The 57,671-nt window shown below is 39.8% G+C and carries 39 protein-coding genes and 2 tRNA genes (1 of these 41 running past the window's edge); 22 read left to right on the top strand and 19 right to left on the bottom strand.

Annotated features, from left to right (window positions below; all coding sequences use genetic code 11):
* On the top strand, window positions 1-36 hold the final stretch of the coding sequence (locus Q0X72_RS00195; protein ID WP_297760253.1) for a Gfo/Idh/MocA family oxidoreductase. The gene continues 1,038 nt to the left of window position 1, outside the view; the window shows 36 of its 1,074 coding nt (coding positions 1,039-1,074); the start codon falls outside the window, past its left edge; it ends in the stop codon at window positions 34-36.
* Between the two features lie 88 nt (window positions 37-124).
* On the top strand, window positions 125-499 hold the full coding sequence (locus tag Q0X72_RS00190) for a hypothetical protein (RefSeq protein ID WP_297760250.1): 375 nt from the start codon (window positions 125-127) through the stop codon (window positions 497-499).
* A 39-nt stretch (window positions 500-538) separates the two neighbouring features.
* Here Q0X72_RS00190 and Q0X72_RS00185 read toward each other — a convergent pair whose 3' ends face one another.
* Genes Q0X72_RS00185 through rpiB form a run of 3 tightly spaced genes read right to left on the bottom strand, consistent with a single transcriptional unit; the run spans window position 539 to window position 2,371 of the window.
* Window positions 539-988, bottom strand: coding sequence for a GNAT family N-acetyltransferase (locus tag Q0X72_RS00185; RefSeq protein WP_297760247.1), 450 nt, complete (start codon window positions 986-988; stop codon window positions 539-541).
* Window positions 989-992: 4 nt separating this feature from the next.
* Complete coding sequence (locus Q0X72_RS00180; protein ID WP_297760243.1) at window positions 993-1,898, bottom strand: cation diffusion facilitator family transporter; 906 nt, start codon at window positions 1,896-1,898, stop codon at window positions 993-995.
* A gap of 41 nt (window positions 1,899-1,939) precedes the next feature.
* Complete coding sequence (gene rpiB, locus Q0X72_RS00175; RefSeq protein ID WP_297760240.1) at window positions 1,940-2,371, bottom strand: ribose 5-phosphate isomerase B; 432 nt, start codon at window positions 2,369-2,371, stop codon at window positions 1,940-1,942.
* 602 nt (window positions 2,372-2,973) lie between these two features.
* Here rpiB and rnr point away from each other — a divergent pair.
* From rnr to Q0X72_RS00160, 3 genes are read left to right on the top strand one after another with little or no spacing between them, the layout of a single operon-like run.
* Window positions 2,974-5,160: a ribonuclease R gene (gene rnr / locus Q0X72_RS00170; RefSeq protein WP_297760238.1), complete on the top strand. Its 2,187-nt coding sequence runs from the start codon at window positions 2,974-2,976 to the stop codon at window positions 5,158-5,160.
* A gap of 49 nt (window positions 5,161-5,209) precedes the next feature.
* Window positions 5,210-5,890, top strand: a complete 681-nt coding sequence (locus Q0X72_RS00165) for a head GIN domain-containing protein (RefSeq protein WP_297760235.1) — start codon at window positions 5,210-5,212, stop codon at window positions 5,888-5,890.
* 11 nt (window positions 5,891-5,901) lie between these two features.
* A complete protein-coding gene (locus tag Q0X72_RS00160) occupies window positions 5,902-6,588 on the top strand; it encodes a LysE family transporter (RefSeq protein ID WP_297760233.1) in 687 nt (228 codons plus the stop codon).
* A 40-nt stretch (window positions 6,589-6,628) separates the two neighbouring features.
* Here Q0X72_RS00160 and Q0X72_RS00155 read toward each other — a convergent pair.
* From Q0X72_RS00155 to Q0X72_RS00125, 7 genes are all read right to left on the bottom strand, one after another.
* Window positions 6,629-6,699 (bottom strand) — tRNA-Cys (locus tag Q0X72_RS00155).
* Between the two features lie 98 nt (window positions 6,700-6,797).
* Window positions 6,798-6,869 (bottom strand) — tRNA-Cys (locus Q0X72_RS00150).
* A gap of 55 nt (window positions 6,870-6,924) precedes the next feature.
* Entirely contained in the window at window positions 6,925-7,281 is a 357-nt protein-coding gene (gene folB, locus Q0X72_RS00145; protein WP_297760230.1) for a dihydroneopterin aldolase, read from the bottom strand.
* Window positions 7,282-7,319: 38 nt separating this feature from the next.
* Window positions 7,320-8,264: a type IX secretion system membrane protein PorP/SprF gene (locus Q0X72_RS00140; RefSeq protein WP_297760227.1), complete on the bottom strand. Its 945-nt coding sequence runs from the start codon at window positions 8,262-8,264 to the stop codon at window positions 7,320-7,322.
* Window positions 8,265-8,287: 23 nt separating this feature from the next.
* Entirely contained in the window at window positions 8,288-21,700 is a 13,413-nt protein-coding gene (locus Q0X72_RS00135) for a T9SS type B sorting domain-containing protein (RefSeq protein WP_297760224.1), read from the bottom strand.
* Window positions 21,701-23,767: a type IX secretion system membrane protein PorP/SprF gene (locus tag Q0X72_RS00130; RefSeq protein WP_297760221.1), complete on the bottom strand. Its 2,067-nt coding sequence runs from the start codon at window positions 23,765-23,767 to the stop codon at window positions 21,701-21,703. It lies immediately after the preceding gene.
* Window positions 23,768-23,775: 8 nt separating this feature from the next.
* Window positions 23,776-26,031 (bottom strand): gliding motility-associated C-terminal domain-containing protein, encoded by a 2,256-nt coding sequence (locus Q0X72_RS00125; RefSeq protein ID WP_297760218.1) that lies wholly within the window; start codon window positions 26,029-26,031, stop codon window positions 23,776-23,778.
* 233 nt (window positions 26,032-26,264) lie between these two features.
* Between Q0X72_RS00125 and Q0X72_RS00120 the strand changes: the two genes are divergently transcribed.
* Window positions 26,265-27,950 carry a glutamine--tRNA ligase/YqeY domain fusion protein gene (locus tag Q0X72_RS00120; RefSeq protein ID WP_297760215.1) on the top strand — a complete coding sequence of 562 codons (1,686 nt, stop codon included), beginning with the start codon at window positions 26,265-26,267 and terminating at the stop codon, window positions 27,948-27,950.
* Between the two features lie 232 nt (window positions 27,951-28,182).
* On the opposite strand, the gene Q0X72_RS00115 is transcribed toward Q0X72_RS00120, so the two are convergent.
* The 3 genes from Q0X72_RS00115 to Q0X72_RS00105 form a co-directional block, all read right to left on the bottom strand.
* Window positions 28,183-29,115: an SPFH domain-containing protein gene (locus Q0X72_RS00115; protein ID WP_297760212.1), complete on the bottom strand. Its 933-nt coding sequence runs from the start codon at window positions 29,113-29,115 to the stop codon at window positions 28,183-28,185.
* A gap of 114 nt (window positions 29,116-29,229) precedes the next feature.
* Window positions 29,230-30,741 carry a glutamate--tRNA ligase gene (gltX, locus tag Q0X72_RS00110; protein ID WP_297760210.1) on the bottom strand — a complete coding sequence of 504 codons (1,512 nt, stop codon included), beginning with the start codon at window positions 30,739-30,741 and terminating at the stop codon, window positions 29,230-29,232.
* A 103-nt stretch (window positions 30,742-30,844) separates the two neighbouring features.
* Window positions 30,845-31,888: an alkane 1-monooxygenase gene (locus Q0X72_RS00105; RefSeq protein ID WP_297760207.1), complete on the bottom strand. Its 1,044-nt coding sequence runs from the start codon at window positions 31,886-31,888 to the stop codon at window positions 30,845-30,847.
* A gap of 73 nt (window positions 31,889-31,961) precedes the next feature.
* Here Q0X72_RS00105 and Q0X72_RS00100 point away from each other — a divergent pair, with 73 nt between their 5' ends.
* The 5 genes from Q0X72_RS00100 (at window position 31,962) to Q0X72_RS00080 (ending at window position 39,316) form a co-directional block, all read left to right on the top strand.
* Window positions 31,962-35,360 (top strand): hypothetical protein, encoded by a 3,399-nt coding sequence (locus tag Q0X72_RS00100; protein ID WP_297760205.1) that lies wholly within the window; start codon window positions 31,962-31,964, stop codon window positions 35,358-35,360.
* Window positions 35,353-35,772: an rRNA maturation RNase YbeY gene (gene ybeY, locus Q0X72_RS00095; protein WP_297760202.1), complete on the top strand. Its 420-nt coding sequence runs from the start codon at window positions 35,353-35,355 to the stop codon at window positions 35,770-35,772. The genes Q0X72_RS00100 and ybeY overlap by 8 nt, the downstream gene beginning before the upstream one ends.
* A gap of 9 nt (window positions 35,773-35,781) precedes the next feature.
* The gene (gene mnmG, locus Q0X72_RS00090; protein ID WP_297760199.1) at window positions 35,782-37,650 is read left to right on the top strand and encodes a tRNA uridine-5-carboxymethylaminomethyl(34) synthesis enzyme MnmG; all 1,869 of its coding nucleotides are present in this window, start codon (window positions 35,782-35,784) and stop codon (window positions 37,648-37,650) included.
* Window positions 37,651-37,718: 68 nt separating this feature from the next.
* Window positions 37,719-38,546 (top strand): class I SAM-dependent methyltransferase, encoded by an 828-nt coding sequence (locus Q0X72_RS00085; protein ID WP_297760195.1) that lies wholly within the window; start codon window positions 37,719-37,721, stop codon window positions 38,544-38,546.
* Window positions 38,547-38,809: 263 nt separating this feature from the next.
* Window positions 38,810-39,316: an OmpH family outer membrane protein gene (locus Q0X72_RS00080; protein WP_297760192.1), complete on the top strand. Its 507-nt coding sequence runs from the start codon at window positions 38,810-38,812 to the stop codon at window positions 39,314-39,316.
* Between the two features lie 38 nt (window positions 39,317-39,354).
* Here Q0X72_RS00080 and Q0X72_RS00075 read toward each other — a convergent pair whose 3' ends face one another.
* The gene (locus tag Q0X72_RS00075) at window positions 39,355-39,753 is read right to left on the bottom strand and encodes a DoxX family protein (protein ID WP_297760189.1); all 399 of its coding nucleotides are present in this window, start codon (window positions 39,751-39,753) and stop codon (window positions 39,355-39,357) included.
* Window positions 39,754-39,784: 31 nt separating this feature from the next.
* Window positions 39,785-40,936, bottom strand: a complete 1,152-nt coding sequence (locus tag Q0X72_RS00070) for a DNA polymerase III subunit (RefSeq protein WP_297760186.1) — start codon at window positions 40,934-40,936, stop codon at window positions 39,785-39,787.
* Window positions 40,937-41,046: 110 nt separating this feature from the next.
* Here Q0X72_RS00070 and pgk point away from each other — a divergent pair, with 110 nt between their 5' ends.
* The 3 genes from pgk (at window position 41,047) to Q0X72_RS00055 (ending at window position 44,982) form a co-directional block, all read left to right on the top strand.
* Window positions 41,047-42,240, top strand: coding sequence for a phosphoglycerate kinase (gene pgk / locus Q0X72_RS00065; protein ID WP_297760183.1), 1,194 nt, complete (start codon window positions 41,047-41,049; stop codon window positions 42,238-42,240).
* A gap of 114 nt (window positions 42,241-42,354) precedes the next feature.
* The gene (locus Q0X72_RS00060) at window positions 42,355-43,941 is read left to right on the top strand and encodes a LysM peptidoglycan-binding domain-containing protein (RefSeq protein WP_297760180.1); all 1,587 of its coding nucleotides are present in this window, start codon (window positions 42,355-42,357) and stop codon (window positions 43,939-43,941) included.
* Window positions 43,942-44,001: 60 nt separating this feature from the next.
* The gene (locus tag Q0X72_RS00055; protein ID WP_297760177.1) at window positions 44,002-44,982 is read left to right on the top strand and encodes a DUF4837 family protein; all 981 of its coding nucleotides are present in this window, start codon (window positions 44,002-44,004) and stop codon (window positions 44,980-44,982) included.
* A gap of 57 nt (window positions 44,983-45,039) precedes the next feature.
* Here Q0X72_RS00055 and Q0X72_RS13895 read toward each other — a convergent pair whose 3' ends face one another.
* The 4 genes from Q0X72_RS13895 to tatA form a co-directional block, all read right to left on the bottom strand.
* Window positions 45,040-45,210 carry a DUF6747 family protein gene (locus tag Q0X72_RS13895; RefSeq protein WP_367180397.1) on the bottom strand — a complete coding sequence of 57 codons (171 nt, stop codon included), beginning with the start codon at window positions 45,208-45,210 and terminating at the stop codon, window positions 45,040-45,042.
* A gap of 223 nt (window positions 45,211-45,433) precedes the next feature.
* Window positions 45,434-45,604, bottom strand: coding sequence for a DUF6747 family protein (locus Q0X72_RS13890; protein WP_367180396.1), 171 nt, complete (start codon window positions 45,602-45,604; stop codon window positions 45,434-45,436).
* Window positions 45,605-45,846: 242 nt separating this feature from the next.
* A complete protein-coding gene (locus Q0X72_RS00050; RefSeq protein WP_297760175.1) occupies window positions 45,847-48,648 on the bottom strand; it encodes an OmpA family protein in 2,802 nt (933 codons plus the stop codon).
* Window positions 48,649-49,101: 453 nt separating this feature from the next.
* Window positions 49,102-49,284: a twin-arginine translocase TatA/TatE family subunit gene (gene tatA, locus Q0X72_RS00045; RefSeq protein WP_297760172.1), complete on the bottom strand. Its 183-nt coding sequence runs from the start codon at window positions 49,282-49,284 to the stop codon at window positions 49,102-49,104.
* A 201-nt stretch (window positions 49,285-49,485) separates the two neighbouring features.
* Between tatA and Q0X72_RS00040 the strand changes: the two genes are divergently transcribed.
* The 8 genes from Q0X72_RS00040 to Q0X72_RS00005 form a co-directional block, all read left to right on the top strand.
* The gene (locus tag Q0X72_RS00040) at window positions 49,486-50,355 is read left to right on the top strand and encodes a M23 family metallopeptidase (protein ID WP_297760169.1); all 870 of its coding nucleotides are present in this window, start codon (window positions 49,486-49,488) and stop codon (window positions 50,353-50,355) included.
* A gap of 5 nt (window positions 50,356-50,360) precedes the next feature.
* Window positions 50,361-51,869: a GH3 auxin-responsive promoter family protein gene (locus tag Q0X72_RS00035; protein ID WP_297760166.1), complete on the top strand. Its 1,509-nt coding sequence runs from the start codon at window positions 50,361-50,363 to the stop codon at window positions 51,867-51,869.
* A 55-nt stretch (window positions 51,870-51,924) separates the two neighbouring features.
* Entirely contained in the window at window positions 51,925-53,610 is a 1,686-nt protein-coding gene (locus Q0X72_RS00030) for a hypothetical protein (RefSeq protein WP_297760163.1), read from the top strand.
* A gap of 2 nt (window positions 53,611-53,612) precedes the next feature.
* The gene (locus tag Q0X72_RS00025; RefSeq protein ID WP_297760160.1) at window positions 53,613-54,614 is read left to right on the top strand and encodes a hypothetical protein; all 1,002 of its coding nucleotides are present in this window, start codon (window positions 53,613-53,615) and stop codon (window positions 54,612-54,614) included.
* Window positions 54,611-55,618: a dTDP-glucose 4,6-dehydratase gene (rfbB, locus tag Q0X72_RS00020; RefSeq protein WP_297760158.1), complete on the top strand. Its 1,008-nt coding sequence runs from the start codon at window positions 54,611-54,613 to the stop codon at window positions 55,616-55,618. The genes Q0X72_RS00025 and rfbB overlap by 4 nt, the downstream gene beginning before the upstream one ends.
* Window positions 55,619-55,625: 7 nt before the next feature.
* Window positions 55,626-56,483 (top strand): glucose-1-phosphate thymidylyltransferase RfbA, encoded by an 858-nt coding sequence (gene rfbA, locus Q0X72_RS00015; protein ID WP_297760156.1) that lies wholly within the window; start codon window positions 55,626-55,628, stop codon window positions 56,481-56,483.
* Entirely contained in the window at window positions 56,480-57,031 is a 552-nt protein-coding gene (gene rfbC / locus Q0X72_RS00010; RefSeq protein WP_297760155.1) for a dTDP-4-dehydrorhamnose 3,5-epimerase, read from the top strand. Before rfbA ends, rfbC begins: the two co-directional genes overlap by 4 nt.
* On the top strand, window positions 57,028-57,671 hold a 644-nt coding region (locus Q0X72_RS00005), incomplete at its 3' end, for an NAD(P)-dependent oxidoreductase (RefSeq protein ID WP_297760152.1). The genes rfbC and Q0X72_RS00005, both read left to right, overlap by 4 nt.

Below are 57,671 nucleotides of genomic sequence, written 5' to 3'. Positions count from 1 at the left end.
TCTGTTAGGACAGGTAAAACGGTGTTACTGAACTAGATAGAATTTAATATTATGATACTCTTAACGCCCTGTTAATCAGCCCTCTAAAATTGGCAAGGATAGAAATTTTTTGTATCTTGCTAGAATGGTAAAATCAGAAAAGAAAGAGCACGCAGCGTTTATTATAAAATCAGTTCATCACCTGGAAGCGAGAGGCTTCGACAAGATCAGAGTAGATCTGGATGGGTATGATAAACCAAAATCTTTCCTTAGAAAGCGTGATGGTACTAACGTTACTCCGGATATTGTAGCCAACAAAGATGGGAAGCGTTACTTTTTTGAGATCAGCTTAAAAACAGATGAGCCACAATTATTAAAAACAAAATGGGTGTTTCTGGATGCGCTAAGCAGAATGAAGTCGGACTCTTTTCGAATTATTACTACCAAAGGGCATTATAAGTTTACAGATAGTGTGCTGGAGGAAATCAATCTCAGTAATAAAACTCCTATAAAGATCTAGATTCTCCTTTTAGAGATACTTAAAATAGCCGCTGTTCCTTCACTGATCGGTCTTTCTGATCATTTTAATATGGGGTATGTCGTCCTCCAAATACTCCTCCCCTTGTTCAAAAAAACCTAATTCACGATAGAATTTTGTCAGATATACCTGTGCAGATAGTTCTATCTGTTCTTCCTTCCATTTTGTATCTATAAACGCTATTGTGGCAAGCATGATCTGCTTTCCATAGCCGTGTTTTCTTTTATCTTTTGATACAACCACCCTGCCAATACTTGGGTATTCAAAATAATCGCCCGCTTTAAATACTCTGGTGTAAGCACAAAGCTTTCCATTTACAGTGCCTAAAATGTGCACTGCTTTAAAGTCTAAACCATCGATATCCTGATATACACAATCTTGTTCCACAACAAAAACCTGACTGCGCAATTGCAATAGATCATATAAGTCCTCTTTGGTAAGTTCGCTGTATGTTTTGATCTCGATCTTCATATATCTAATCCTGTACAATGATCTGATCCGAATCGCATTTGCCGTATTCGGGTTGAATGTTCACATGATTGATCCCGAAATAGTGATATGCCTTGTCTTCGATCTGGTCTAACACCTTGTCAAACTCTTGCAGGCTAATATTCTTATTAAAGTCCACATGGGCCTCTAAATGTATTTCCTGTTCATTAAGTTGCCATATATGAACGTGGTGTATATTCTTTATAGGGGGTATGGCGCCCAGAACACTTACTATTTCTTCCACTTTAATGGCTTCGGGTGTAAACAACATTAACACCTTGGTGGAGGCCTTTAAGAGATCGTACCCCATATAAATAAGGTAAAGTCCGATAACGATAGTCAGCAATGGGTCTATCCAATATATTTCATAGAATTTCATAAGAAGTCCGCCCGCAAGCACCGCTACGGAGGCCAACATATCTGTTAATAAGTGCAGATATGCAGATTTCATATTCATATTGTGATCCGCATCTTTTTTCAGAAGTAAAACGCTAATTCCGTTAGCTAAGATCCCTAAAGCAGCGAGCCAAATAACTATAGTAGATTCTATGGTCACTGGATCAAAAAAACGTTCAATGGCTTCTTTTATCAAAATAACGGCTATAACCATTAAGGTGGCAGAATTGACAAACGCCGCCATAATTTCTGCTCTTTTATAACCAAAGGTTCTCTTTACAGAAGCTTGTTTTCTGGTAAATCGGGTTGCGGCATAGCTTATAATCAGTGATAGTACATCACTAAAATTATGCAAAGCATCGGATAGGAGGGCTAAACTTCCGGAAACAATACCTCCAATTACCTGAGCAATGGTGATAGCGATGTTTAATATAATTGATATGAGGAGATTCTTTCCTTTAAGATCGTGATGATGATGAGAGTGAGAATGCGCCATTCAATAGAACAGAGGTTAAAGGCCTCTATATTTTGTTAATGTTATGAACAGGCAATTTTTTCTATTCGCCTTTCGTGACGCCCTCCTTCAAAAGAAGTGTTTAAAAAGGTCTTTACCATATCTAGTGCCTGGTGCAATGATATAAACCTTGCGGGGAGGCTAAGTATGTTAGCATCATTATGTGCTCTCGCTAATTCCGTAATTTCCTTGTTCCAACATAGTGCGGCGCGTATTTTTTGATGTTTATTAGCAGTCATAGAAGCCCCATTTCCGCTCCCGCATATAATAATTCCGAAATCTGCTGATCCATTTTCAACATCATTCGCTACCGGGTGCACAAAATCTGGATAATCAACACTATCTGAACTGTCTGTGCCGTGGTTAATTATCTCTATATTCATGGATTTTAACAAGCCAATCACAGCAAGTTTATACTCTGTACCTGCATGATCGTTCCCTATAGTAATTTTCATATCTCAATACTTTATTATTATACTAAGGTACAAATCCTGTTATTATTTAAGCCTTTAATACTTGTTAACAATATTAAATTATGGTTATGTTTAAAACATTGATAATCAATACATTTAAATTAAGTTGGATTGTTTATAGTCTATAGATAAGAGTTCATTTCTATTTTGTTTAGATCTAACTAAATACTCTATTGGCGATTTTATATTTATAACACAAAAAATATCTTTAAAAGTTGATATCATCTTATCCACTTAAAATAAGGAGGAGTTAACATAAATAAGAGTAAAACTTTTAAACTATTTATTGTTCATTCTACTTATGAACAACTTTTAACAACTGGCTTAAGTAGCTGATATATATAAGAATCAATTTTATATAACTTCTAATAAACTTTAAAACCTGTTCACTGCAATAAAATACACTAAATCTTATCCTACAAGTTAACACCCTATCATAACCACCATTTTATTTTAAATATTTAATAAAAAGAAATAGTATAATGTTATATATGTTAACAAATAGATAAAGGCTGTTTAAAGTGGTTATAGTAGAGGAAGCAGTGGATTATAATTCGTAATTTTCCACCCAAATTAAAAAATGAATGTCGAAGAAAAAGAAAAGGACTAATAATCACAGGAAAAATGAGATTACGAGAGGGATTTTTCAGGTATTAGAAAATGAGTCTAACAAGAGTTTTAATTACAAGCAAATAGCATCTAAACTAAATATAAGTGATACTGAAGGAAGAAATATATTAATAAAAAGATTAGGGCAATTACACGCTAAAGACAGGATCAAAGAAGTAGAAAAAGGTAAATATACCTCACTTCAGGAAAAAGCTATTCACGAAGGCAAAATTGAAATAACCGCCAGGGGAAATGCGTATGTTGTTGTAGAGGGCTTGGATGATGATATTTTTGTTTCATCCAATAAGGTAAACAGAGCTTTTAATGGGGATAGAGTTGAGGTTATGTTAAGACCTTCCAGAAGTTCAAATAAATTGGAAGGGGAAGTTGTAGCAGTCCTTGAAAGAAAGAAAAATAATTTTGTAGGTATTCTTGAATTAAATAAATCTTTTGCTTTTGTAAAACCCACGGATCATAAGATGTATACAGACATCTTTGTTCCTATAGATTTAATTGGGAAAGCAAAAAATGGAGAGAAAGTAATTGTGGAAGTACTATCCTGGGAGAAAGATGCTGATTCTCCTACAGGGAAGGTAGTAGAAGTACTTGGTTTACCCGGACTACACAATACAGAGATACACGCTATCCTTGCAGAATACGGACTACCTTATACTTTTCCAAAAGAAGTAGAACAAGTTGCTAATACCTTAGATACTTCTATTAAAGAAGCTGAGATATTAAAAAGAAGGGATATGCGAGATGTGCTTACCTTCACTATTGACCCAAAAGACGCTAAGGATTTTGATGATGCTTTATCTTTTAAAAAGCTTCAAAATGGGAATTATGAGATTGGGATACATATTGCAGATGTTTCATTTTATGTAACTCCAGATACTTTGTTAGATGAAGAGGCATATGAAAGAGCTACCTCTGTATATTTAGTAGATAGGGTAGTTCCTATGTTGCCAGAGATCTTATCTAATAATGCTTGTTCTTTACGACCTAAGGAGGATAAATACACCTTTTCTGCAGTTTTTGAAATAAACGAACAAACACAAGTAATAAATGAATGGTTTGGACGTACTGCTATCCATTCTAATGAACGTTTCGCTTATGAGGAGGCTCAATATATAATAGAGAACAACACCAATTCTATTGATACATCTGTTTCTATCAGAGGAAAAGCATACAGTGTATCAGATGAAATAAAAGAGGCGGTCCTCACATTAAATAGGTTATCTAAAATTATGCGTGAAAAACGCATGAACGCCGGGGCTATCTCTTTTGATAAATTAGAAGTTAAGTTTAATTTAAATAAGGAGAATGTTCCGGTAAGTGTCTATTTTAAAGAAGCTAAAGATGCTAATAAGCTTATTGAGGAATTTATGTTATTGGCTAACAGAAAAGTAGCTGCATTTATTGGAAAACAACGCCCTGAAAAGACATTTGTGTATCGTGTTCACGATGAACCAAGTGAAGATAAGTTAATGGCTTTAAATGGCATCATTTCCAAATTTGGACACAAATTAAATTTTCATAACAAGAAGACCATCAGTGAATCTTTAAATAAATTACTGGAGGATGTAAAAGGGAATAAAGAACAAAACCTGGTAGACACTCTTGCTATTAGAAGTATGAGTAAAGCCATTTATACTACGGATAATATTGGTCATTATGGCCTGGCGTTTGATTACTACACCCACTTTACTTCTCCTATTAGAAGATATCCGGATGTTATGGTACACAGACTGCTTCAACATTATTTAGACGGTGGTAAATCCCCTAAAGCAGCGTCTGTTGAAGAAAAGTGTAAACACTCTTCTGATATGGAGTATTTAGCCTCGAGCGCTGAGCGCGATTCCATAAAATACATGCAGATCAAATTTATGCAAGATCACCAGGACAAGGAGTTCGTGGGTGTTATTTCCGGTGTCACTGAATGGGGTATCTATGTGGAGATCATTGAGAATAAATGCGAAGGAATGGTAAGGATCCGTGATATAAAAGATGATTATTATACCTTTGATGAACGGCAGTATGCTCTTGTTGGGGAACGAAGAAAGAAAATATATCAATTAGGAGACGAAGTAAGGGTTATGGTAAAGAACACAGATCTGGTTAAAAGACACCTGGATTTTAGTCTTCTTGGAAAAGCGACGTAACTTTTAACACATTTTATCGTTCTATACAAGACATCTTAAAGAACAATTCATGAAAAGGTATATTTTATTACTTTTTGTTTGTGCAGGGACCTGGTCTTTGCAATCCCAGGAAGGAAAAGTATCTCAAAACCTGAGTAGTTTTAAAGAGCTTAAGGTTTTTGACGGACTATCCGTGAATTTGATTCGCTCAGACAAAAACCAGGCAGTGATCACGGGTGCTAATACTTCTAAAGTAGCCATCGTCAATACTGACGGAGTGCTGAAGATACGAATGGAAATTGGGAAGCTTTTTAGCGGATACAGAACTTTTATAGACCTGCATTACACCCAAGACCTCGTTATTATAGATGTCAATGAAGACGCGAGAATCACAACCAAAGAGACCTTAAAACAAGATATCGTAGAACTCAAAGCACAGGAAGGTGGGGAGATCAACATACAAGCACAGGTAGAACAACTATTAATTAAATCGGTCACGGGAGGAGTTATAAATGCTACCGGTACCTCAGACAATCAGGATGTGCAAATAAATACCGGAGGAGTTTATAAAGGCAAGGACCTCAGAACAAAATTTACCACGGTAAATGTAAATGCCGGGTCTAGTGCAGAGATCTACGCTACTTCCTATGTAAAAGTAAGTGTGAAAGCTGGAGGCACTGTCTATGTTTATGGAGATCCGGATAAAATGGAAGAAAAAACGGTCTTTGGTGGTAAAATAGAGCGAATGTAAATATAGTACAGATGATCGAAGATATACAAGCGGCTATTCCTCTTGGATTTTTCTTAAGCTTTATGATTGGCCCGGTATTTTTTGTGCTGTTAGAGACCAGCGCCATCAAAGGATTTAGAGCCGGACTTGTATTTGACGCCGGAGTGATCATAGCCGATATTATTTTCCTTATCATAGCCTATTTCAGTAGTTTTCAGTTACTTGAGAATTTAAGCAACCAACCAGGACTTTTTGTATTTGGAGGAGCTATTTTATTGGTATATGCCATCACCATCCTTTTTAGTAAGGCGCCCATAAATGACAAAACCAACGTTCAAACCAGTAAAACAGGATATTTAGGTCTCTTTATAAAAGGATTCTTACTCAATTTCATCAATATTGGTGTATTGGTTTTTTGGCTGGGTGTGATTATTGTGGTAGGCCCCAGCCTAAACAATGACCCCGATAGAATATTGGTCTTCTTCTCCGCAATGCTCTCTGCATATCTGATCACAGACATCTTTAAAATTTTATTGGCTAAACAATTAAGGCGCAAGCTCACTTTACGAAGAATTTTTTTAGTAAAAAAAGCGCTGGGGATTATATTAGCAATTTGCGGATTAGTGTTGATCGTAAAAGGATTTCTTCCAAAAGACAAGCTCAACATAGAAAAAGGGATAGAACTTATCCGGGAAGCAGAAGGCAAACAGCAATACTAAAAATAAAAAACCCTAACCTGTTAAGGTCAGGGAAATCCAGAGGCATCGAGCGGATTCGAACCGCTGTACAAGCTTTTGCAGAGCTGCGCCTAGCCACTCGGCCACGATGCCATTACAAAGCAGCAAATTTACAAAATTAAGATGGAAACATCACGCAAAAAAAAGCCCCTAATAACTTAGAGGCGTATTATTTATGTGTGGAAAAGTAGAGGCACCGGGTGGACTCGAACCACCATAAAAGCTGTTGCGCAGCCTTGTCTATCCAATTCAACCACAGTGCCGTGTAGTTTAAAATCACTGATTCAAAGAACAAATATAAAAGCTCATTAGCCCCGTTTATCTACTAAATGAATAACCTACCGATACCGAGGATACATCCCCTCTAATAGGCGGGTTTATTTTTGACACACTTATTTTTCCTTTGGTCACTAAGCCTATCTCCTTTAAGATACGATCCGCAATACGGCGAGCCACATGTTCCAGTAGTTTTGAAGGTATTTTCATCTCTTCTTTTACAATGTGGTTGATCAGCACATAGTCTGCCGTGTCCTTTAAAGAGTCTGTTGAAGCAGCTTTGCGGAGATCTGCCTTTACAACGACATCTACGCGGTATTCACTGCCAATACGCGCTTCCTCCTCCAGGCATCCATGATAAGCATATAGTTTTATGTTATTTAAAGTAATAGTATCCAAAGCATTTTATTGAGATGTAAATGTAAACCATTTAAAAGCTAGTATGTACAACGGCAATTACTAAGTCCCTGGAAAAGATCTACTCCGAGGGTTACCACATGGGTTCCTGTGCTAAATCCAAGGATCTCATTCAGGATGATCTGGTAAGAATATCCGAAGTAAAAGTTGCTCTTTTTTAAACCCATTATCGGGGCTATATATAGCGGGTTACCGATCTGGTCATTTAAAAACCTATAAGTAACACCTGCATAATAGTAATCTTCAAAATCGTACCAACGGAATTTAACATTTAGATCGGTTACAGAACGCCCATCACTTTCGAACCACTGAAAGAAGACAGATGGTTCGATCTCCAATCGACTATTCTTGTTCTTGGTATATCTGTATCCTGTGTAGATATAATAATTACGGAGACGGTTTGGCTCAAATACCGGGTTAAATTTGGTAAGGTCCTTATCCAGGAGGTTGGAGGCATTGAGACTGAAATAGAACTTATCTTTTCGGTATAGGACACCTACATCAAAATTGTGATTGGTGGTGGCCCTGTCGTCAGTAACGTTTGGATCTGGCCCATCGAAATTCTCAATATCTATCCTAAATTGATTGAAATTATAGGAGATCCCGAAGGATACAAACTCATCATCATACCTGTCTAGCGTTAAATGGTGCGCAAAGGATAGCCTTGCGCCTCGTTGTTTTGTCTCTCCGTTGCTATCATTATACAACAGCATACCAAGCCCAGACCTGTTCCCTATCCTGGCATCTGCCGCCAAGGATTGAGTATCTGGAGCGTCTTTAATACCCACCCACTGGGTTAGGCCATTGACACGGATCTTAATATGGTCGCCAATACCCGCATAGGTAGGAGACATTACAAAGGGATTGTCTGCCAGATACTGGGAGAGCTGCGGCAAGGTAAGCTCCTGCCCCCTGGCGAACACCGCGCTCAGTAATAAGATTCCATATATGATCGACTTACGCATAGTTGTGTTTCGGTTAAATTCTCTTATCTGTAGAGTGTAAAATGCCCTACAAATTCTCTTTCATCTCTCTCGCCGTTAAGCTGTATTACATACCAATAGTCTCCCGTTGGAAGCATGCTACCCTGGTACATTCCATCCCATCCGGTATGATTGACAGACATGACAGTAATCTCTCTACCATAACGGTCAAATATTTTTATTAGTATTTCAGGGAATCCCTCCATATTTCTAGGGACCCAGGTGTCATTCATTCCGTCTCCATCAGGTGTAAAGAAATTCGGAATTTCTATATCAATAAATTCCATAAAGATCTGGGCCTCAACTACACACCCGTTCGCATCAATTACCTGAACCGTAAACGTGTCCGTTCTGTTGATATAATAAGTATTATCGGTTCCATTGTTATCACCATCAAAAATAAAGGTGTAATCCTCAAGGCCACCGGCAGCAATTGCCGTAATCTCATTGATATTGTTCTGTTCGAGCACAAGTGTTAATGGCTCAAAATTCTCAATCTCAAAATCGATCGTTTGAATACATCCATTGGCATGGGAGATAGCTATATAATGAGACCCCGGGGCTGTATTGATAAAGTCTGGATTTAGTTGCATATCCGCAGGATCTGTTGAATCCAGGGCATACATGATAGATCCGAGTACCGTTGGGTCATCCATAGTGATGTTCAGGTAATTATCCGGAACAGCAGCGGTACATTCGTATACAGGCTCAACGACACCGTTTAAATTTACACCTGGTTCAATTACAACAATGACATTAGCCTCGCAATCTTGTGCGTCTCGGATAAAGACCACATAGGTACCTGCAGCCAGATCAGAATAGAAGAACTGGTCTTGTACAAAAGCTGTGTCTACGGTAGTGTTTAAAGCCGTTCTGTAAGGCGCAGTACCTCCGGCAATACTTACTGTAATGGTACCATCTTCACTTCCGGCACAGATCTCCGGTTCTGCTACATAAGTAGCTGTCACAGGAGCGGGCTCCGTAATTGTGAACTGGAATGAAATAAAACATCCATTTTCATCTTGCGCGATGACATCATAGATACCAGGAGCCAACCCATCAAAAGTGTTAACTGAATCGAACTGGTTAAGGTTTGGCGTAATGGCGTACAGGATGTTTCCTGTTCCACCAGAAACCTCTACCGTAATAGTACCATCTGCATCACCAGCACAAGTAACATTGGTAAATTCTTGTCTGTCTATTTGAAGCGGGAGAGGCTCAGTTATCACAATTTCATTGGTCACTTCAACACAATCTCCACTCACTACTCTTATATAATAACTTCCGGCAATTAGTCCGCTAAATTCTCCGTCTGGTTGTGGTCCGGCCAAAAGATTTGTCAGGGCAGCGTCTGAGAATAATTCATACGAATAATTTCCTAGTCCACCTGTAGCTTCAGCTATAATAGTGGCCGTTGCCTCTCCGGTACAGTTTATTACGGCAGCGCTAAGATCCAGGCCAATAGTAAGTGGCGGTATAGGATCTATCGAAACCTGATTTGAAATATTAGCCTCACAACCAAAAGAATCGCGCACATAATATTGATATACCCCGGCAATTACGGTAAACGTATGAGTGTTTCCACCAGACATTGGCGAGAAGAGCACGTTATCTGTACTGTATTCATATGGTCCGTTACCCCCTGTGGCAGAAAGCGTTATCTGCGCATCATTGGTACATGTAAGTTGGCTGGCTTGCAATAGGGAACTTTCAACATCTGAAGGCTCAGTTATAGTAACCTGTACGGTTTCCACATCACAATTCCATCCGTCGGAAACAGTAATACTATAGATTCCGGCACCCAGATTATTAAAGTCGGGTGTTGTTTGCCCACCACTGGTAAAAGTGATTGTGGCACCAGAAGCATCATAATAATTAAGCTGATACTGGTATACGCCCTGGCCGCCCACTACATTGATGGCAGACACGGAGGCATTGGTGTCTCCGTAACAAGTCAGCACAAGTGGAGCGCCTGTAATATCTGCCGTAATTGGGACAGGTTGTACCAGGATTTGTGTATCGTTAATGACACATCCACCGGCATCTGTAATATCTATTGTGAAATTACCCGCAGATAGCCCTGTAAAGCTTTGGCTATTTACTCCACTAACGGAATATACCTGAGCCGTGGTTGTATTGGTCAATACGATGTCATATGGGGCATAGCCACCAGAAGGATCTACCAAGATCTCACCCTGATCATTAGTACAGGTAACATTGGCAATTTCATTGACTATAGCAATAAGCGGTGAGCTAGGAGACACTATGGTAACAATATTGCTGTCTTCAGCACATAATGGGAATGCCGTTTCCGTAATACGAACAAAATAGTTCCCTGCGGGGAGACCGTTGATGGTCAATGGATTGACCGCAGTGTCTCCAGCACCTATGATGCCGGTTGAAACCGCAGCACTCGTAAATACTTCGTAAGAATAAGTTCCGGTGTATCCGGTCACATCTATTTCCAAAGCACCATTTGAGTCGCCAAAGCAAACAACAGGAGCCGTAGCTGTAGCCACAACATCAATTAGATCATAAGGAAGTATCTCATAGGGCGCCGTATCTGTATAACAACCGGTTGCAGTGTCCGTAATTCTGAATACATAGGTACCTACGGCAGAAAGATCATATTCTGCTGTAGTATTGGTTGGTGTTGCCGTAAGTATACCATCAGGATTACCAAGAGGCAACAAGTCGAAGGTATACACATTGGCAGGATTACCATCATCTGCCACAGTAACAAGTACTTGTTCCGGGTTAACGCATGAAATAGCCGTTATTTGCGATACGGATGCGGTAAATACATTGATAGGATCTATAGTTACTAGAGCTGTATCTGTACACCCATTATCATCTCTAACGGTTACTGTAATATTCTGAACAACTCCGGTATCGTTAATGCTAAACGTATTGGAGGAGAAGAAATTCACACCATTTATGCTGTATAAGTATGGCGCTGTACCATTTGTGGCTACTGCCGTGATAACGGCCTGTGCAACTGTATTATTCGGGTTACAGGCAAAACTGGTCGCAGAAGCTGTTACATCTAGTATAATTGGCTCATCGATAACTACAGTTTGAGTATCAACACAAGCACGGTCTGAAGTAACTGTTATATCGTAAGATCCCGCAGGCAATCCGCTAAATATAGGACTGCTCTGAACCACGGGAGGATTCGTACCATCATCCAGGGTGTATGTATAAGGAGGGTTATCATTCGATGGAGCTAGAACAACATTAATGGAACCATCACTTCCGCCAAAACAGGAAACATCTTCTTTTGAATAGGTGAAGACAACAGGAGTTGGTATTTCCAGCGTAATGGAAGCCTGGGCACTACAACCGCTTCCTCCTGTATCATAAACAATAGCTGTATACGTATCCGGGGCCAAACCTGTAAAGGTATTGGAAGCCTGGGGAACACCACCGATAACACTAACGCCACCACCATCTAACAGGTCGTATTCATAGCCACCTGATCCACCGGTAGCGGCAATGGTAATCTCTCCGTCATTAAGCGCGCACGAAGGCTGCAAATCCACATCTGGAGTAAGGCTTAAAGGAGGTAAAATTGTGATCGTATCTGTTGCAGTACAACCATTGGCATCCCTTACGGTAACCGTATAGGTGCCCGGTGCAGATACTGTTAAGGTTGAGCTAGTTTGATACCCTGCACCAACACTATACTGAAGAGGTGCTATCCCAGTACCCACAACTGTAAAGCTGTAAGACGTACCATTAGAAGTACACTGATCTACAGCATAGGCAGGAGCAGTTATCGTAGGTAGCGGATCTTCATTTACCGTAAGGGTGATAAAGGTTGAACAGAGATTCGCATCCTGAATATAGATGTCATAATCTGCAGGATAGGTTGCAGGCGCAAGAACGGCACTCGCACTAGCTGAATAATCTGCGGGAACAGGAATATTTCCGGTAGGCATAAAGGCATACATATAGCCTGGTGTTCCACCAGATCCCTGTACTGTTACCTGCGCACCAATATTACAATTTGCATTGATATTACTTGTTACGACAAGGGCGACAGGTGCAGCTGGTGAACCAATGGTGATCGTATTGGTGAGATCATCACAGAAAGGGGTATCTGTAGCGATCACTTCCACGTATAGATTCCCTGCTGGCAGACCAGTGATTGTTATTGGGTTAACAGAAGTATCCGTACCAATAACACCAGTGATTGGAGTAGCGGTATCATCAAACACCTGATAGGTATAATTCCCCAGGTAGTTGTTTACCTGTAGAGAAAGTTCACCATCCGCATCCCCAAAACAGGTTACAGGCGTTAAGGCTGTGGCGATTGCTTCAATAAGATCATACGGCGCAATGGGATAAGGTGCAGAAGTAAAGTAACAACCCGTTACATTATCTGTAACCCTAAACGTATAGTCACCAGGAGCAGCTATGTCAAAATCTGCTGTAAATATGCCAGCACCGGGAGAAACTGTAGGAGCTGTACCCAAAGGAAGAAGATCAAAATCAAAATCTCCTGAACCTCCGGTTACTGTAACTCGTACGGTTTCATCATTGACACAGGTAATGGCTGTGATTTGAGATGCCGAAACATCTGTTATCGTAGGCAATGGATTAATTGTAACCATATCCGTATCGGTACAGCCAAAGTTATCTTTAATGGTTACGGTTATATTTTGTACAACCCCTGTATCATTTATAATAAAGGTGTTTGTGCTAAAGAAGTTTACCCCATCAATACTATAGGTATATGGCGCGGTACCGTCTGTTCCAATGGCAGTAATAACAGCCTGGGTAGGCGCATTACTCGCATCACAGGCAAAGTCAGTTGCCGTTGCCGTTACATCAACAGGAAGTGGTTCTGTGATGGTAATAGGTACACGGGCCTCACAAAGACGCGCAGATCTTGTCAATACTTCATAGTCTCCTGCAGCCAGGCCAGTGAAGGTGTTATTTGATTGTGGACCCGCCTGTAAAATAAGGCCGGTACTGTCATATAATTCATATACATATGGCGGATTGTTCATTCCGGGATCCAGAATAGCCGTCACAGTACCATCATTGCCTCCTGAACAGGAAACATTGGTTTGAGTGGTTGTGAACGACACTAATGCGGGCACTTCTAGTTCTATATTTACCGAAGCCCCACATCCCGCAACAAGGCCGTCGTAAACATATGCTGTATATAATCCCGGCGCAAGATTTATAAATAGAGGCGCGGCCTGTGGCCCTCCCTGACTAACAGCCCCAAGGAATAATTCATAAGTATATACTCCAGATCCGCCATATGGGGTAAGTAATATTTGACCATCATTGGCAAAACAATTAGGCTGCACCTGTGCTTCTGCAGTAAGAGATGCTGGTGGATAAATATCTACTGAAACAGAATTACCACAATTGTTAGAATCCTTTACCTCAAAAGTATAGGTCCCTGAATTTAGTCCGGAAAAATCTATAAAATCTGTGGCATTGGTTAAGGTTGTAGACTGGTAAGCGCCGCCATTTACACTTATGTTATGTGGATTAATACCTGCCACATCCAGGGTAACCCGGATAATAAATCCACCTTCTGGCGCAGAACATTGATTAAGCACTGCTGCTGAAATAACTGGTTCTGGATCGGCGACAATAGCTACATCAAGTAGTGGAGAAACACATCCATTTGCATCCTGGGCGTACACATCCCAGTCTGTATTTACTGCAGGATCTAATTCGGCATAATTACTGGCCACAAAATCTCCGGCAAGGGGGGCTGCTCCATCCTGAACAAAAGCGTAGGTATATGGTCCTGTTCCGCCACTGGCCAGTACAGTTACCTGAGCATCCTCATTACAATTGGCGTTGTTATTATCTATAAGAGATAGACTTATTGGTGTAGGCTCAAGAATTCTAAAAGCATAGGCATTAGAACAGAAAGGCGCCGTGTTCTCCTCAAAGAACAACACATAATCTCCCGGAGGTATATTATTGATAGCTATCACTGGCGTTGGACCAGGTCCGGCTGCTGCAACAACTGATCCTGTGTAAGGCGCCCCAAGCGGATTGTTGGTTAAGGACTCCAACACGCTATAATTTATAATTGTAACACTAGGGTCGTACCCTTCAACCTGAAAGGTTATGGAGCCATTGGTATCCCCAAAACAACTAACGTCAACCACCGTGGGCGTCGGAACCACATCGATAGCGGAAAGTGTTGGGATGGTCTCCTCCACATAACTGGAACACCCACTTACGTTATCAACGGCCAAGAAAATATAGGTTTGACCTGCATTTAGCCCTGTAAAAGTGGCTATTTCTTCTAATGGACCCCCCGGCACTTCAGTTGTTGGGCCTATTGCTGTTCCATAAATTGTAAATGTATAATCACCAGAACCACCATCGGCAGATAGTTCAACGGTACCTCCTGTAGGGCAATCTACAATGGCAGTAGCCGCATTTAGACTTAAAAATGGATTGGCCCTTACCCTTACAGGATTTTCATAGTATTCACAACCATTGGCATCAATGATACGAACGTAATAGTCTCCAAAATCTAAGCCATCAAAAGTGACCGAAGTTGCTGCCGTATTTACAATAGGGTTGGGCCCTGTAGTGGGTACAATATTGTTTAAATTGTCATATAGGGTATATGTAAAATTAGATACCCCACCACTAGTGATATTGATGTCTATTTTACCAAGAACATCACCTATTCCTGGTCCGCCACAGGAAACATCGGTAGGTACTACATTTGCATCGAACAAAGCGGGGTCCGTAAGTATTACAGAATCTGCATATGTACAACCCTTGGCATCCTGTACTATATAATTATAAGTGCCTGCGACTAAGCTTGTGTAAACGGTTTGGGCGGTTAATGGCGATCCATCAAAACTGATCATATAGGGTGCAAAACCAAAATTAGGATCTACATTTATTTCTACTATCCCATTAGCATCCCCGTTACATGTTGGGTCTGTTGCAGTGGCTGTTGCCACAGGATTTACCGCCGGGGTTACGGTAACTATATTCGATTCTGATACACAACCCTGGTTATCTGTAACACGGAATTGATAAGTTCCGGCTGTGGAAGTGGTATAGGGAAAACCGCCTCCATAGGCAACATATCCCGCACTATTTATATCTATTTCATATGTAAATGGGGCATAGCCGGGACCAACTATAAGGTCAATTTCTGCGTCAGGTGACCCACTACAATCCAGATCCTTGTCTAGAACAGCGTTCGATGTTAATTCTGGCGCAATAGTGAATGTTACATCATCGCTACACCCGTAAGAATCTAAAACAGTGAAGGTATAATTACCCGGGATCAGATCAGAAAAAGTATTCGATGTTTGTGTTGGCCCGCCATTGATGCTATAAAAATAAGGTGCTTGTCCTCCAGCCGCTCCTACCACAATAGTGGCAAGGCTTGTAGAGGAATAACACAAATCTGAGGTAGCATCAATACTGGCAACCGGATTGGCCGGTGTAACAATATCGAAGGTATCGGTAACGGTACATCCGCCCGAATCTGTAACGCTTATGATATATGTTCCCAGCTGATTTAGGCCAAAGAATGTACTTAAGGCTTGTGGCCCAAGAATATTGGTATCTGGCTCTTCAATCTGATAAGTGTAGCCGCCCCAACCATCGGTAGCAGTGATCGTAACACTGGCATCCGTAGTACATGTCAATGGAGACACAACAAAAGTAAAGGCCAACGCTACTGCGGGCTCACTTACCGTAATAGTATCGGTATCTGTGCAATTAGTGGTTTCATCAGTGACTACAATTGTATAGTTTCCGGCGACCAAGCCTGTTAGGTTTATCGTTGCAGCAGACTGTCCTACTACCGAGGCGCCACCATTTACGGAATATGCATAGGTGGCTGAAAAATCACTAACAGCAAAATCTATGGCCCCGTCTGCAGCTCCAACACAGGAGGCGTTGTTTACCAAAACTCCCGCAACCTGAACTTTAACAACAGGATTTAGCGTAAAATTTTCATCATAGGTACATCCGTAACTATCGGTTACCCTGAAAGTGTAGGTATCTGGTGCAAGCCCTGTAAATACATTGCTGGCTCCGTTATTCACGGCGGCCGGAGCAATGATCTCATAGGTAATAGCCCCTATTCCATCAGTTACCGTAAGGGTAACATCTGAAGTTTCTGCAGGACAATTTGCAGGCGTGGCTACAAAGGAGATATCGGTTGGCGGGTCTAATGGTGGAACTACCGCATTCGCAGTTACAAAGGTACAGCCATTGCTGTCCATTACTGTAATTGTATAGGATCCGTCTGTTAAACCGGTAAATGTATTGGAAGCGCCAAAAGTAATGCCGTTAATACTATAGGTATACCCCGGAGTTCCGCCAGTTACATTTTGAGCCTCAATAGTTGCCGTTTGTAAACAGGTATAAACCTGTGTTACCACAGCATCGGCGTTAATGGGGTTTGGGTTCGTAAGGGTTACGCTACCAGAATATGTACATTCTTTACTGTCTTGAACAATATAATTATAAGTGCCGGCAGCAAGGTTGGTATACACAGTTTGATTCGATAATCCCGCACTGTCAAAATCGACCTGATAAGGCGCAGTTCCAAAGCTAGGATCTATCAGGATCTCAACAGAACCATCCGAATTGCCATCACATGTTGGATCTGTAAAATTGTGGGTAGCAACAGGGTTCGTTATTGGGTCCACAACAATAGCGGTTTGGGCCGTACATCCTTCATCATCTGTGATCAGGAACGTAAACGAACCATCAACGGCAGTTGTGTATGTAAAAGTATTGCCAACTACAGCATTGCTGCCACCCCCATTTACCTGGTATGAAAAAGGTGCATACCCCCCATTGATCGTAATGTCTATTACGGCATCCGGAGAAACAGTACAATCTAATTCTTTAGTTAAAATACCTGTAGCTGTAAGCTGAGGTTCTATAGTGACAGTATTCGATGTGGCAGTACACCCATAAGAATCCGTAACCACTACTGTATAAGCACCGGGAGTAAGGTTGCCGAATACGTTGGAACTTTGGTTGGCACCTCCGTTAAGGCTATACGAATAAGGAGCTACACCACCAACGACATTGGCGTTCAAAGTAACACCGGTTGCAGGATCATAACAAAGGTCGGTGGCAGGATCCAAGTTTAATGTTGGATTTCCCGGAGAAGTAATGGTAAACGTATCCGTTACCGAACAGCCTCCAGAATCTGTTGTGGTTATTGTATAGTTTCCTGTTTGAGTAAGACCAGAGAAAACATTGCTTCCCTGAGGGCCTACAACAGAAAGGTCTGGTTGTTCTAGCTCATACGAATAACTTCCCCATCCACCAGCTGCGGTAATCGTTACAGAAGCGTCTGACGAACAAGTTAGTGGTGTTGTAACAAAGGTAAATGCCAAGGGCGTTAAAGGCTCACTTACTGTTACAGTGTCTGTGTCTGTACAATTAGTGACCTCATCTGTAACCACGATGGTATAATCTCCTGCCGCTAAGCCTGTTAGGTTTATGGTTGCAGCCGACTGGCCCGTTACGGGAGCTCCACCATTTATAGTATATTCATAAGTGGTGTTAAATCCGTTCACGCTGAAATCTACAGCTCCATCGTTACCACCAATACAGGAAACATTACTTACTAAATTACCGGCAACCTGAATAGGGACAACTGGCGAGATAGTAAGGTTTTCCTGATAAGTACAATTATTAGCGTCTGTAACTCTAAATGTGTAGGTGTCTGGTGTTAATCCGGTAAAAACATTATTGTTGCCATTATTAACTACAACAGGTGCTATTATTTCATAAACAATAGGCGTTGTGCCTCCAACTACTGAAACAGTCACATCCGAGGTTAATGCAGGGCAGTTTGGATCTGTAACCGCAAATGTAAGATCAGTTGGAGCATTGAGAGGATCAATTGTTACGGTATTGGTTACCAGGGTACATCCATTGGCATCCCGAACGGTAATAGTATAGGTTCCATCGGTTAGGCCGCTAAAAGTCTCTGCTCCTGCACCCGAAACAAAATTCACCCCATCAATACTGTATTCATAAGGCGGCATGCTTCCGGTTGTTCCCTGGGCTTCAATTATCCCAAATTGTGTACAAGTATAGGGCTGGATAAGAACCGCAGAAGAAGTAATCCCATTTGTGGGTCCAGATATGGTATAATCTTCAAAGAAATCACATGAAGCACCACCCTTACGTTGATTTAGCCGTACGGTATAGTCTCCCTGTGCAAGGCCGGTAAATACTCCTGAAGCATTATTGGTAATTTCGACCCCATTTTCATCAAGTAAATAGAAGGTTAGTTGATAACCGTTGGTATTGGTTAAATTCCAGGAGATGGAACCATCTGCAGCCCCAAAACATGTTTCATCGATTACAGTTGTTGGATCATATTGTATGGAAGGCACCAATACAATAGTTACTGTATTCGAAATGGCAGCACAGTTGTTTTTATCTACAACTACAAAAGTATAATCACCCGGATCTAGTATATCAAAAATAACACTTGTCTGATATTCTGAAGGTGGAATATCACCCACTGTTGGATATGAGATTATGGTATTTCCACCTTCATCCACATAAGACCAGATTGCATAGATGTGAGGCGTTCTTCCTCCTGAAGAATTCATCTGTATGTTTCCCTCTTTACAAGATATATGCTGAGATATTACAGCTTCTAATTCTAGATCCGATAAATCATTGATCACTACCTGTTCCGTATAGGAACAACTATCATCTGTGGTGACGAGGACATCATAAGTGCCGTCATTTAAGTTTTCAAAAGTGTAATTATTGTCAGCACTGGGACCGAAGGTGTCAATAGTGGTACCACCTTGTTGAATTTCATAATAGTATTGTGGCTCTACGTCCAGGACAGAGATCGAGATCTCCCCCAAGCCGGTACAATCAGTATCCTTGGTGGCAATATCTACCTGGAAATCACGAGTTAGAATACCAATATTTTCAAGTCGGAAAATACACCCACCTACAACACCTTGTTGTTGCATTTCTACGGTATAGGCTCCATTGCTTCCTATCGTAAAACTTGGTCCGTTATTAGCACTAAAAGGCACCAGGATATTCCCATTTGTAGCATCTAAAAGCTGATACTCATAATCAGCAGGCATATTAGTAACTGTAATATTTCCCGGGGTTGCACAGATTAGGTCCCTGCTGTTAAATTGAGGATCCAGCGGATTTTTGAAAATATTAAAATAGAACCTTGTAAAACATCCATTCTGATACCCAATAACTACCCTGAATTCACCAGGATCGGAAGCCACATATGTGCTTCCTGTACCTACGGTATTCCAGGTACATCCAGAATTCTTATTCGCACAATCCGCACCTGCAGATGCGCAACTGGCCGTATCTAATTGTTCCCAGGTAATGGTATCTGCATCGGGAATATTGATAGTAATAGGCTCGGTATCGTTTAATCCACATAAAAAAACTTTCGGTAACTCTTCTCCGTCATTTGGACAAACAACAACTTCGCCCTCAACCGTATTGTTAGGGTCGTTGATTAACGCGGTAATAGGGTTGGTTTGAGTGGCGCCAAAATATTCAACAGTTATAATTTCCTGGAATCCTTTACAAGGATCAGCAACTATTTTATCTACGATATAGACACCAACTTCGGTAACTAACTGCGTGCTGGGATCGTTGTCCGGATCTCCATCATCAATGAGGGTATCTCCCGCATCAATTAAGCCGTCTTCATTTTCATCCTTATACCAAACATAGGAATCAAAATTATCCCCGGCATCTAGCAATACGTCATCCCCACATATTTGAACCGTTCTGCTGTAATCGCAACTTTCTAGGTCATCCAATAAAAAGTTGGTTGCCCCGGGCGTTACAAAACCACAATTGTCAAAATCGGAGACACTAGGGTCATCCGTAATCAAGTTGTTATTGATGACACCCTGATAAGTAGAAAAGGCCTGGTTAGCAATAAGATCGGTACAGGCATCCACAAAATCGAAACAATTTTCAGCCACTTGTACCCGAAGTCTTATAGAATATTGAGGGTCTCCTTCTTCTATTAAATTGTCGGGAATTGAAAATGATATTTCATTGGCAACGGGATCGTAAACGTAAGTAACCCCAGGGGGCAAGACAAGATTAGACTCATCAACGGTAACGTTTATCGGCAATACATCGCGCAATACATAATTAGTTCCATCATCATTCCCAATATTTTGGAAAGACAGCACATAATCTAATAATTGTCCAAGATTTACCCCCATCCCGGTAATGTCATTCCCGGCAATATCTTCGACCTTTTTTTCAACGACTATGTTGGGTTCAATGATCTCAATATTAAAGGAGTTAAAAAACGGGTAGTATTGATCTCCATTAGAAGTGAAGCGGATTGTAGCTGCCGTTTCTGAATTTGGGATTACAGAATTGGCTGGATTACTTAACAAGAACATATCCGTATCGTAACCCAACGTATTAATGCTATTGGGGTTACGATTAGTGGTGACCACACCGTTTAATGTAATATTACTATTGAAAAAATTATTGGACGGATTTACGGGATCGCTAATGGTAGTAAACCCAGGGTTACTTGCAGCACGGATCCTCATTTGATCTCCGGTGATCCTATTATCACCTTCTAAAGCTGCTGCACCGATATTCGCAGTTACAGGACCTACAGGAATCGTGTTGAAACCGGTATAGTTAATATCAACAGTAGGATTGGCACTTCGCACCCGGGCAAAACCATCAAAGGTGGTAATTAATTTACCGGTAAGTGTAGGGTTTTCATAAACTATTACTAATGTCCAGCCTGCTGCGGCTCCTCCACCGGGGGATAAAGATCCCACCACAGAGCGCACATTGGCTATGGTATAATCCCCGGAAGGGTCTGCCAGAGGCGTGATTAAAGCTGTTACATCTGCATAGCAGGCATAAGGACTGTTCTGTGTTACCGAAGGATCTCCGCTGGTAAAACCATCGAATAATACCTCATCGGCCACTACGTCTACATAGGCACCACCAGGCACCATCAATTTCACCTGGTTAAAGTCGTTCTGGCGATTGGTCCCTAACGCCTGGCCTGCCTGTTCGCTGGGATAGGTGGCAGACCAATAGAGGCCTGCATACCTGATCAGGTTACAGTTTGCATTTGGAAAGGTAAATGTTGCCGAACTAGAACTAAAAGTAGTGGGATCACTATCTATATCTATATATTGCTGATTGAGCCAGTCGTTATAGGTAGATGAGTTTCCTGTGGCATTATAAGGATCTTCTGGTTCTGTATTTCCTGTCCCTCCATCGCGGTTAACAATATTGTTGGCAATAAAAGTAAGGTCACCCTTGAGGTTATTCTGATAACGAATATCAAAGGTGTTGAATTCTTGTGAGAAGCCCATATAAGAAAAAAGGACTAAACAGGCCGCAAGTATTTTTTGGGTAAAGTTAGGTCTCATTTATGCTATTAGATTTGGGGTGACACGCATGATCCACATCTTGTCATTATATGCGTCGTTTATTTTTGAGTAGTAAGAAACCAAAGCGTTGTTCCAGGAATTGTGTTTCTTAATATATACGTATCGGTATTTATTTTGTGGATTTATAAAGTAACTAGCACTTAATCCTCTGGAATTCAATAGTTTTACAAACCGAGTGGCATTCTTGGGATTGGCAAAAACGTTGGCAATGATATAGTAATCTGTTATTCCCTGAGAACGACCATATGCCGGTTCTTCTGTATCATTGTTGGCAATATTATCTTGTGCCACTACATTTTTCTGCAGCACATCTGTTCCAAATTTGGACGACTTTTCTTTGATCTTATTGGTGTTTGCAACGTAGGCGTCATTTCTATAACGATTCTCTACATTCATGATCCATAGATCACCCGTATAATTCCCACCCAGTTTAGTACGATAGGCATCTTCGGCTTCTGTCCAGCTATTGTATCTTTTCAGATATACATATTTAAGTCCGTTACTCGGATTGTCTATATAATCGGCAGGGAAGCCCTCATCATTCATGGCGTCTACGAACTTATTAAGGTAATGCTCATTCTTGTAGACATTTGCCACCACATAGTAACCATCCTCAACTCCCTGAAGGTCTCTGAATTTTCTACTCTTAACACCCGAAGCAGCCTGTGGCTGTCTGGCTTTCTCTTGTTTTGTGTTAACTTGTGCAACAGCATCTCTGGTCTGTTCTTTTTGAAGAACGGGTTCGGGTTTGCTATCCTTGACAGGTTTTTTGTTGAATTCTTTTGGATCAACAGTTTGTTGTGCCAGGGCTGATTTGTCATTGTTTAGGAAATACTCCTCTTTAGCTCTTTCCTCAAGATCGGGGCGTTTTCCATTGGTTTCATTACGAACCATTCGCATTACGCGTTCAAACCTGTCTTCAAGATCTTTTTGGCGGTTGTTTTCCAGAGAATCTTGTCTGTACATTAACTCGGCAAGAATGGCATCGTTCTCAGTAAGACGACGCTTCAGCTCAGCTATTTCTTCATCCTTATCACTTAGGTTCTCTTCAAGCGCTTCTTTTTCTTCCTCGTTTTGAGCCAGAGCCTCTTCGCTATCTTCTAACATTACCCTGTCTTCAGTAAGGTTAGGTGTAAAGGAATATGCAAAGGAGATCTCATGGGTTAACCCAAAATTATCGAAGGTGTTAGATAATCCTTTTTCCATGGTATAGCCAATGGAAACCCGTTTGTTAAGATTAAAACCAATACCCGCAGATGCTCCATAAAAGCTATCGTACCCACCTTGAACCCATCCAAGTCTCGGAAGGTCGAGAATAAGATTTCCACCCAGCACAAATTCGTCCTGCCCTACCTTTCTTGCTCGCGCAAGAGGCATTAGTCGGGCATTTTCCATGACCCCTGATGCATTTTCAAACTGATGGGTATATTGTAAGTGACCAGAGTAAGTCTTTTCATTAAAATCTGAAACAGATTCATTGGTCTTTAAATTGTAATCGAATAGGTTTTCGGCAAACAGACCAAAATCGAATTTACCATAAGAAAGGTTAAATCCGGGTTGGAAAGATATGAGCGATACATCCTGGAAGCCATTTAGCAAAGGATCATTTTCTATTGGGTTGGCCCTGTTCTGATCAAATCCACTATTATAGTAAGATAGGTTGGCGCCAAATGTAAAATTACTCTTATCACTCAGTTTTATTCCATAAGCGTAGTTGGCAAGTATTCCATAATTGCTTACAATACCCTCGCGTTGAGTATACAAACTTAGACCCAGGCCTGTGCGGTCGTTCATTCTACCGCTATAACTAAGGAAATAAGTTTGATTGTTATCATCGAAAGTTACCGATTGATTTCGGTGTAAGAGGTTGACGTACGACTTGTCTTCCCGCACCGTTGAAAATGTAGGATTGATCAGGAACCTGTTATATTTCAACAGATTCTGAGAGGGTACGTCATAGGTGATAAAAGGATTCTCATCCTGAGCATTCACGCTCAGGAATCCCGTAACACACAACAACAATAAAAGGAGTACTCTTGGTTTCATTGGTTTGGTTAACGTATAACGGTTATGGTGCCTTGTTTTAGGACCTCCGATGCATTTCTAATTTTATAAAAGAACACCATGTTCTGCTTTGTAAACGCGGCAGAAGATGAAGGCCAGTTATTCTGATAATTAAATTCGTTTATGATCTCTTTACCTTTTTCATTGTAAATAATGACATTAACGTCTGCTTTGTAGGAATAGGAATTTGGAATGATCCATTGATCATTTATCCCATCACCATTCACAGTGATCACATTAGGCACTTTAAAGGTGTCTAGGTAAGTCACATTTATATTTCTAATGATCTGGCAATTCCCAATAGTAGCGATCAGAACAAAATCTCCCTCTTCCGTAAAAGTCATTGAAGAGCCTGTGCTCATCTCAACATTGTTGCTGTCTAACCATCTATAACTACTTCCTCCCGAAGCAGATACAGTTCTTGAGCCGCCTTCCGGGAATACAATATCAGCTGCAGGATCTAGCGTAATTAGGTTTTCGTCTAAAGGATTTATATCGATCTCATTAGAAGGCAATGGACATCCGTTTCTCATTAATACCAATTGGTACATACCTTCTTCAGTCACGGTAAGATCGGTGGTTGTAACCCCAAGATCTGTTCCATTTCTGTTCCAGGTAAATGTCTCTCCACTCAGATTGGTGGTTGTACTAATTGTGATTGGTTCTGAAGGACCACAACTTACAAGACCGGTACTGCTTATAGTTAGGGTCTCATTGACCAAAAGTTCAACAGTTAAATTGTTGGAAGTACTTGAATAAGTGCTAAGAGTACCATCTAAGGTATAGGTGCCATTTTCTGTCGGATCCGTTAAGCTGATAGAACTGCTATTTGCTCCGGCTACATTAGCGCCATTAAGTTTCCATTGGTATGCAAAATCATTTTGTATTGCACCGGTGACATCGGTCTTGTTTCCTCCGGCATCAACAGCATTTATAGTTGTAACCTCCAGGGCAATACTGGTATTCTCACAAGCTACATAAGAAGTAGCATAGTCTATAATCAGTTCAAAAGAAGCGGGCGTAACAACAACCGTGCTCTCAGAATCTAATGATGTAGAAGTACAAACACCACCACTTAAAGTAACTCTTGCAAAATAAGTACCTGTTTCAGTGTCGTTTACCACTAGACTGGCAGAGGTAGCTCCCGCAACCGGACTACCATCTTTAAACCATTGATAGGTTGGGGATGAGGCATCTGTACTGACGCTTAAAGTAGAATTTTGACCTGGCAGCAATACAATGTTTGCTGCATTGTCTCTGGTAACTGTAAAGTTTCCGGCATTGGTGATGGTCACCGCGGCAGAACGCTCTAAACAGGCACCTGGCCCAAAGATCTCTACTTCATAGTCACCTTCAAATCCTGGACTTGAAGCATCTACAGTATAAATGTAATTATCAGAAGACGGGATAACCGCTCCATTCTGATACCATGTATAAGTTAAACTAGGATTGTTGATGTTGGCTTCCAGCGGCATGGTCTCTCCACTACACAGATCTGTTTTAGCAGGGGGATTAATAGCGACACCCAGACTTGTGCCTGAGGTTACATCAATAATATTGGAGAGTGTATTTCCGGAACCGGAACAGGCGCCATAATCTATTTCCACATTATACATGCCTGAAGCAGACACGGTAATGGATTCTGATTTTTCAGAAAGAGGCGTTCCTGATCGGTACCAATTATACTGAAAGGTATCTGCATTGGCTAATCCATAAACCTCAAGTGTAATGGAATTACCATCACATACTTCAGCAGTTCCATCACCAAAATCGGCTTGACCCTGTGGTCTTATGGTAAGTCCACTGTCTACCCCAATGTAGTACATAGGGTATGGATCGGAAGCTGGCCCGATCACAGCCGGACTAGTACTACGAACACGAAGTCTGTAGTTTTCACCCCTGGTATCTATGGGAACTGTGAATTGCATATAGAAATCAAAAACAAGATTCTTAGAATTATCTGTTGCAAGTTCAACAGGGCTGCTAAAATCTCCTGTAGCATCAGACAATTCAAGGATAAATACGTTATCGGAATTCACTAAAGGCGGATTCCAGGTAAATTGCACCCAGTAATCGTTAAAGGAAGCAGAGGCACAAGCCCTGTTCCATGGGGTAGCCCCGGCAGGGGGCGTTTGATTTGGAGCAGCCACCGGTGCATTTAGCACTTGGGCATGCATACTACCAAGACCTAGTAGAAAGATCGGTAGCATCACAAATCGTACGATGCAAAATAATTTTGTTTTCATAAGCGAGTGTAGTTTTGGGGGACTACAGTGGCGGCATCTCAATCTAAATCCGCCATTTTTTCTCATCCCATTTAGTATTCTATAACAAATATGTCATATATATGCCGCCATAGGAATTTAATGTTGTAGGTGCATTTAAATATGTTGTGAAATGGTACTATTTGTATGGATAGGCTTTTTTATGGGCCTTATACTCCCATTTTTCATACCTTTGCAGCTTCAAAAAGCGGGTAATGAGCGAAGAAAAAAAAGCGCTGAATTTTATAGAACATATTGTTGAGGAAGATCTCTCAAACGGATTTCCAAAAGAACAATTGCGTTTCCGTTTTCCACCAGAACCAAACGGATATTTACACATTGGGCATGCAAGTTCTATTTGCCTCAATTTTGGGTTGGGATTGCGTTACAATTCCCCTGTGAATCTGAGGTTTGATGATACCAATCCGATCAAAGAAGAAAAGGAGTTTGTAGATGCTATTAAAAGAGATGTGGAATGGCTTGGATATGTTTGGGAAAATGAATGCTATGCTTCAGACTATTTTCAGCAATTGTACGATTGGGCCGTACAGTTGATCAAGAATGGAAAAGCGTATGTAGACAGTCAGTCTTCGGAAGACATGGCGTCACAAAAGGGAACTCCCACAGAACCTGGTGTAAATAGCCCGTTTAGGGATCGTAGCATCGAAGAGAATCTGCAACTATTCGAGGGGATGAAAGAAGGCAAATACGCAGAAGGAAGTCATGTTTTAAGGGCTAAAATAGATATGACGGCCTCTAATATGCTAATGCGAGACCCCATTATGTATCGCATCCTGCACAGGCCACACCATCGCACAAATACCGATTGGTGTATTTATCCAATGTACGACTGGACGCACGGTGAAAGTGACTATATTGAACAAGTGTCACATTCCTTGTGTACCCTTGAATTTGCTCCTCACCGTGAATTATATGATTGGTTTTTAGATCAGGTGGTTGCTAAAGAAAAATTAAGACCCAAACAACGCGAATTTGCCAGAAGAAATTTAAGCCATACGGTTGTGAGCAAACGAAAGCTTCTACAGTTGGTAGAACAAAATGTTGTGAAGGGTTGGGACGATCCAAGAATGCCCACAATATCGGGGCTAAGAAGAAGGGGGTATACCGCAGAATCTATAAGAAATTTTGCAGATACCATAGGGATAGCCAAAAGGGAAAATTTAGTAGATGTTTCTTTACTTGAGTTTCATGTAAGAGAGCACTTGAATAAAATTGCACCCAGAGTTATGGCGGTCTTAAACCCCGTGAAAGTAGTGATAGCCAACTATCCAAAAGAAAATACCGAATGGTTGAAAGCAGAAAATAACCCAGAGGATGAATCGGCAGGAGATAGAGAGGTTCCTTTCTCCAGAGAACTTTATATAGAGCAAGAGGATTTTAAGGAAGAAGCCAACCGTAAATTCTTCCGTTTAAAATTGGGCGGGGAAGTGCGACTTAAAAATGGGTATATCATAAAAGCAGAAAGTTGTACGAAAGATAAGGATGGGAATATAACGGAGATACAATGTACCTATGATCCAAAAAGCAAGAGCGGAAGTGGCACGGAAGAAAGTTTGCGAAAAGTAAAAGGTACCTTGCACTGGGTTTCTGTTCCACATGCTATTCCTGTAGAGGTTAGATTGTATGACAGACTATTTACGGACGAAGCACCGGATTCTCACAAGGATAAAGAATTTATGGATTTTGTAAACCCAGATTCGCTGCGAGTAATTACCGCCTTTGCGGAACCAAGTTTAAAAGAGGCTCAGGTTGAAGACCATTTTCAATTCCAGCGATTGGGATATTTCAACATAGATGTTGATTCCAGTCCGGGAAAGTTAGTTTTTAACAGAACCGTCCCTTTAAGAGATACCTGGGCCAAAATTCAGGAAAAAGCATAAGATAGATTCTATCTATAAATATATTTATAACAATAAGTATATTAAATTAAAAATGGATCAATTAGAGCTATTCTGAGTCATTTATAAAAAAAGACAAGGGGAAAGTCTGGGTTATCAATCAAAATCTCCATTAGGAGTATTTAAAATCACTTTTCTAATTTCTTTGAAATACAAAATTAAAAAACCTGAAGTTTCTTAAATCTTCAGGTTTTTTAATTATACAAGAATTTAATTACTGCTTCCCTTTAGGCTTTGGATTTTCTTTTTTCATGGCCTCCCCTATCATATTACTTGCGGTAAAAGATGCAACCATGTTATTCAGCATATCACTTCCTGCCTGTGGTGAGTTAGGCAGAAGAATAAGATTGGTATTGGTTTCTTCTCCAATGGCCTGAAGTGTATCGTAATGTTGTGTTACTACGATCAGGGCAGATGCTTCCTGAGAATTGATGCCTACTTTATTAAGTACTTCTACTGATTCTTCCAAACCACGGGCTATTTCTCGTCTTTGATCTGCAATACCCATTCCCTGCAAGCGTTTGCTTTCTGCTTCGGCTTTTGCTTTTTCTACGATCAGGATACGAGCGGCATCTCCTTCAAATTGCGCAGCGATCTTTTCCCTTTCCGAGGCATTAATACGGTTCATGGCTGCTTTTACTTGAGAATCTGGATCAATATCGGTAACCAGGGTTTTAATGATATCATATCCATAATCGAGCATTGCATCTTGTAATTCGCCTTTCACGGCAATGGCAATATCATCCTTTTTCACAAAGACATCATCCAATTTCATTTTAGGAACCTCTGCCCTTACCACATCAAATACATAAGATGTTATCTGTTCATGTGGGAAATCCAATATATAAAATGCTTCATAGACCTTAGTTCGTATAATAACATATTGAACAGAAACCTTAAGTTTCACAAACACGTCATCTAGCGTCTTTGTTTCTACGATCACATCTAATTGTTGAATCTTTAGACTCACACGACCAGCTATCTTATCTACCAATGGGATCTTCATTTGTAATCCGGAATTCCGAATGCTGAGGAACTTACCAAACCGTTCAATGATGACCGCCGTTTGTTGTTTCACTACAAAAAATGAGAGTAAAAGAAGGATGAAAGCAAAAAAGAAGATCGGTATTAAAATAAAATTTCCCATTATTATTGAATTAGTTAATGATTAAAAAATAAGTGTACCTAATAGGTCGGTATTTTTATGATTTTGTTACAATCTGGTATTGCATGAATGCGGAATTAGATATTGTTGCCAATATTAAGTTAGTCGATCTATCGCGATCCGAATTCTTTTTACGCTTTCTTCTTTTCCTATAAGGGCAAGAATATCGAATAAGTGAGGTCCTTTTAGGTCTCCGACAATTACAAGACGCAAAGGCGCCATTACCATCCCAAAGGATAGTTCTTCAGCTACGATCCAATCTTTAACGACTGTCTCCAAATTGGCAGATTCAAATGAAGGAGCTGCTTCTAATACCTTTTGGAGATTACCAAGAATAGTAGGTGTGTTTTCCTTCCATTGTTTCTTAACCGGCTTCTCTTCATATTCATCAGGAGTTTCAAAGAAGTACGAACTTAAATCCCAAAGGTCATTTACAAAATTAGCGCGCTCCTTTACCATAGACACCACCTTGGTTACATATGATAGGTCCATATGAGATGCCAGAGAGACATTCTTTTTCTGAACAATAGGATAAAAAAGAGCCGCAAGCTCTTCATCCGATTTTTGCTGTAAATATTGATGGTTGTACCATTTGGTTTTATCCGGATCGAATCGCGCTCCGGAATTATGAACCCGCTCCAGCGTAAAAGCATTGATCAATTCTTCGAGCGTATAAAGTTCTTTATCATCACTGGAGTTCCATCCGAGCATGGCCAGGAAATTTACGACTGCTTCCGGGAAATACCCGGCTTCCTTATAGCCGACAGATGATCCCCAGGAAAGCGGAAATACCGGAAAGCCCATTTTTTCACCATCGCGTTTGCTTAATTTTCCTTTTCCCGTGGGCTTCATAATTAGAGGCAGATGTGCAAAAACAGGAGGCTTCCATCCAAATGCCTCGTATAGCTGACAATGGAGTGCCAATGAAGGCAACCACTCTTCTCCCCTGATCACATGCGTGATCTCCATTAAATGATCGTCTACAATATTTGCAAGATGGTAGGTAGGCATCCCATCACTTTTAAACAATACCTTGTCATCTAATAAAGAAGCATCAATACTTATATCTCCGCGGATCAGGTCGTGAAGCTTTATGGTATCTTCATGTGGAGTTTTAAACCGGATAACGTGATCTTCTCCTGCAGCTATTCTGGCCTGAGTTTCTTCAGCGGTTAGTGCAAGTGAATTGGAAAGTTTTTCTCTATTATGCCAGTTGTAAATAAAGGTCTTGCCTTTTTCTTCATGATCTTTCCGGTGAAACTCCAACTTCTCCGCTGTATCAAAAGCGTAATACGCTTTTCCTTTTTCTACCAGTTCTTCGGCGTACTTTTTGTATAGTTCCTTTCGCTCACTTTGGCGATAGGGGCCAAAAGCTCCATTCTTCCCAGGACCTTCATCAAAAGGGATCCCACACCAATTCAGGGCATCTATGATATATTGCTCTGCGCCTTCTACATAGCGGTTCTGGTCCGTATCCTCAATCCTCAGGACAAAAGAACCTCCATGTTTTTTAGCAAATAAGTAATTGAATAAGGCAGTACGGACTCCACCAATATGTAATGGTCCAGTGGGACTGGGAGCAAACCGAACGCGGACATTGTTGTTCATGGAAAAATTCTTAAGAAAGCAAAGATAGGCGGAAGCTATGGAATGCCAAAAGGTAACGGTATCAATTCCCGGCCTTCTGTATCATTGTGAAATGCAAGAGCCTTTATGCAGGTTTCATTGTATTGGGGATACGTTTATTCATGATCTTAAACCATAAAGGAGGCAAAAGAGAAAGAACCATGGAGGTAGGATAGCCAAAGGGCATTTGCGGAGAATCCTCATGGCAATCGAGAACCTGGTATTTCTTGGAAGAGATATAATGATGATCACTATGTCTGGTTAATTCGTATAGCATGATTCGCCCTAAAACATGATTGCTGTTCCATGAGTGTATCTCCTTCACTCGTTCATAACGTCCTGAAGGCATCTTTTGACGTAAGAGCCCGTAATGCTCAATATAGTTGACAGTTTCCAAAAGTAAAAAGCCTACTGTGGCGGCCCCAATCGCAAACAAAAGGGTAGGTAGGCCAAAGAGAATAAGGACCAGAATCAAATAAGCGAGTTGCAAAATAATATACCAAAACATATCATTCTTAATGGAAAAGAACGATCGTTTCTCACTGTCCAATAATTTTAATTGGATCTTCCAGGATTTTACCAATTGCCCGCTAACAGAGGTGATCCAAAAGGAATATACAGATTGATTATAGCGGGCAGTTGCCGGATCTTCCTTTGTAGCGGCATGGAGATGATGGCCAAAATTATGTTCAATATAGAAATGCATATACAAGGAAGGGAGAAGCAGTAATTTTCCAAGGAATCGATCATTGGACTTCAGTCTATGCCCCAATTCATGACCTACATTAATGCCATTAGTTCCCAGGACGATACCGATAGAAAGTATAAGTCCGGCTATTTCATAAGGAGCATATGTTGTTTGTGAAAATGACCATAGAAAATAGAAAAGTAGTCCATATACTATGGGAAGATTGGCATAGAGCATCCAATCAAACAATGTATTGAGGATTCTTTTATCTTTTGTTTCCTTATCAAAATTCCGAGTGTCTAACGGGAGTATTATCTCCAATATTGGAATAAGAACAAAGCCGTACACCGGGGTAAAATAGCTCCATACCCCCCCTAAGTTTATACCGATCAAAGCAGAAAGAGGAAGTGTTAAGGCTGCCAGGTATTTTAATTCCTTCATTGTAAGCTTTTTAACAAATTTTTGAGGTTCAATTATGCCATATCCGGTATCTTGGTATTAAATATAGCAGATTTTGGATAGTTATAAGAACATTCTACATAAACTGTCGGCATTCATCACCAAGTACTATACTACCCGAATGATCAAAGGGGCCTTCGTATTTGTGGCTCTGGCATTGTTGTTTTTCTTAAGCGTACTGGCGTTGGAATATTTTCTTTGGCTAGGCTCCACGGCAAGACTCGTTTTATTAATTATTTCTTTAACAGTAACCCTTTTATTGTTAGTGAAATATCTAATAATCCCTATTACTTATTTACTAAGAATTCGAAAAGGACTCGATCTAAAAGTAGCTTCCAGGATCATTGGTAACCACTTTCCGGAAGTGGGCGATAATCTGATTAATCTTTTAGATCTCGCAGACGACAAACAGAAAACAGAATTGTTGCTGGCAAGCATAGAACAACGCTCTAATCAACTTTCGCCTATCCCTTTTAATAGGGCAATAGATATTCGAAAGAGTTTGGCATATGGAAAATATGTACTTATTCCATTATTCATAATAGCAGGCATTGGTATAGCAGGCCAGTTAAATTCTTTTATGAGTTCTTATGATCGTGTGGTCAACTATGATGTGGCCTATGAGAAACCGGCACCCTTCAGATTTGTAGTATTAAATGGGGCTTTGGATGTGCTAGAATCAGAATCGTATACACTCAATATCGCTACCGAAGGGGAAATACAACCAGATATTGCCTATATCGTTATAGACGGAAAAGAACGATTATTACAAAAAACTAATGGTCAGTTTTCATATACATTCAGGGCTCCGATACAATCTCAGGACTTTTATTTAAGTGCTAATAAAATAAGGTCTAGGCAGTATCAGTTAAACGCCCTGGTCACACCTTCTATTCAGGAATTCAAGACCATTTTATCTTATCCGGCCTATACTCAAAAAAAGACGGATACACTTCAGGGAACGGGTAATGCTGTAGTACCGGAAGGCACAATAATAATGTGGCAAATAGAAAGTGAAAATACTAATAGTGTACAATTGATAACTAATGATACTACGGTAGTATTTGCGGTTGATAAGGGAGAATATGGGTATACAAGAAAGGTATTTAATGAATTAGAATATGAAGTAACTACTTCTAATGAGAATATAGAGCATTATGAGCGACTCCAATATCGTATTAGAGTAAACAAGGATGCAAGTCCTTCTATCAAGGTAAAGGAGATACGCGACTCAGTAAGTCAAGCACTTTCTTACGAAGGAATTACATCAGATGATTATAAAGTATCAAAGCTAGAAATAGTCTATTATGCTGATAATGAAGAGAATAAAGGTATTACTTTGGAATTGGCACGCCCCGGAGATCGGGATTTTAGTTTTTACTATGATTTTCCTTCTGGTCTGGAACTGGAAAGAGGAAGGAGATATTCCTATTATTTTCAAGTAACAGATAATGATGCACTGCGGGGTGGAAAGAAGGCAAAAAGTCAGGTATTCTCTACAGACATTCTCAATGAAAGACAGGAAAAGGAGCAGCAATTAAACGATCAAAAGAAGCTTTTACAGGAATGGGATGGGGCATTGGATAAATTCCAGGAACAGGAAAATGCTTTAAAGCAACTAGAACGAGATCAAAAAGAAAAGAATGTACTGAGCTTTAATGATCAAAGGGCGATAAAAGACTTTTTAAAGCAACAGCAACAGCAAGAGGCACTGATGGAAAAATTCAGCAAGCAACTCAATAAATCAATGGCCAATGAGAAGCAAACAGATCCTTTGTTAAAAGAACGACTGGAGCGGCAGGAAATTGAAGCAAGAAAGAATGAGCGACTTCTGGAAGAATTAAAGAAGATTGCCGATAAGTTAAACAAAGAGGAAATGTCCCAACGCCTGGAAGAAATAGGCAAAAAGCAACAAAATAGCAAACGAAATCTGGAACAATTACTTGAACTAACCAAGCGGTATTACGTTACAGAGAAGGCGAATCAGTTAGCCAAGGATCTTGATGAGTTAAGTGAAAGGCAGTATATTTTATCAAAATTAGGGCAGGAACAAGATTTTAATGTTGATCAACAAAAAAAGATAAATAATCAGTTCGATACAATTTCTAAAGGACTGGAAGACCTTAGAAAGGCCAATGCAGATCTAAAGAAGCCTATACAGATGGATACTTCTGAGGAAAAGGAAGAAGAGGTAAAGGAAGATTTGAATGAGGCCAAGGAAGAATTAAACAAACAACAGGGCCTGGAGGAAGCATCGGAAGGTCAGGAAAAGGAAAAGGCCGGTAACAAGGCCAAAAAGAAGCAGCAATCAGCCGCAAACAAGATGAAACAGATGTCGGAGGCTTTGGAGCAATCGGCCATGTCCGGGGGTGGATCATCCATGGCAGAAGATGCCGAAATGCTAAGGCAGATCCTGGATAATTTATTGAAATTTTCATTTAAACAGGAGACCCTATATGATCGTTTACAGGAACAGGGAATGGAGAGGGGTTATTATACAAGCGTTGTAAAAGAAGAACAACAATTAAAGAGCTTATTTGAACATGTAGATGATAGTCTTTTTGCTTTGTCTTTGCGACAAGTGGAGTTAACGGAATTTGTCAATGAGCAGATAACTGAGGTCTATTATAATATTGATCGCTCGCTTAGTAGCCTTTCTGAAGGGCAAACCTATCAGGGAGTGTCGTACCAGCAATATGTACTAACAGCAGCAAATAATTTGGCAGATTTTCTGGCGAATATTTTAGGAAATATGCAGGAGACATTGAGTAAGGGAAAAGGAAGTGGACAAAAAAATGATGGATTTCAATTACCCGATATTATTAAAGGACAAAGCGGTGTTCAGGAGCGTATGGAGGGGATGAAACAAAAGGGGGATGAAGGACAAGAAGGTCAAGAAGGCAAAGAGGGTGAACAAGGAGAAGGAGGAAAGAGTGGTAATGAACCTAAAGAAGGAGGTGACGAAGGAAAAGATGGGGCAGGTGGAAGCGGATCTAAAGGAGAAAATACTGGTAGCGGTTTGGATATGAATGAAAAGGAACTAAATGAACTCTACGAGATATACAAAGAACAGCAACTAATACGTGAAAAGTTAGAAGAACAACTGGCTACGTTTATTCAGGAATCAGATAAACAGTTGGCCAAAAGATTAGCGCAACAAATGGAAGAATTTGAACGCGATCTTCTGGAGAATGGCATTACGCAACGCACAATGGACAAGGCGAATAGAATTCAACAACAATTGCTAAAACTTGAGAATGCGGCCATGCAGCAGGGAGAGAAGGAAGAGCGTGAAAGTAAGAAGGTAAGCAAGAATTATGGTAAGCCGCTGATAAACAGCAGAAAAGAAAAGACAACAGAAGAAGGCCAATTAGAATTATTACAAAGACAAGTATTACCTTTGCAGGAATTTTACAAGGATAAAGCTAAGAAGTATTTTAAAAAGGATGATTGATTTTGTATACGAAACTGATTTTAAGATAGTTGAGTTATATAAATATACCGATTGGTTGAAAAGTTTAATTATTTCAGAAGACAAAATTCCTGGTAATTTATGTTTTGTATTAACTACGGATGATCAGGTACTGGAGATCAATAAGAAATATCTTGGACATACTGACTTTACAGATGTGATTACGTTCGATTATACAAAGGGGAGTGAGATTCATGGTGACATACTTATTTCGATGGATCGAATTAAGGAGAATGCAAAGAAATACAAAGTTAAACCGGAAGATGAGTTACGACGCGTCATGGCACACGGGGTATTGCATTTAGTAGGTTATACGGATAAAACTAAGGCGGAAAAGAAGGTGATGAGAGAAAAGGAGAATGAAAAATTAAAAATGTTCCACGTGGAACAATAGAAGAAGGCAATGTTCGAAAAGGAGTATGATGTAATTGTAGTTGGGGGTGGACATGCAGGCGCTGAGGCTGCTGCTGCTGCTGCCAATATGGGTTCCAAAACACTGTTGGTGACCATGAATCTGCAGACTATAGGGCAAATGTCTTGTAATCCTGCAATGGGTGGTATTGCCAAAGGACAAATAGTTAGAGAGATTGATGCCCTTGGTGGATATAGTGGCATAGTTTCGGACAAATCTGCTATACAGTTTAAAATGCTGAATAAAAGTAAAGGTCCGGCAATGTGGAGTCCAAGAACTCAGAATGACCGAATGCGTTTTGCAGAGGAATGGCGCTTAGCCTTAGAACGCACACCAAACGTAGATTTTTACCAGGAGATGGTAAAGGGTTTACTAGTAAAAGGTGATAAGGTAGTTGGAGTAAGAACTTCGTTAGGTTTAGATATCAAAGGGAAGTCGGTGATCTTAACCAATGGCACATTCCTTAATGGTCTAATTCATATAGGCGAGAAGCAATTTGGTGGGGGAAGAGCCGGAGAAAAGGGCTCAACCGGAATAACGGAACAGTTAAGCACCTTTGGATTCGATTCGGGAAGAATGAAAACGGGAACACCGCCGCGTGTAGATGGCAGATCTCTTGATTATTCCAAAATGATACTTCAGCCAGGGGATATTGTTCCTGAAAAATTCTCATATTTAGATACGCCTCTTTTGACAGCACAAAGAGATTGTCATATGACCCATACCTCAAAAGAGGTTCATGAATTATTAAAAGAAGGGTTTGACAGATCTCCTATGTTTAATGGAAGAATCAAAAGCATAGGGCCTCGTTATTGTCCTTCCATAGAAGATAAGATAAATCGGTTTGCAGATAAGGAAAGTCACCAGATCTTTGTTGAGCCTGAAGGCTGGGATACAGTGGAAGTATATGTAAATGGTTTTTCTACTTCCTTACCGGAAGATGTGCAATTTAAGGCACTAAGATCAGTAAAAGGATTTGAGAAAGTGAAATTTTTCAGACCTGGTTATGCAATAGAGTATGACTATTTTCCACCAACACAATTAAAACACACACTAGAAACTAAGTTAATTCAGAATTTGTATTTCGCGGGCCAGATAAATGGTACTACTGGGTATGAAGAAGCAGCTTCTCAGGGGCTAATGGCAGGGATCAATGCCCATTTAAAGATAAGCGAACTTCCTCCTTTTACACTACAGAGAGATGAGGCATATATTGGGGTATTAATAGACGACCTTATTACAAAGGGGACAGAAGAACCTTATCGCATGTTTACTTCCAGGGCCGAGTACCGAACCTTATTACGTCAGGATAATGCAGATATACGATTAACCCCAAAAGGCTACGCATTAGGATTGGCATCTGAAGAACGCCTTAGAAAAATGCAGGAGAAGGAACGGAAATCGGATGCTTTTATAGATTTTTTCAGGAATACAAGTTTCTCCCCGGAGGCTATAAATCCCATTCTGGAAGAAGTGGCGTCTGCTCCGGTAAAACAAGCTGATAAGATGTATAAGGTATTTTCAAGACCTAATGTTACAATGGGTCATATGCTTCAACTAGAGGAGGTGGCCAATTATGTTGAAACTCATGAATTGGGCAGGGAGGTAATGGAACAGGCAGAGATACAGGTAAAATATTCTGGCTATATAGCAAAGGAAAAGAATAATGCGGATAAACTACAACGCCTGGAGAACATTAAAATACCGGAAGGTTTCGATTATTCTAAACTGAAATCACTATCCTATGAGGCACGCGAAAAGTTACATGCCATAAGACCCGTAACCATTTCACAGGCATCCAGAATAAGCGGGGTTTCCCCAAGCGACATAAGTGTGTTATTGGTTTTTATGGGGCGCTAAACTACAATTGTTCCACGTGGAACAATTTAGGGCTTACTAATTGTACTTTGTCCATTTGAATGATAACTATGGAATTCTTTTTAACTACAAAGGATCATGCGGTCACTAAGGAAAGTTTTGAGTTGCAGTATAATGCTAACTTGGAAATGCTTCACACCGTTCCAAGACCCAAAGAAATAGACAAGTATTATCAGGATGAGAATTACGTCTCCCATACCGATGGGAATCGTACTGTTTTAGAAAAAATATACCAACTGGTAAAAAAATTTAACCTTAAGAAGAAGGAATCCTGGATCAAAAAATACACAAAGAAAAATGCTGAGGTATTAGATGTGGGCGCCGGTACAGGATCACTTGTCAAGTTCTTGAAAGAACGCGGCTGGGCGTCAGATGGGGTAGAGCCAAATTCAAAAGCGCGTTCAGTGGCTAAGGTAAAGGGAATAGAATTGAAGGCCACCTTAAATGACCTTGGCGACAAAAAATACGATCTGATTACCCTTTGGCATGTACTGGAACATGTACCTGATCTTGAAAAAAATATACAGGAAATAAAAAATAGGCTTACTGATGATGGGGTGTTATTTATCGCTGTCCCTAATTTTCGTTCCTATGATGCAACTCACTATGGATCTTTTTGGGCGGCATATGACGTGCCTCGACACTTATGGCATTTCTCCCAAAAATCAATTCAAAGGATCTTTTCTAACAATGGATTTTCATTGGTTACCACCAAACCGATGATATTTGACGCATTTTATATTGCTCAGCTCTCTGAAAAATACAGACACGGGAAACATCGATTCTTGGCTGCTTTTTGGCACGGACTTCGCTCAAACTACCATGGCTGGAGAAGCGGGGAGTATTCTTCCTTACTTTACGTCTTAGAAAAGCGGTAATAGCGCGTTACGGGCCTTTTAGTGAATTATCTCGCATTCTTGGCCATACTTGTACGGGAGTGCAAAGATCTAGCGTAGAGGGCTTTTAAATGTCCGTCAGATTAATAGAGTAAAACAATCACAATGCAACAAAGACATAGAAATAATCTATACAATTGTTAGAAAGGTATTTCTTATACAATAGCCCCTTTTAGATTTATTTAAAATTTTTATGATTCCAAATAATTCCTTTCTTACTTTTGCCGACTTAAAACAAGTATCAAATGAAAAAGTTTTTTATAGCAACTGCGATCTTAACCGCAATGGCTTGCCAACAAGATAAGATTGCTTATGTAGACAATATCCGCCTAATGGATGGGTACAAAGAAAAAATAGCTGTTGAAGCGCAATTCACCGCTCAGAAAGAAACATTCAATAAAAAACGTGACAGTATTTCACAGGTTTTTCAAAGGGAAGCTCAGGGATTGGAGGCTCAGGTAAAGGGAATGTCTCAGCAGAAGGCTCAGGAAGCATACGCTATGTTACAACAACAAGGACAACGTATTGGACAAGAACTTCAGCAGGAAGAACAGTTATTGCAATTGCAGGGTCAGGCGGAAATGGACAGTGTGATCCAGAAAGTGAAGAAAGAGATCGCAGCATTTGGAAAAGCAAAAGGCTATACGTATATCCTGGGAGGCGGAGAAGGCGGCAGTGTTCTATATGGCGCAGATTCTAAGGATGTCACCGATGAGGTCCTGGCAGTTTTAAATAAAGAAACTCAGGAGTAACAAGGCAATAAAGCCTCTTTCATCAGAGTATTTCCTAACTAATATTGTAGTAGAAATACCAGTAATATGGCAGGTATAAAATAAATAACAATGGTTTTAGCTCCTTCATAGTCCTTGGCCATTCTCTGGCCAAAAAGCAGCATTAACAGAGTAATACAAGCCAAAACGCCACCAAAAAAAGCAAAGACGCTCTCCCCGGATAGCAGGATTTGAACAAATCCAATGCCACTAAACAATCCGGCTAAAACTTCCATAACCAGCACTATAAAAAGCATTAAAGGGACCATTTTTTTAAATGGCGTTTGGGAAAAATGACCCGTAAGCCAGTCAAGATTCCCCTTCCAATCTATCATTTTGTCTATGCCACTTTGTAGAAAAGTGATGACGAGGAAAAGGAGTAATAATAAAACTGTAATATTCTGAGTAATGACTTCCATAGTATTCCTGTTTAGTTGGGCAGCATTGTGATCAAGCTGCCGATCTGTGCAATAATCTGGTGAGTTTAATGGAAAGATCGGTCAATATTATTTTTGAATTGCCATTTCGTTCTACGTGATAAATAGCTTGTTCCAATTCCTCCATGATCCCCAGGATATTATTCTCATGAACAAAGCCAGCAAATTTATTGAACTGAAATCCATCTACATGTACCTTCATATAGGCTAATTCTTCCACATTATAATTAATGAGCATGGCTTGTCTAAAAACGGCCATACAGTATTTTAAAAAGTTCTTTTGAGTTTCTCGCCCGGTTTTAGCCACTTCCTCGCTCCATAAAATGAGTTCATGAATTGCCGCCTTTTTACCCTTGGCCTTAAAGGCACTTCGCACCCATTGAACAAACCATTTTTCAAAGATCAATTCTTCCGAATCCTTGTTCATGAGCTCCAGGGCCTTGTTGAAGTTGCCATTAGACTCATGAGCCAACCGCTGGGCTTCTTCTCGTTGCACTCCCATTTCCACCAATGCTCCTGTGATAGCCTCTTCTGGCAATGGAGGAAAATGTAGCAGCTGACATCTAGATCTGATCGTTTGCAGGATCTGCTCCTCATCTTCTGCGATCAATAAAAAAATAGTTTTGTTGGGTGGCTCTTCAAGTAATTTCAACAATTTATTGGACGCTGCCGTATTCACTTTTTCAGCCATCCAAATAATCATCACCTTATAACCACCTTCGTAGGCTTTAAGAGATAACTTCTTCACGATCTCATGGGATTCATCTACACCAATCTGACCTTGTTTTTTTTCTATGCCAACGGTCCTATACCAGTCAAATAAACTACCGTATGGGTCCTCTTTTAGAAATTGTCTCCACTCCGTAAGGTAGTGATTGCTTACAGCATGACTTTTAACAGTATCTGAATTGGATACCGGAAAGGCAAAATGAAGATCGGGATGTGAAAGAGCATTGCATTTTAGATTGCATGCTTCATCGCCCGTAGTATTTTCACCTTGAGAATTGTTACAAAGAATGTATTGGGCATATGCAATAGCGGCCGGTAATGTTCCTGAACCTTCCGGTCCCACGAATAACTGAGCATGAGGCACACGGCCAGAATCTGCGCTTTGCGTCAGATGTTTTTTTATGTGGGGGAGCCCTATAATTTCCTTAAAAAGCATGAGGTCAAATATACAGATTTTGTTGGTCTGGGTGTTAATTTAAATAAAGTAGTGGCTTTACCCTCGTTCATTTATTCTTTACATTTGCGATTCTCAAAATCTACTAAAAGATGAAGACCATAGAAGATTATAATTTCAAACATAAAAAGGCTTTAGTTCGGGTCGATTTCAATGTACCACTAGACGCTGAATTTAAAGTAACGGACACCAATAGAATAGAGGCGGCAAAGCCTACGATCATGAAGATTTTGAAAGATGGGGGCAGCGCAGTGCTTATGAGTCATTTAGGAAGACCCAAAGGACAAGTAAATCCGGACATGTCTTTAAGGCACATATGCAATGCCGTTAGCCAGATCATTGCCGTAAAAGTGAAATTCTCTGAGGACTGTATTGGTGAAAAGGCAATGAATGCAGTAGATCAACTTAAGGATGGAGAGGTTTTACTCCTGGAGAATTTACGTTTTCATGCGGAAGAAGAAAAGGGCGACAAAAGTTTTGCAGAAGCTCTTTCTGAATTAGGAGATATATATGTCAATGATGCATTTGGGACGGCCCACCGGGCGCATGCATCTACTACTATTATTGCTCAATTTTTTCCGGAAAAGAAATGTTTTGGCTATTTACTCGCAAAAGAAATTGAGGCGATCGAAAAAGTAATGCGTACCGGAGAAAAACCGGTAACGGCTATTCTTGGGGGCGCAAAGGTCTCATCTAAGATCACCATCATTGAAAATATCCTGGATAAGGTAGACCATCTTATCATTGGCGGTGGCATGACCTACACCTTTGTAAAAGCAATGGGAGGAGAGGTCGGCGATTCCATTTGTGAGGATGATAAAATGGAGCTGGCCCTTGATATCATGGAGCAAGCCAAGAAAAAGAATGTATCCATTCATCTCCCGGTAGATGTATTGGCAGCAGACAGTTTTAGTAAAGATGCCCGAACTCAAATCGTATCTGTAAAACATATACCCAAAGGATGGCAAGGACTGGATGCCGGACCGGAAACATTAAAAATGTTTAAAAAAGTGATCCTGGCCTCAAAAACTATCCTTTGGAACGGCCCTGTGGGTGTATTTGAAATGGAAAAGTTCGCAAAAGGCACCATCGCGATAGGGAATTATATTGATGAGGCCACAAAGAATGGGGCATTTTCTCTTGTAGGCGGAGGCGATTCTGTGGCGGCTGTAAAACAATTCGGATTCGAGGATAAAGTTAGCTACGTTTCCACAGGTGGAGGCGCTATGCTGGAGAGTTTGGAAGGAAAAACACTCCCTGGCATTGCAGCAATATTGGAGGCCTAAGATCCGTTATAAAAGAAGAGATCATAGCCTGTAATTAGGGCTATTGAAAGGATTATTTTATTCTTTCAGAAAAAAATTGCATTTTCGTTGACCCCCACGGTTTAAAGAAAGACTATGTATTCATTAAAAAAATGGCTGCTTTTTGGGCTCCTTATGGGATGCGCCGAATTACTTATGGCACAGCAAGCCGATTCTTTGGTTGTAAATGAGGGGATCAAGGTACAGAACGAAATAGCACAGATCTTACAGAAAGACACAATCAATAGCCTTGCTGAAGGAAGTGCTACATTTTTGGTCAATCCGGATAAGACCATTGCCCTTACTGACCAACGTATGGCATCAAAATACGACAGTCTATGGATGAAGGAATTGTACGAGAGTGCACAATCCTTTCAAAGCATGTATGATGAGATAATAAGTGCAGATGGGGTGTTTACTGACAGCGTTTCAATAGACACCGAGGTGTTGAAAGAACGATTGCTGGCCCTGGACCAAAAAACACCATTTAATATTTCCTATAACCCCTCCCTAGAATCTGTGATCAAATCCTTTTTAATCCGAAAAAGAGGTCTGATGGAGCGCATGCTGGTCGCCAGCCAGTTTTATTTTCCCCTATTTGAACAGGAGCTGGACAATTACAATATTCCTTTAGAACTTAAATATCTTGCAATTGTTGAATCTGCACTGAACCCCAGAGCAAAATCGCGTGTTGGAGCAACCGGACTATGGCAATTCATGTATAGCACGGGAAAGATGTACGATTTGGACGTAAGCAGCTATGTAGATGAACGAAGCGATCCTATAAAGTCGACCAAAGCAGCATGCCAGTACCTTGCCAAACTATACGATATTTTCGGGGATTGGGATTTGGCTTTAGCTGCCTATAATTCAGGGCCGGGAAATGTCAATAAAGCCATACGAAGATCTGGAGGATATACTAATTATTGGAATATCAGACGAAATTTACCCAGGGAAACCGCTGGCTATGTTCCGGCATTTTTGGCCACCATGTATTTGTTTGAATACGCAGAAGAACACGGTCTTAAATCAACAAAAGTTCCCCGCGCTTATTTCGAAACGGATACGGTACACATAAAAAGGTTGATCACTTTCGACCAGATTTCTAAACTGGTAGATGTAAGCGTTGAAGAACTGACGGTTTTGAATCCATCATATAAATTGAATATTATTCCTAATATTCCCGGAAAGAACTATTCACTTCGTTTGCCTAAAAGTGAAATAGGAAAGTTTGTAGCCAATGAAGAAGCCATCTATGCCTATGTTGAGGAGGAATTAAAAACCAAGGAATCCGCTTTGCCACAAATGGTTAAAGCAGAAGAACGGATCCGGTACAGAGTGAGAAGCGGAGATTATCTAGGAAGAATAGCGGAGCGTTATGGTGTTCGGGTTAGTCAGATAAAGAATTGGAACGGGTTGAAGAGCAATAATCTTCGAATAGGGCAACGACTTACGATCTTCCCAAGAAAACCCTATGTGGCTAAATCCACACCTGTTAAATCAGCTACTTCATTGAATAACAGCAATTTAAAGATCCATACGGTAAAAGAAGGAGATTCCCTATGGACCATCTCAAAAAAATATCCTGGAATTACTATTGAAAATTTACGAGAATGGAACGGTATTAGCGGTAATAACTTGTTGCCTGGCACAAAATTAAAATTATGTGCATGTTCCTCGTAAGACACCGAATCTAAAGTAAGATTTAGGTCTCGGTTTAGAATAATGCTGACTCAAAGATCAATGAAACACCAATTTACACTACTGCTTGCCCTATTACTTTTTTCTTCTTGTAACGACGGACCTAAAAAATCGTATAAACCAGCTTCCATTGGCGCCATAAACTCCGTAGGTGTTGTCATTAGCAATGAACTATGGGAAGGGCCTGTTGGGGATAAGTTACGCGAATATTTTGCTGCTCCCGTGGTAGGGTTAACCTGGGATGAACCAGTATTTAATTTGGAGCAAATGCCACAGAAGGTATTCACCGGTACAACAAGACATCGCAGAGCCGTGCTTTTTGTTGATCTGGATACCGTAAACGTAGCACATGTAAAAACAGATCTTTACGCTACACCTCAGGAGATCGGGGTTATAAAAGGCAGAACCGAGGAAGAGATCATAGGGAACATTGAAACCTATGCGGAGGAGATGATACAAGCCATTTCTTCAATGGAATTAAAGGAAACACAGAAGAGATTCCTTAGATCTCTAAATAAGGATAATATACTGGAAGAAAAATTTGGAGTTACGTTAAGCCTTCCTTCCATCTACAAGTTAGGAAAGCAAGAAGATAATTTCGTTTGGATAGATCGGGAAATACAAAAAGGGAGCATGAATATCATTGCCTATGAAATACCCTGGAATAGCCTATCCAATGATTCCACTTTTGTGACAGATTTTATTAGAATGCGCGATTCTATTGGGGAAAAGTATATCCCGGGACCAGATATCCCCAATAAGAAGACCTATATGACCACCGAAGACGCCTTTGCACCATATTTCTTTGAAACGGAGATCGATGGTAAAAGAACAATTGAAGCGCGAAGTATTTGGGATATAGAGAACTATCCCATGGCAGGTCCATTCGCAACATTTATAATGGATGACGCAAAGAACAACCGTAAGTTGGTCGTGGAAGGATTCACCTTCGCCCCGGCTACAAATAAAAGAGATTATATGTTTGAATTGGAGGCTATCATTCGAACAATAAAATTCAAATAGAACCTATAGAAATAAAAAAGCTCCATGCTGTAAAGTTTGGAGCTTTTTTTATTCCCTTTAATCAAAAGCGAAGCCCGTGGAGAGCCTAAATACGAATGCGTATAAGGTTATAAGCCAAAGGCCAAAACAGAACCAGGAGAATGCCTTAAAATACTTTTTAAGGAACATATTACTCCAGTTTCTAAATGCTTCTAAATAAATTTCTTTAAAGTGTAAAAGTCTCTGCATATCCCTGCCTTTTAATGTTTATCCTGTGGCAAAGATCATTTTCTGTGGCAGAAGAAGTATAATAACTAGATAAAGAACACAAAAATTGGGTTAGAAAAACAGCCGATATAAAAAACCTCTGTCAATGGTAAACTTTTTCCGTTATACCGATGATGCAGAGGTTAAATTTATAAGAAGTAAGCAGCGTTAGCTTCCTTTTTTATAAAGCATGTGAGTTTTCTGTCTAGTCGAAAGCAAAACCAGTGGCCACTCTAAAAATAAAGGCATAAAGCACTATGACCAAACAGGCTAGACAGAACCAGGTGAAAATTTTAAATAAGTTGCGAACAAAATAGGAGCCTAAATTTTTAAAGGCCTCCATGTAAATTTCTTTTAGGAGTAAAATATGTTTCATAAAATAAAGATTTAGGCAGTGAGAATAAACTGTTTTTATGGTAATAACTTTAATTTAACCTGTTGCGTATCTGCCCCTTTCATATTTGTTGTATAGAGCCTTATTCTTGTGGCGAAGGGGGATTTATTGTAAATATTGTCTTGTGAAATAAGCTATAGTGGTGTTTTGCACCTTGTATAACTAAAAAGCCACCTACTCATTGAGAAGATGGCTTTCTTGGGGTAGGTTAGTTGATTAATGGTTTACATATTCACTATAATAAATTCGGAACGCCTGTTGAGCTGGTGCTGGTCACTACTGCATTTAATACTACCATCACATCCATTTAAAAGCCTTTCTTCTCCATAACCAATGGCACTTTCAATACGTTTTGGATCAATGCCTTTAGAGATGATATATGCTCTGGTTGATTTTGCTCGTCTGTCTGAGAGGTATTTATTGTAAATCGCTTTACCCCTGGAATCTGTATGAGATTCTATCTTGATGATCATTGACGGGTTTTCCTGCATGACCGCTACCAATTTGTTCAGCTCGGCTGCTGCATCGGGTCTGATGTTCGACTTATCGAAGTTGAAGAAGATCATATTTAGTTTGATCTTTTTGATCCCTTCCTCTAGGACGATAAGGTCTTCCAGTTTTTCTAAGGAAACCTCAACATTGATCAGCTCATTCTCTTTGGTAGGTGTATTGAGCACTACTTCAGAGTAACCTTCTTTAGTAGTTTTTACAGTATATTTTGTGTTGCTATCCAGATCTTCAAAGACAAAACTTCCATCTTTATCTGAAATAACCTCTTTTAGTTTAATATTGTTTTCATCAAGTAGTGTCACAAGAGCCTCAGGCATTACTTCACCGGTTATTTGTTCGGTCACAACGCCTGCAATGGCATTTAGATTTAATTCTTCAGGCAATAATCTAGAGAAGGAATAAATATCATCATCTCCTTTACCTCCGCGTCTATTAGAGGCAAAAAATCCTTTTTGTGTTCCTTCGTTCACTATATAAGAGAAGTCGTCCTTCTTACTATTCACAGGTTTCCCCATATTCTTCACTTGCTGGAAGCCATTTTCTTCGTCAAAGGCAACTTCATAGATGTCTAATCCTCCTAATCCGATATGGCCATTTGATGAGAAATAGAGTTTCTTATCGCTTATAAACGGGAACATTTCTTTTCGTTCCGAATTGATCTCCGGTCCGAGGTTACGCGGGTCAGAATAACCGCCATCTTCGTACACATCAACTACAAAAATATCTGTTTCCCCTAAACTTCCTGGTCGGTCAGAAACAAAGTAAAGTTGTTTTCCGTCCGGACTTAATGCAGGATGGCCTGTTGAAAATTCATCACTGTTAAATGGAAGCTCAGTGGCCTCTGTCCAAGCTCCATCAACTTTACGGGACCTGTATATTTTTAGGTTATTCACTCCATTTTTATCTCGTTTCAGCTTCTTCCCATAATTATTTCTGGTAAAATACATAGTGGAATTATCCGGTGAGAAAGTAACGGATGCTTCGTGATACTTTGTATTGATCTTTTTAGAGAATTTTATGGCATCTTTTACCTCTTGAGATTCATTATTTACCTTGGCAACATAAAGATCCAGATAGGGTTGATTATTCCATTTATACTTGCGAGTACTAAAAAAGGATGAATCCATTGCGGAGGCAAATACCAGCTGATCCTCGTTGTAGAACATAGGAGAGAAATCAGAGTATTCTGAGTTTGTACCTATATTCCGAATGGTATATTCTTGTTCTGTACTCAGGATGTTATCCAGGACTTTTTCTTTGGGTGTAGTTCGGGGATCATCCACGGAGTAGCGCATCCCTTCTTTTTTTACTTTTCGGTCGTACAGGCGCATAAGGCGTTTTGCCCTGGCGTATTTTCCGGTGCCCTTAAGACTATGTGCGTATTTAAATATGTTTTCGGCACTTATATCGTCTTTATAACGATTGTAAAGAATGTCATACCAATAGAAAGCTCGCTCCATATTTGTATTAAAATAGTGCGAATCCCCCGCCTTTTGTATGACTTCATAGGTATAATTATCCTCATTATTCTTTAAAAATTGCTCATACAATTCAGCCGCCTCAGCATACCACATCTTATCAAAATATTCATCTGCTTTCTGCAACAGTTTATTGGGTGGATCTTTTATTGTGTTTCTTCTAAAGACCTTCTTCACTGAAGGAATTGTGGCGCTATTTTTAAATTGCCCTACAGCAGTTGGTTGTAAAGCAGTACCTGGAGTAGATACGGTCTCATTTTTAATATGCATGATCCAAAGCTTATCCCCATAGCTTCCACTTAACCGTGACGATGCAGCTTTTAGGACACCGTTCCAATCTTTTGAGTGGGCTAGATAAACATATGTTAGCTTAGAAACAGGGTTATCTGCCGTTAAAGCATACAATCCTTTGGTTCGTAGCTCTTTAACGAATTTTGAAACATTATTTTTATCACCAAATACACCGGCAACCGCATAATATCCATTTCCTATGCTGGTCATTCCTTCAACAGTTCGGGTGGCAATCTTAAATTTTTTGGCAGCTCTCACAAATTGGCTATGCGATTGTATAGCTGAGGTAGTAATATTGGGTTTAACTATTTCTATGATTTCAGATGGGTTCTTTTTGCTGTTTTCAACATGTAAGATCCACATCTTCTTCTTGTATTTTCCATCTAAGTAGGAAGCAATAGCGTCCTCCCCGGCAGAAAAATGATCTAAATAGACATAATGCAGCCCATTTTCAGGGCTCTTGAAATATCCTGAAGTAGCTGCATTTAGTTTAAGTGAACGCGCAAATTTATTGGCATTTTGAGACACCCCAAATACCCCGGTGATCAGATAATAGCCATTGTATACATCAGCATAACCACCTACAGTTTTGGTGATAATGTTGTGCGCTTTTGCTTTGTTTTTGAACAGTTCTTTGGGAGAGGCAGTTACATCTTCCGTGTTAGAAAGATCTAAAACGGCAGCATGCCCACTAAAAGAGCTTACAAATAGCAAAAGAAATAAGATGCTGAATTGTTTTATGTTCATGTGTTTATAGACCCTAATTGATAGCCTGTAATTTGAGATATTGCTATTTGATTCGCCCCGAATAAAGGGGTCTATCCATATATAATCTCTTTCATAACGCCGAATTTAGAAGTTCTCTTGCTATAGGATTACTTTTTGTTGTGAAATGGATGTTTTTTGTCGTGTATCTCAATAATATGTACCTCTAACTAATGATAGGGGTATAAATAAGCGGGTTTTTACGTACTTAAGACCTAATCAGCGCCGGACTGAGACCGAAAAAGAGGATTTCAAATAGCAAGGGGTTAAAATCAATAATATACCGAATAGTATATCAATTAATAGCACCTATTTTAATAGAGTTTTTACCACCTCAAATGATTAAGTCGATTTTTTCTCTGTAAAAGCGAGATAAGAAACAAAAAAAGGCAAGCTTTTTAAAGCTTGCCTTTTTAACTTGGTTGTATGCTGTTTTTACTCTTTTTTCTCCTCTATCTTCTCATCTTCCTTAGAGGCGTCTTTGAATTCTTTAATTCCGCTACCCAATCCCCGCATTAGTTCAGGAATTTTTTTGCCGCCAAATAACAATAGTACTAAAACTACGACGACTGCTATTTGCCAGGGGCCTATTGCCAGAAAAGGTACTAGTAAGATCATGTGCTTTAATTTATAAGGTAAACAAAGGTAATAAAAAACTATATAGATATTATTTATTCCAAACGTTAAGATTGTACTTTAATTGCCACATTAAATAATCAACCGAAAGATTTATGAGAAAATATAGTATAATGACGACCTATTATCATTTTTAGGATAGTAGTATGTTGAAATTCAATTCGAAATGTATCTTTGTATTGGATGGAGAAAAAAGGAAAAAAAAGAAAGGAGATAAAGCGTAAGCTCTTACATAAGTATCGCTTAGTGATACTTAATGAAAGCACTTTTGAAGAAAAGATCTCGTTTAAATTAAGCAGGTTAAACGTTTTTATCACAGCAACGCTCTTTATAATTGTCCTGATAGGACTAACTACACTGCTAATAGCCTTTACTCCTTTACGGGAATATATTCCGGGTTATTCTTCAACTCGACTAAAAAAAGAAGCTACCGAACTCACTTATAAAACGGACTCCCTTGTAACTGTACTAAATTATACCAATAGGTATTTAGAAAATATTCGGATGGTCTTACGAGGGGATGTGGAGAACAACGAAATAAACCGAGATTCTTTGTTTGAGCAATTTAAAATAGATCCGTCTACCGTTGACTTGTCGCCCATTCGGGAAGACTCTATTTTAAGAGCACAAGTGGCTTTAGAAGATAAGTATAATCTGTTTCAGCGGAATACCTCGCAGGGAAGTCTTGTCTTATTTTCACCGGTTACCGGGGTAATTTCCCAAGAGTATAATGCCGAGAAGAAACATTTCGCCGTAGATATTGTAGCTGAAAAGGACGCCCCGGTAAAAGCAGTGGCCAATGGCACCGTTATTTTTTCAGAATGGACCGCTGATACTGGCTTTGTTTTAATAATGGAACACGAAGAGGGGTTATTATCCGTATATAAACACAATAGCTCATTAAATAAGGGGCAAGGAGATCTTGTCAGAGCAGGAGAGGTCATTGCTTCTGTAGGTAATACGGGCGAATTTACTACCGGACCTCATTTACATTTTGAATTGTGGAGCAATGGAAATCCCGTAAATCCATCAGACTACATCGATTTTAACTAAACTACATGTCCTTAAAATCTTTCGCCGCTCAGATCTTTGCAGCTAATGTCCATAGAAGAACCATGAAGTGGGTCAATAACCCAATTAGCACCCAGGAGGCCCTTTTTAAAGATCTTATTTCATCAGCAAAGAGCACTGAATTTGGGATAGACCATCAATTCGATAAGATAAATTCTCATAAAGATTTTACAAATCAGGTTCCAATACGGGATTATGAGGCACTTACCCCATATATAAATAAAGTTGTAGCGGGGAAAGCAGATATTCTCTGGCCGGGGAAACCCATTTATTTTGCAAAAACAAGTGGCACCACTTCAGGAGCAAAATATATTCCAATTACGGAAAACTCCATTAAGCATCAGGTAGAGGCATCCAGAAATGCGATCCTCAATTATATTCACGAAACTGGAAACGCCTCTTTTGTCAATGGTAAGATGATCTTTTTGCAGGGAAGTCCGGTGCTTACAGAAAAGAATGGGATTAAACTAGGTCGACTTTCAGGGATCTCAGCACATTATGTGCCAAATTATCTTCAAAAAAACAGATTGCCCAGCTGGGAAACCAATTGTATTGAGGATTGGGAAACCAAGGTAGACAAGATCATTGAAGAAACAATAGATCAAAATATGATGGTCATAGCCGGCATCCCTTCCTGGGTGCAAATGTATTTTGAAAAATTAAGGTCGGTTTCCGGGAAGAAGGTTGGGGAGCTCTTTAAAAATTTTGAACTTTTTATTTATGGTGGGGTCAACTATGAACCCTACCGGGCAACATTTGAGAGTCTGATAGGCAGAAAAGTGGCTAGTATAGAACTATTCCCTGCCAGTGAAGGATTTTTTGCCTACCAGGACAAACAGGATGAAAGAGGCATGCTTCTTCTGTTGAATTCCGGAATTTTTTATGAGTTTGTGAGGGCAGAAGATTTTTTTAATGAAACCCCTAAAAGACTTACGCTCAAGGATGTTGAAATTGGAGTGAATTATGCGATGATTATCTCCACCAATGCCGGGCTTTGGGCCTATGACCTTGGAGATACTATTCAGTTTATCTCAACAGATCCTTATCGGATTATTGTATCAGGAAGAATAAAGCATTTTATTTCAGCTTTTGGCGAACATGTAATCGCTAAAGAAGTAGAATATGCCATGCAGGAAGCTATACAAATGTCTGGCGCAGAAGTAAATGAATTTACCGTAGCTCCCCAAATTACACCCGCAAACAAAGAACTTCCGTATCATGAATGGTTCATAGAGTTTGGCAAGAAGCCAACCAACATGAAAGTGTTTGCACAAAAATTAGATGAGGCAATGCAGGAGCAAAATAGCTATTACTATGATCTGATAAATGGGGGCATCCTTCAGCCTTTGAAGATCACCCCAATAAAACCAGGAGGATTTCAAATGTATATGAAGTCGGTCGGAAAACTAGGTGGCCAAAACAAAGTACAACGCTTGTCTAATGACAGGAAGGTCGCTACTGACCTTGATATTCAAAAGGAGGAAAAGATATCGTAAGGCTGCTGGAAGAGGGCCGAAATCATGAATAATAAGTGTATTTTTGTGAGGATTTATGAGTAAAATAAAAGATACAACCAGGGCACAGGAGTCAACAAACGCCATAGAACGTTTGTATATCACCATGCGCCATCTTTTTAACAGGGGGTTTTATAAACCGATGGGAATTTCAGGGGAGACCCTTAGAAATGCACTTTTGTTGTTGAGGCCGGAGATCTATGGGTCCATAGCAGAAAAAAAAGCAGAGCTCAATGGGCTACTATATGTCCTGGAAAGGCTTCCTCAAGGTATAGAACAGTGCCGTTTTATCAATCTAACTTCGGATGAAGGCTACTCCAAGACACATTTTTCACCAATAATTCCACCAAAAAGAAGACGTAATTGCTATAGGATCGATGACGAACAGATGAATATAGAGATCACTCGAGGCAGGTCTGATATCTATGATATTTTAACCCATCTTACCTTCCTTTTTATAGAATCTGGCAAAATATGTAACCGGGTGCTTATTGAAGATACGGACAAGACCATTCGTGATTGGCAAAAATTAGAATTAGCGGTCAATAAGACCAAACTCAGCCAGGAAGACAGAGAAGTTGCATTGATTCATACGGCTAATATTTTAGGTAGATCCTTTGTGGAGACCATGGATGTGTACAATAAACTGGCAACCAAGAAAGATCCCGAACGATTTTTAAAGATCATCTATTGGCTTGGTAAATTAGCCATTGAGGAGGAGACAGGCGGAGAAAAAAGGACGATCACCTTTAGCGCACTTCTAAGGGAACGTCTGGGTCACCATATTCATGGGGAGCAATGGGCTCATAACATCAAGGACACCTTAAACAAGCATAGATTACTTGAAAGGCCTATCCACATTATTAGTGCTAACATGCATAGTGTGGTGAACTCCCTTTATGCAAAAAAAGCATTGGAAAAAGATTCGGCAGAAGGGACACTTCTGGATATGTATCAGCAGTTGAGTCTTGAGAAGAATGCCAAATTACGGGAGAAAGTGCTTGCAATGGCTCGGAAAAATGGAATGATTGAAATTAAGGACGTATCGGGAACCAATATTGATGTACAGATATTTGATATGGCAAAATTGGGTGAGGATATATGTGGTTATGAGCTTCCTGCTGATCTTTCAAATGAGAATAAACCGGTAATTTTTGTGATGGATTACGCCTTTGGGGAACAGGCATTTGAGTCTATAGATGAGCTCCTAAAGCCTTTTAAGCGAAAGCATAAAAAACCTTTTTATTTAGACATTGCTTCTATTTCCATTATGGGCAAGGCAGGGATCCTTGAAGGAGGGAAGGGAGACCTGATGATCCCATCGGCCCATATATTTGAAGGAACAGCAGACAATTATCCATTTCAAAATGAGCTTCGTGGAGATGATTTTAGGGGTAATGGTTTAAAAGTAATGGAAGGGACCATGGTGACAGTATTAGGCACCTCATTACAGAACAAAGACATTCTTAAATTCTTCCATGAATCTACCTGGGAGGTTATTGGGCTCGAAATGGAAGGGGTACACTATCAAAAGGCAATTCAATCGGCATCTAAGATCAGGAGAAGTATTAAGGAAGACGTAAAAGTGCGTTACGCCTACTATGCCTCGGACAATCCTCTAGAGACGGGGAGTACTTTGGCATCCGGGGGCTTAGGAACCACGGGCGTGAAACCGACCTATTTAATTACCGACAAAATTCTACAACAAATTTTTAATTCATAGTTATGGCCAAAGAACTAAAAACAAAAAACACCTCATCTAATGATGAAATAGACCTGGGACAGCTGTTTCAGATGATAGGAAAAGGCTTCAATCGAATTTTCAGAGGGCTACTTTCTTTATTTCTGTATTTTAAGAGAAATGCGATCATTTTAATAGTGCTTGCTATACTGGGCGCCTTAACCGGTTTTGGGCTAAATCAAATCGTCTCAAAAAAAATGAAGTCAGAGGTCATTGTATCGCCTAATCTTCAAAGTAAAAATTACCTCTATGATGTTGTAGCTGAACTTCAAGCTAATATCGAAGCAAAGGACACAGTTTTCTTTAAAAGTTTAGGAATAGATGTTGAAAAAATAAAGGATTTTGAAATTGAAGTAGCCCCCGTAAGTGGATCAAATAAAAAGAACCTGGAAACGGAAATGAAGTATTTGGAATTACTTCAAAGCTTTGAGAATTCAGGTTCAATTTCCGATATAGTTAGGGCAGAGATATTAGACAAGAGTTCTTTGGATCAACGTATCACTTTTTTCTACAAGGACGCCTCTCTCGGAGACACCTATGCCAGAATTCTTATGGAATATATTAATTCGAATACCTATTACAAAGAGATCGTTAAGACCAATACAGAAAATGCACAAGATAGAATAAAGAAAAACGACTCCGTTGTACAACAGATTAATGTGCTTATCACTAATTATTCCAAGAAAATGCTCACTGAGAATAATACTACCGAGGGACGGATCGTCCTGGATAATGAGCAGCAATTAAACGTCCCCGAATTATTTACATTAAAGAACAATTTGATCAGAGACACAGAATCAAAGAAATTGGAATTAGAAAGACAAAAAGATGCGATTACCATTATCAATTTTGGGAAACCTCAAAGAATACTCAAACCGCTGTATCAAAAGAATATTTTTCTTTTCCCACTAGTATACATAGGAATATTTTTCCTTATATCTTTTATAAAATATTTGAATAAAAAGGCACTAGAAATGGGGGTATGAGTAGTACCAAAAACATTTTAGTTACCGGCGGAGCTGGTTTTATTGCCAGCAATTTTATTCCACTATTATTAGAGTCGCATCCCTCATATAGGATCATAAATTTGGATAAATTAACCTATGCAGGAGATTTATCCAATTTAAATGGACTAGAGAAGAACAAGCAATACCAATTTATTCTCGGGGATATTTGTGATGAAGATCTAGTCAATGACATTTTCATTAAATATAAAATTGATGATGTAATTCATTTTGCAGCAGAATCTCATGTAGACAATTCTATTAATTCACCTAATAGTTTTATTAAGACCAATATAGAAGGAACGTTTATTTTGCTGGAAGCCGCCAGGAAGCATTGGCTTTCGGGAAATGAGGATAAAAACATACACAGATTTTTCCATATTTCAACAGACGAAGTTTATGGAAGTCTTTCAGATAAAGGATATTTTACAGAAGGAACGCCTTATGCTCCCAACAGTCCCTACAGTGCCTCAAAAGCTTCAGCAGATTTTTTGGTCAGGAGTTATCATCAGACCTATGGACTAAACACTGTAATTAGCAATTGTTCAAATAATTTTGGGCCAAAACAACACGATGAAAAATTAATTCCGACCATAATACGCAAAGCCCTTGCAAATGAGCCTATTCCTATTTATGGCAAAGGGACAAATATTCGAGATTGGCTATATGTGGAGGATCATTGTCTTGCCATAGACCTTTTATTTCATAAAGGGAAAGCGGGAGAAACATACGTGGTTGGGGCAGCTAATGAATGTACTAATTTGTATCTTGCTAATGAGGTATGTAAATTAATGGATAGATTAATTCCTAAATCTGAAGGAAGTTATAAAGATCAAATTTCGTTTGTTAAGGATCGTCTCGGGCATGATTATCGCTATGCTATCGATGCTTCGAAGATCAGAAAAGAATTGAAGTGGGCTCCAAAACAAAATTTTATGGAAGGGCTGAGAAAGACGGTGGACTGGTACATTAAAAAATACCAATAAGTATAAAATGAAGGGAATAATTCTTGCAGGAGGCTCGGGAACGCGCTTATATCCTATCACCAATGTGATCAGTAAACAGCTAATGCCCATTTACGATAAGCCAATGATTTACTATCCGTTGGCTACATTGATGGAGACGGGTATTCGCGATATTTTGTTTATTACCACTTCTAAGGATAGCCCTTTTTTTAAACAGTTATTGGGCGACGGCTCTCATTTAGGCTGTTCTTTTCAGTATGCAGTACAGGAGAAACCTAACGGTATTGCTGAGGCCTTCATCATTGGAGCCGATTTTATCGGAAAGGAAAAAGTAGCACTTATTTTAGGGGACAATATTTTTTATGGCGCAGGTTTAGCAAGATTGCTACAAAAGAACAATGATCCAAATGGGGGAATAATTTATGGGTATCATGTTCAGGATCCTCAGCGATATGGGGTGGTTGAGTTCGATAATAACGGATCTGCCATTTCAATTGAGGAAAAACCAGAAAATCCAAGATCGAATTACGCCATCCCAGGGATATATTTTTATGACAATGAGGTGATTGAAATTGCAAAAGGCATTAAACCAAGTAAAAGGGGAGAATTGGAAATAACAGACATTAATAAGGTTTACTTAAAAAAAGGGAAGCTAAATGTGAGCATTTTGGATAGAGGAACAGCCTGGCTAGACACAGGCACCTTTGCATCACTGATGCAGGCAGCACAATTTGTTGAGGTTATTGAAGAACGTCAAGGATTAAAAATAGGAGCTATTGAAGAAATTGCCTTTAAAATGGGCTATATCTCTAGGGAAGAACTAAAGAAATTGGCTAAACCGTTATTAAAAAGTGGTTATGGCGCCTATTTGTTACAATTAAAATGACCCCTAAGGTGAAGCTTATTCCTACTACACTTGCTGATTGTTTTTTTATTGAACCCAAGGTCTACAAAGACAACAGAGGTGTTTTCTTCGAATCCTTTAATAAAGAGCTTCTAGAAAAAGAATTGAATATCCCTTTAGATTTCGTTCAGGATAACCATTCAGTTTCTGCAAAAGGAGTACTGAGAGGGTTACATTTTCAGACTGGTAACAAAGCACAAGCCAAGCTAATAAGGGTTGTAAAAGGAGAAGTTATAGACGTTGTGGTAGACTTACGCAAGGGCAGTCCTACATACCTAAAGCATTTTAAGACCATCCTCACAGCAGAAAGTTGCAACATGCTATTTATCCCTAAGGGAATGGCTCACGGGTTTTTACAAGATGATACCATATTCCTTTATAAATGCGATTCCTATTATGATTTGGAGGCAGAATCCGGAATTTTGTACAATGATCCCGATCTGAATATTGATTGGGAATTTCCTGCGAATGAGATTATTTTATCTAAAAAAGACCAAGAACTACCTCGATTAAAGGATATTAAGATATGATGAATGTACTAGTCACCGGCGCAGAAGGACAACTAGGAAAGTGCATTCGGGAATTGGCATCTTCAAATAGTCAAATAAAATTCGACTTTACGGATAAGAGTCAACTCGATATTGTTAAAAGAGCAGATGTTATCAACTTTTTTTTAGGAAAATCATATGATTATTGTGTGAATTGTGCCGCCTATACAAATGTAGATCAGGCGGAAAGGACTCCAGAAATTGCGTTTGCCGTTAATGCTGAAGGGGTTAAGAATCTCGCCTTGACTTGTCTTGAGAATGGAGTTAAACTTATTCACATATCAACAGATTATGTGTTCGATGGAGAAAAAAAGGAAGGCTACTACCCAAAGGATATTCCTAATCCTATTAATGAATACGGAAAGTCCAAACTCAAAGGAGAATTATATATTCAGCAGATCTTAAATGAATATATAATAATAAGGACTTCCTGGTTATATTCAGATTACGGCCACAATTTCTACAAATCCATTTTAGAAAAAGCACATAAAGGTGAAATACTATATGTGACTGATAGTCAAGTTGGCTGCCCTACGGATGCAAACCACTTAGCATATTATATTTTGGATTGTCTTCAAAGAAAGCATTGGATTTCGGGGATAGTGCATTTTACGGATAAGAA

Origin of the sequence: uncultured Muriicola sp., assembly GCF_947258935.1 — a bacterium.
In the GTDB taxonomy this organism is placed as follows: domain Bacteria; phylum Bacteroidota; class Bacteroidia; order Flavobacteriales; family Flavobacteriaceae; genus Muriicola.
The sequence above is the reverse complement of the archived record's forward strand: the minus strand, read 5'-3'. Positions and strand labels throughout refer to the sequence as shown.

What these genes read in the sequence shown, in the direction of transcription:
- Q0X72_RS00190 (WP_297760250.1), top strand. Translation starts at nt 125, where the DNA reads ATGGTAAAATCAGAAAAGAAAGAGCACGCAGCGTTTATTATAAAATCA.
- Q0X72_RS00185 (WP_297760247.1), bottom strand. Translation starts at nt 988, where the DNA reads ATGAAGATCGAGATCAAAACATACAGCGAACTTACCAAAGAGGACTTA.
- Q0X72_RS00180 (WP_297760243.1), bottom strand. Translation starts at nt 1,898, where the DNA reads ATGGCGCATTCTCACTCTCATCATCATCACGATCTTAAAGGAAAGAAT.
- rpiB (WP_297760240.1), bottom strand. Translation starts at nt 2,371, where the DNA reads ATGAAAATTACTATAGGGAACGATCATGCAGGTACAGAGTATAAACTT.
- rnr (WP_297760238.1), top strand. Translation starts at nt 2,974, where the DNA reads ATGTCGAAGAAAAAGAAAAGGACTAATAATCACAGGAAAAATGAGATT.
- Q0X72_RS00165 (WP_297760235.1), top strand. Translation starts at nt 5,210, where the DNA reads ATGAAAAGGTATATTTTATTACTTTTTGTTTGTGCAGGGACCTGGTCT.
- Q0X72_RS00160 (WP_297760233.1), top strand. Translation starts at nt 5,902, where the DNA reads ATGATCGAAGATATACAAGCGGCTATTCCTCTTGGATTTTTCTTAAGC.
- Q0X72_RS00140 (WP_297760227.1), bottom strand. Translation starts at nt 8,264, where the DNA reads ATGCGTAAGTCGATCATATATGGAATCTTATTACTGAGCGCGGTGTTC.
- Q0X72_RS00135 (WP_297760224.1), bottom strand. Translation starts at nt 21,700, where the DNA reads ATGAGACCTAACTTTACCCAAAAAATACTTGCGGCCTGTTTAGTCCTT.
- Q0X72_RS00130 (WP_297760221.1), bottom strand. Translation starts at nt 23,767, where the DNA reads ATGAAACCAAGAGTACTCCTTTTATTGTTGTTGTGTGTTACGGGATTC.
- Q0X72_RS00125 (WP_297760218.1), bottom strand. Translation starts at nt 26,031, where the DNA reads ATGAAAACAAAATTATTTTGCATCGTACGATTTGTGATGCTACCGATC.
- Q0X72_RS00120 (WP_297760215.1), top strand. Translation starts at nt 26,265, where the DNA reads ATGAGCGAAGAAAAAAAAGCGCTGAATTTTATAGAACATATTGTTGAG.
- Q0X72_RS00115 (WP_297760212.1), bottom strand. Translation starts at nt 29,115, where the DNA reads ATGGGAAATTTTATTTTAATACCGATCTTCTTTTTTGCTTTCATCCTT.
- gltX (WP_297760210.1), bottom strand. Translation starts at nt 30,741, where the DNA reads ATGAACAACAATGTCCGCGTTCGGTTTGCTCCCAGTCCCACTGGACCA.
- Q0X72_RS00105 (WP_297760207.1), bottom strand. Translation starts at nt 31,888, where the DNA reads ATGAAGGAATTAAAATACCTGGCAGCCTTAACACTTCCTCTTTCTGCT.
- ybeY (WP_297760202.1), top strand. Translation starts at nt 35,353, where the DNA reads ATGATTGATTTTGTATACGAAACTGATTTTAAGATAGTTGAGTTATAT.
- mnmG (WP_297760199.1), top strand. Translation starts at nt 35,782, where the DNA reads ATGTTCGAAAAGGAGTATGATGTAATTGTAGTTGGGGGTGGACATGCA.
- Q0X72_RS00085 (WP_297760195.1), top strand. Translation starts at nt 37,719, where the DNA reads ATGGAATTCTTTTTAACTACAAAGGATCATGCGGTCACTAAGGAAAGT.
- Q0X72_RS00080 (WP_297760192.1), top strand. Translation starts at nt 38,810, where the DNA reads ATGAAAAAGTTTTTTATAGCAACTGCGATCTTAACCGCAATGGCTTGC.
- Q0X72_RS00075 (WP_297760189.1), bottom strand. Translation starts at nt 39,753, where the DNA reads ATGGAAGTCATTACTCAGAATATTACAGTTTTATTATTACTCCTTTTC.
- Q0X72_RS00070 (WP_297760186.1), bottom strand. Translation starts at nt 40,936, where the DNA reads ATGCTTTTTAAGGAAATTATAGGGCTCCCCCACATAAAAAAACATCTG.
- pgk (WP_297760183.1), top strand. Translation starts at nt 41,047, where the DNA reads ATGAAGACCATAGAAGATTATAATTTCAAACATAAAAAGGCTTTAGTT.
- Q0X72_RS00060 (WP_297760180.1), top strand. Translation starts at nt 42,355, where the DNA reads ATGTATTCATTAAAAAAATGGCTGCTTTTTGGGCTCCTTATGGGATGC.
- Q0X72_RS00055 (WP_297760177.1), top strand. Translation starts at nt 44,002, where the DNA reads ATGAAACACCAATTTACACTACTGCTTGCCCTATTACTTTTTTCTTCT.
- Q0X72_RS13895 (WP_367180397.1), bottom strand. Translation starts at nt 45,210, where the DNA reads ATGCAGAGACTTTTACACTTTAAAGAAATTTATTTAGAAGCATTTAGA.
- Q0X72_RS13890 (WP_367180396.1), bottom strand. Translation starts at nt 45,604, where the DNA reads ATGAAACATATTTTACTCCTAAAAGAAATTTACATGGAGGCCTTTAAA.
- Q0X72_RS00050 (WP_297760175.1), bottom strand. Translation starts at nt 48,648, where the DNA reads ATGAACATAAAACAATTCAGCATCTTATTTCTTTTGCTATTTGTAAGC.
- tatA (WP_297760172.1), bottom strand. Translation starts at nt 49,284, where the DNA reads ATGATCTTACTAGTACCTTTTCTGGCAATAGGCCCCTGGCAAATAGCA.
- Q0X72_RS00040 (WP_297760169.1), top strand. Translation starts at nt 49,486, where the DNA reads ATGGAGAAAAAAGGAAAAAAAAGAAAGGAGATAAAGCGTAAGCTCTTA.
- Q0X72_RS00035 (WP_297760166.1), top strand. Translation starts at nt 50,361, where the DNA reads ATGTCCTTAAAATCTTTCGCCGCTCAGATCTTTGCAGCTAATGTCCAT.
- Q0X72_RS00030 (WP_297760163.1), top strand. Translation starts at nt 51,925, where the DNA reads ATGAGTAAAATAAAAGATACAACCAGGGCACAGGAGTCAACAAACGCC.
- Q0X72_RS00025 (WP_297760160.1), top strand. Translation starts at nt 53,613, where the DNA reads ATGGCCAAAGAACTAAAAACAAAAAACACCTCATCTAATGATGAAATA.
- rfbB (WP_297760158.1), top strand. Translation starts at nt 54,611, where the DNA reads ATGAGTAGTACCAAAAACATTTTAGTTACCGGCGGAGCTGGTTTTATT.
- rfbA (WP_297760156.1), top strand. Translation starts at nt 55,626, where the DNA reads ATGAAGGGAATAATTCTTGCAGGAGGCTCGGGAACGCGCTTATATCCT.
- rfbC (WP_297760155.1), top strand. Translation starts at nt 56,480, where the DNA reads ATGACCCCTAAGGTGAAGCTTATTCCTACTACACTTGCTGATTGTTTT.